Here is a 41466-nt window from a genome sequence, read left to right as displayed (position 1 = left end):
TGTGGATATTTTCACTCATCTACAACTTCTCCTTCCCGCTTACATTCTATCACTTTTCTCATGTATCGTTAAGCAAGTTACGATGCAAGCATCGGGGAATGTACCCTCCTATGATTCAAAACCACGCCTATGATCAGCAAGACTCTGGACCGTTTTCCCAGAAGTCCCAGAACATAGTTCAATACAATAAGGAAAACCAGAACTTTTATGTATTGAGTTCCGCTCCAGGCAAAGAACAGCAGAGAAAAGAGGAGCAGTATCACATTCTGAATCCGTATACGGAAACGCCCCCCTGCCTTTTCCGCCGCCAGTATACATAGAATACATGGAATAAAACAAAGAAAAATAAATGTCAGCGAGTTAAATATCAAATTTTTTCTCCTTCCTTTTTACAAACATCAAGCCATCTGCAGGACTGCAGGTGGCTTGACAGCATACTTTTATATAATTATATCCTATTTTCTGCAAAAAACAACCATTTCCGACAAAATCTGTCATTTTTTAGTAACACTTTGGTCATACAAACCAATTCTTTTCTATTGGATATACTCTTTCAGGAACTGATAGATTTCCTCTTCTGTAGGCGGACAGCCTTTCAGGAAGTGTCGGAACTTTCTGGTACACTGTCCAATGCCCAGCTCTCCAGTCTTTCCCCGGAAGCCCTGGCCGATGCAGATTTTCTCATTCAGATTTTTCATCAGCCCCTCTTCCTTCAGACGCTGAAGAGCTGGTATCAGATATCCGTAACAGGCGCTGCAGGATTCTACCTCTTCTACAGTATCCTGAAGTTCCACGATTTTTCTGTCCTTGGGAACCACAGCCTTTTCCTTCGGAAGATTTAATTCCCGAAACTCAGCCAGTTCCCAGTCCTCCAGTCCTGCACCCAGATCTGCTGCCATCTGGATATAGGGAATCTCTTCCAGATCATATCCCATAAGATGAGCCACGTAAGCGTCACACAATACCGGATCTGCAGCGGCCATAATCCGGTTCATCACTACCGGATTTCCTCCATCTTCAAAATCCCAGTCTCCGCAGATATTGTCCACTACAATAAAGTCCTGATGTATTCCCACAGCCAGATGGGCAATAGGTTTGTGCAGTCCCATAGAATGGAAACGGCGTTTCTCGGAGTTTGGGATCAATCCTTTCATATTTTTCAGCGCACAGGTAATCTTTGTCTGGCAGTGTCCCTTCATTACCGGCACATTGATCAAAAAATCCAGCTTTTTTGCTTCATCGCAGATTTTCAGTTCCATCCCTTCACAGTCATAGGTTTCATAGCTGTCTTTCTGCATATCCAGGAAGTCTACACCGTATTTCTCTGAGAGGTCATAATATCCGCATAGTCTGGCTGTGTCCTCTGTCTTGTCTCCCACCCAGGAGCCTTCTAACATAACAAGATCATGGAAGCCACGTTCCTGAAGATATTCAATGATCCCCTCTACGATTTCCGGATGAGTGGTAGCCCCCCGGGAAGGGTCTGAAGGAGACACCAGATTGGGCTTTATGCCAATACGGCATTCTTTATCTGGTATCCTGGAGGCCAGACAAGCCTCTTCCAGAAGTTTCTTTGTCATATCTTTATAATCTTTCCCGTATATTGCCAGAATCTCTGTATTTTCCATTTCTTTAACCGCCTTTCTGTTGCTATCACAATATAATAATATAAATATTATCCTACAATAAAAGCACAGTCCGCTTTTATATCTAAAATATTGATAAATTCTTTTATACTGATTTTTCTATTTATACCGATTTTATATGTAGCTTCCGATGAATAGTTAATATCCAGATGATTAAGTGGATGTATACGCCCTTTTTCGTATAGTGGATCATAATCGTATCTTATATATCCATCTTCCATATTCCATAAAAGAAAGACCAAATACCATACTTCATCGATATTTTGATATTCATAATCTTCTGCACTTTCCAGAATATCATCTACCACCCGCTCTAATGATAAAGCCATATGGGATTCTGAAGAAAAAATCCTTATAAGCATGGACAATCTTCTGCTGTCTATTTCCAGCTCTGTAACTTTATCATATATTTTAAAATTACCGCCTTTTTGTTCTATAGAAAATGGAAAACTTATTGAAAAAAATTTATCTTTTGTCTCGTAAAAGACTCTGCTCATTTTATCTTTATACAGGATTACTTTGCTCTGTCCATCTGCTGTTTTCCCCACATTGTCTGAAATAATCTTTACGGTTTCCAGCAACAGCAGGATAACATCCTGTTTCTTCCTTATTGGCTTCATTATTTTATCTGTAAAATATTCACCTGGATATATTTCAATGTATTTTTCCATAAACCTCTCAACTTCCTTAATTCATCAGATTATAATTTGCTCTGACAATATCATATAATCTGTCTCTATCCAGTTCATTTTTATATGCGCTGCGAATAATCGCATGAAGTTTTTCTCTATATATTTTCTCAATACCAATCATATCCATAATTTCTTCCACAATATCCCTCTGCGATTTATAAATATTTGTTCTCTTAATTATGGCATTATTTAATTTTTCTTTTTCCGACTCATCCGGTTCCTGAATATGAAGATATCCATTTTTCTCGACAAAGTTTATCCCTTCTTTAATTTTCTCAATTTTCTCACTTTCTCCAGATGGCATCAAAAAATACGATGTAATAAAAGATCTGGTGAGCATCATATAAATAGAATTCCTGTTTTGCAGGTCTCCGTCCAAGCCAGACTGCATAAGACATATCACAAAGGGAAATTCCAGGCCTTTCACATTATTCTTATTGCTTACAAATACACTGCCTCTGCTCTTTTTCTTTGATTCATATCCAATATTAACATCCCATTGGAATCTTTCTCCTATTGCAATCTGAAGATTGCTCGCAAGCTGATAATTCCTGTTATCATTTTCCAGAAACATAATTCCTATGTCATCTGGCTGTAATGAAGGGTTCTCCTTCGTCAGGTTTTCAATAATTGAAAGAATTCGGGGCAGATATAATTCAGGATCTGTCTCAATGAGTTCTATATTTTTGATTCCTGTACTCCCCAAGTCTTCAAAACGTCTCAGAGGTCTTCTGTAAAGATCATAAAAACCTTTTTCCTTCCTGATATCATATCCACAGGCTTCCCATGACTTATCATCCAGCCATCTTAAATAATGCTTCTTTTCGAACAATCCCATGCCAATAGCGTGTGCGCACATAAGTGTCTTTGGATCTGTTCTATAACATTTATTCAGAAGAAAATCTGGATTTACTTCACTTATCATTTCTTTTTCAAAAACATTCTGGAAAATATTCCCTGCAATGTAAAGGCAATATCTTGTAACCTTTCTGCACAGTTCAAAAAATCCGTCTGTAAAATCCTGACTCTCGTCAATTAATATATAGTCAAAACATGGTGCAAAATTTTCTAATTCATTCAATTCCTTCAATGCTTTCCGGCAAATTTCATCGAACGTAACATTGTAAGAAAATCTTTCGAAATGCAGGTTATAATAATTGCAGACATAGCTGTAAACGCCTGAATTTTTGTCTCCTTTAGATCCCCAACTGCTCATCACCCATAAGCGCTCCTGCCACTTTATCTGCTCATCAACCTTCATAAAATCGAAAAATTCTGGGATACGTTCTCTCAAATTCTCTGCAAGTATCTTATTATGACAAGTAAATACTATTTTTAGATCTTCCTTCCTAACATATAATTCCCTTATTTTATGGAGCAACAGCTCTGTTTTTCCCGTACCTGCCAGTCCCTGGATAATGATTTTGTCTTTATGGGGTTCATCAAAAATAAATCTGGTCTGATCACCATCAAACAGAATAATTTTTTTCTTTATCTTTTCAAGAAGAGTATCCGGATAGTCCACGCCTGTTCTTTCTATATCGTTAATACTCCCCGTAAGCAAAGAGATCAAAAACTCTCCTTTTCTTTCTTCCTCCCTTGAATGCAATCTGTTTTTATCCAGGAAATCCTGCAGATGCATTCTCTCAATTTCATCATAATCGTAAAATGCCGTAAATGCCTTTCTCCATTGGCGTGGTCTCCCTAAAACTTTCATATACTCATATCTATCCGAAAGGTGTCCCAGATCGTCTATCATGTCCTCGGCAAAGTCTTCAAACGCCTCTGGATTTCCTCCATAATTGACAAAGATAAGTTTGTGTTTAGGAATCAGCAAAACAAAAGCTTTTTCATAATTATATTTGTATTTTTTCTCTCCCAGAGGCCGGTTGACAATATAAACAGGGTTAATTCCATTTTTTGCATAATTCTCCAACTTATCAAAAAGGGGTTCCAAACCCTCGTAATTTTCTATATTCGTATAAAACAAGCTGTCTGTTTTTCTATTGCTCATTTTCCTCTCCTTCTTTCTGCTTTAATGAAATATCTAAATTCAGTTCCAATCCTTCTGCTATTTTTACCATCATATCCAGAGTAGGGTTATAATCTCCGCTTTCGAACCGACTGATACTCGGTCTGGACACCCCGATAATACCGGCCAATTCCTCCTGAGTCAAATTTCTATCCTTTCGAAATTTCACGTACTGTTCAATCACATTTTTTCTTGTGTTTTTTTGCTTCTCCAGTAGTAGGAACTGGACATTTTCCTGCTTATTCATTATCTCTCCTCAATATTCTCCGGGTTTTAATTCCATGCATCAATAGTAACATATACGTTACCCTCCAGTCAACTTGTTTATATATACCTAAATATTACAAAAATCCCCTTTTTCTCAGGTTCCTCTTTACACGCCGGTTCTAATTGTGTAAAGTAGTATAAGTATTAAAAATTACATATTACCCAGGAGGATTCACTTATGTCAACCAAAGCTTCTATCTTTGAGCTGGACGGCGTTCCTGGCTTTTCCCAGGCCCTTCCTCTGGCTCTTCAGCACGTAGTTGCCATGATTGTAGGGTGTGTAACTCCCGCCATCATCGTTTCCGGTGTGGCCGGTCTTAATGACCAGGACCGGGTCATCCTTATTCAGGCTGCCCTGTTTGTCTCTGCCATTAGTACCCTGCTTCAGCTTTTTCCTATTATTAAAGGAAAAAATTTTCAGTTAGGGGCAAAACTTCCTGTGATCATGGGAATCAGTTTTGCCTATGTTCCCAGTATGCAGGCCATTGCCGGAGAATTTGACGTAGGCACAATTCTGGGGGCTCAGATAGTCGGCGGTGTCATAGCCATTATCGTAGGCATTACCGTAAAAAAAATCCGTGTCCTCTTTCCGCCTATCATCACCGGTACTGTAGTTTTCACCATCGGCCTTTCTCTGTATCCCACAGCTGTAAATTATATGGCCGGCGGAACTTCCAGCGAAAACTATGGTTCCTGGCAGAACTGGCTGGTTGCCTTCTTTACTCTGGCAGTAGTAACAGGGCTGAACCATTTTGCCAAAGGCTTTTTAAAGCTAGCCTCTATCCTTATCGGTATTATCGCAGGCTATGCTCTGGCGGCATGTTTCGGAATGATCGATTTCTCCGGAATTTCTTCTTCAGGATTTTTTCAGCTGCCTCAGCCATTCCATTTCGGCGTCAGCTTTGAGCCTTCAGCCTGTATCGCCATAGGCGTTTTATTCGCTATTAATTCCATACAGGCTATTGGAGACTTATCTGCTACTACAGTAGGCAGTATGGATCGCGAGCCCACTACTAAAGAGCTCCAGGGGGGCATCGTCATGTATGGTATTGAAAATATTATCGGCGCTGTATTCGGCGGTCTTCCCACAGCTACCTACAGTCAGAACGTAGGTATCGTTACTACCACCAAAGTTATTAACCGCTGTGTTCTGGGACTTGCCGCTCTTGTCCTGATCATTGCCGGACTGGTACCGAAATTTTCTGCACTCCTTACCACCATTCCTCAGTGTGTACTTGGAGGCGCCACAATTTCCGTATTTGCCTCTATCGCTATGACGGGGATCAAGCTGATCATGCAGCAGGCAATGAATTATCGAAATACTTCTATTGTAGGTCTCTCCGTAGCTCTTGGAATGGGCGTTACACAGGCTTCCGGATCCCTCAGTGCTTTTCCTGGATGGGTGACTACGATTTTCGGTTCATCACCGGTTGTTCTGGCTACTATTGTGGCTATTCTTTTAAATGTCATTCTTCCCAAGGGAGAAAAATCCCAGGCTTCCCATAAAGGCGCCCAGGATAAATAAATTCTCTTAAAGACTTTCCCTTTCCAGGAGAACATCCTGAACTTTCTCTTTGATGTTCTTCTTGGAAGGGGAATATTTTTTTCTTAAATACAGCAGATATTTATATATACGGTACATCAGCAGGTCCCATCCGGGACTTTTCCCATAAAGGACTGCACTGCCCTCATACCAGGGACTTTCTTTCACATACCCCTTGCTGAAACCGCTCATCCGGCGGATCTTATTCCAGGCATGGTTGGCTTTCAATTCTTCTTCTGTGAGCTTTTCCGCTGTCATCTGCCCTTCTGTATCAAAGACATCATCTGAAAAAGGGAGATTTCCGAAAGCTTCCGCCTCCTGAAACGAAGGTTTTCCCATAATCCGTCTCAGTTGCCTGCTGATTTCTCTCCTATTTTTTTCTAAAGGAAGTTTTTCTATATCCTCTATTCTTTCCGCCTGCTTTTCTGCATACTCCAGAAGGATACTCTCCAGTTCTTCCAGAAATCTTTTCTTTTTTTCATTTCCCGGTCCACAGACAGGCTCCCACCTTCCATTCTTTTTCTCATATCCTGTTGTCATCCCGTGAGGTGCGCTGAAAATACTTTCAAAAAGGCTGTTGCTGAAATGAACCTTTTTTCTCAAACCTTTTTCCGGAGAAAAATAATAACAGTGATAGTTTTCCCTTTTTATCCCTTCCGGCAGTTCATAAAGCCCCCAGTAATATCCTGACAACTGGCCGCTTTTCCCCAGTATTTTAAGAGCCTGATTGATTTCTTTCTGCATGGATCCTGTCCACCCGCTGTCTGCCAGGGCCATAGGTGTCTCATCCAGAAGTCCCTCCTGTTCCAGATAGCCAAGAAGAGAAGGAAGTTTCTTCCTGGAGTTTACTTCCATTGCTTTCAGAAAAAAAGGACAGCCCTTCAGTTTCTGCCTGATTTTCTTCAAATAGGAATACGGCAGGGGCCGGTCTCTTTCTTCCTCCCATCCCAGGAGTTTCAGCGTCCTCTCCTTTTCTGGTTCACGAATGCCGGAACGTTTAAGGATTTTCTCGACAGTGACCTCAATACCTCCTCGGCAGATATAGTTCAGGGCAGTCTCCATGTCTCTGTGATACAAAGGCAGCCTCAAAGAGTACCGGGAACAGTATAAATACCGGCATTCCAAAGGAAGCTGCAGCTTGTTTACATATACTTGTGCACAGCGGTGCATAAGATAACCGTCTCTGGCAAGGAAATACACTCGATGTATTCCATCACGGCAGGCCTCTGACAAAATCCACAGTACGAAGTCATTTAAAGCCGGAGCCAAAATTTGTCTGGAAGTTTTATCAAAAATCTCGTTTTCTTTCATAATGAGCACCTTACTTTTTTATATAGTATGCCCAGAAAACAAGTTTTCCCCATAAGAAAATTGCCCTATCTCTGACATAATATCAGAAATAAGGCAATTTTTATGCTTGGACAATATATTTTCTATTCAGAAAATTCTTATTTGTTGTTCAGTGCTGCCTGTGCAGAAAGGAAAAAACAATGGGGTTTTTTATGAAATCGCTGTTACTCTCATTCTCTTTCCTATGTAATGAGGAAATCTGCTCGATTTCCTCTAACCTGATAATTGCCCGTCCCTTTCTACCATCAGCAGTAAATGTCGCCTTGGCATCAACCGTTCCGTGTAAATGAATATACCAGTCAAAGGTCTTATCCGTTGTCGGCGTTACTCTATACACGAATTGATTGATAACATCCCTGCTAATCTTTGTGCCGCTGAAATCAATCAGCGTATTCAGCGTCTTAATAATCTCGTCAAGCTCTAAACCTCTTGTCGGCTGTTTATCAGTATCTGCAGATTTTAACTTGTCCTGAAGCTGCTGAATTTCTGTATCAATCGGCACACGCATATTTTGATATTCTTCTTTTGACAATTCTCCGTCCGCCCGCATCGCAATGAGATTTGTCAACCGGGTCTGCGCTTTATCCAATTTTGTCTGCAGAGCAATCGCATCAGAATAGCTGTTGCTCCCTCTGTCCTCTTTATAATACCTCTTAATAAGGTCTATTGCAATAAGAACAGATTGTTTCCGGCTCTGCCACAAATGTTCTAACAGCTCTTTCGCCATAAAGTCGAGTTTCCAGTCTGTTATCATTTTTATATCGCAGTAGCCATCCGTATCAAGACCAAGTTCAGCTCTTTTCCTTTTTGTACCATTATTAAGCTGATTGTAGCACTGATAACCATACGAAGTTCCTCCGTCTTTCTTAGTGTGCCACCGATTTTTACGGAAAGACGAGCCGCAGGAACATCTTAATTTGTTGACCCAAATATCTTTTGAGTCCCGCTTACTGTGGGTTGTTTTTTCTGTGGATACCAGAGAAGGCTTCATTCTGCTCATTCGTATCTGCTGTGCCTTATCCCAAACCTCTTGTGAAATAATAGCAGGGAAATCTCCCTCTACATATTCATAAGTAGACATATCCAAGTTGTTGATGCGCTTTTGTTCCAAGAAATTATTGCTTCTGGATTTATTGTAACACTTCGTACCTGTGTATGTGGCATTACGGATAGCCCGCATTATATTAGATACACTCCATTTCACAAGTCCTGATGCAGTTTTCCTTTTTCTTTCCGTCAGTATCTTAGCAATCTTCATTGATCCATAACCTTGTAAATAAAGATCAAATATCATTTTGACTGTCTCGGCTTGTTCCTCATTGATAACATAGGTGTCTCCTGCCCGGTCATATCCGAGGATATTTCCATTGCCATAAAGGACACCATTATCACGACTGATTTTCTGACCTGCTTTTACACGCTCAGAAGTCTTGCGGCTTTCTTCCTGTGCCAGTGTTGCCATCAATGACAATCTCAATTCGCCATCGCCGTCCATTGTCCAAATATTATCATCAATAAAAAACACTTCAACGCCTATCCCTTTTAACTCTCTTGTTACTACGAGAGTATCTACAACATTACGGGCAAATCTGCAAACCTCTCTGGTTACGATTAAATCAAACTTCCCGTGTTTCGCATCATCAATCATTCTTAAAAAGGCAGGGCGTTTTTTTGCCTGCGTTCCAGTAATTCCTTCATCAATATACCGTTCGCAGACTGTCCAGTTTGGATGATATTTGACTTGGTCGTCATACCATTGTAACTGATTTTCTAACGCAGAGAGCTGTGCTTCGTGTTCCGTGGAAACACGACCATAGATTGCCACCAGCCTTTCTCTGTTCCTATCAAACAAGGAATAATCAGTAAGTTTAAATCTGTAATTGTACTCGTTTATTGCTGTATTCATAACGATACCTCCTTAATTTCAGCTACATTGTAGCCAATTTCAAGCCGCTTGTGAAATGTGCAAATCTTGATGACGCATTATATTTGCATAAGTAGCTTGATTGATTTTTCCCATTTCCAGAAGTATCTCTATCAATTTCAGTGCAGCATAATAGTTGTCTAATTTAAACTCATGCACTTTTCTTCCTCCCTTCCAAAGCTAAACTAATTGACAGCGCATCGTCAACAGATACCATAAAACGCCTGTCCAGAGTTCCTAAAAACATCTGCAGGCGTTGCTTATCAATAGTGCGTATCTGTTCTAAAAGTACGACTGAGTTTTGAGTCAAACCTGAAAATTCATTTATATTTTTATGTGTAGGCAATCTGCTTTTTGTATGCGCTCTACTTGTAATAGCGGCAACAATGACCGTGGGGCTATGCTTGTTTCCGATATTATTAGAAATGATAAGTACGGGGCGTATTCCACCTTGCTCCGAGCCTATAACTGGATTAAGGTCGGCATAATAAATATCGCCCCGCTTTATTTTTCTTTCCATATGTGTATGACCTCCTATCTTATTTAGGCAAACACGATCTGCCTATGTAAGCAGTCAAACACAAGGAAGTTTTTAAGGTCGGGAGAGTATAAACAATTCTCTGCTTCAATGACCGCCTTGTGTTTGACTATATATGAATAGGAGCATTTTTATTTGTCCTCGACACCCCAAAATGCTAATGCGCTAAAAGCGCAGGGAAGTCGCCAAACGGTCAGCAGCGAACTGACTCCACGGGTGTTTCCCCCTCTGACGGTCTGCCAGAGCCGCCCTCATTGCCTGCGACGGATTGATTACCGTTCGGACTGTGACTGGACGGGAGTACCATAGTTCTCTTTGTGGGTTATGGCGTAATCGGGAGCTGCCCGATATTTTGAGTCGGTAAGAAATCGCTCACCACCTTTCATCGCTTTTCTGCTTGTCGGCAGGTCTTGGCGTACCGCTGCACACGCTTATGCTCATCACAATCACAAAGAGGAAGTATTAGGCGAATGGGTATTCACTTTTCAAGGAACATTCCCATTCTCGCCACACAAGGAAAATGGGATGAGAGTTTTTGCCTCTCATCCCATAGCCCGTGGCAACGGTCTTAATATTAGATGTCAAAAAGTTTTTTTAACTTTTTTCTCAGATGCCACATACGGAAATTTACTGCATTAACAGATAAACCGCATTTTTTAGAAATCTCAGAGCTACTAAAGCCTTCCATTTTCCAAAGTGCAATTTGCAAAGTCAGCTTGTCCACCATGATAAGAGCCTGATGGAGCTTCTGGTTTTCAATGCTGTTAAGCAAGTCGTCAACGCTTCTTATTTCGGGCAGTTCCGCATCGGCTTCCATTTCCTCAAGGTATGTAGCCACATCCTTTAGTCTCTGGTAAAACCTTCTGTCAGAGTTGAATACTTCCCAATCGTGGACACGGAGCTTTTCAATGGTATCTTCATCAACGCCTAAGCTCCGCAATTTATTTTCTTCGGCTTCTTTCCAGAGCCGCCATTTCTTTTCTTCTTTGGCTTTGTTATAAGCCATATCGTTCCCTCCAATCTGAATTTTTTTGAAAAATCCAGATTGGTCGGTGGAGAACGACAGCCTACACTGAAAAATTCTTTGTGTCGTGTTCTGACAAAAAACGACAAAAGAAAAACCGCAAAGGCTGTCAGAGCAATGCGGTTATAGGCTAAAAATATTCTATTAAGTAGAAATTTGGCTTCTACTTTTGGGGTATAAATCTCCCTTATAGAAGCGAGGATTTTTTTAACGGATTATCCTCATAAATCCATAATGAGATATATGTAGTTGCTGCTTCGGATAAGCAGCAGTTCGGTGGATTTACACCATCGCATAAAAAATCCCTCCAAACTCAAAACGGGTTTAGAGGGAGCGTTAGGGCATAACAATACAGTCCGTCAAAACTCCGTTTTTTTATATGGCGGACTGATTAGCACTATCCGAAAAAGAAAGAGCCGATGATCCGTGAGGTAACTCACAAGTTCATCGGCTCTGCGTCTATGCGTCTGGCTCTTTGATGACAGTTATATGTAATTCTTTCGCATTGATTAAAGTTTCCCGTTTGCATTTAGGACAGTAGAGAGGATAGTTCTTCAATACGGTATCTTCTCTAATTCTGTCACGGGTTTTATTACCGCAAATAGGACATAATATCCACTGTGCTGTTTGCATAATATCCTTCTCTTTTCTACATTAAATCTTCTTGAAAAAAATTGAAAAAGTGCTGCCACATTTATCGGACATGACTTTGATATAGCCGCATTGTTTACTCACAATATCACGGGTAAGATATAGTCCGATCCCCACACCATCAATACCTGCTGACTGCTTTCCACGGTAAAACCGTCCGAAAATCTTTGCCTGTTCTTCTTCGGGTATTCCGACACCATTATCGGATATATCCAGTCGCAGATAGGACGGATATTCTGTAATCTCTAATCCGACAATCCCACCGCTTGGCGTGTATTTCACAGCGTTATCAAGCACATTGGTAATTGCTTCTGTTGTCCAGTTGAAATCGAGCATAGCTTCAAAATTCTGCTCGCAGTCAAAAGTAATTGTTATGTTTTTTTCTTTTGCCTTCGCATAAACAGTTTTTACCGCTTGCAGGACAATATCATTTAAGCTGTTTTTTTCGGGCTTCAAGCTGATAATACCGCTTTCCAAACGAGACATTTTAATCAGGCTGTTTGTCAAAAAGGTCAGCTTTTCAAGGGAAGTCTGCAAAGTGGCGATGTATTCGCTGCGCTCCTCATTGGATATTCCTTTATCATCCAGTAACTGTGCAAAGGTGTTTGCCGCCGCCACAGGCGTTTTAATCTGATGTGAAATATCTGAAATCAGCGTTTTGATCTGCTCCTTTTCCTGCGCCAGCATTTGATTCTGCGCTGTTAAAATATTGCGGAGCTTCAAAAGTTGGTGTTGCAGACGGGCAGTCAGCGTATCCTCATTTTCAGGAAAAACAATCCGTTCCTGCTGTTCTACCAAAGCCTCTATCAGCAGCGTGATCTGCTCTAACAAATCATCGTGATAGCGGTTGTGCAAGAAGTCAAGCAAAAACAATAAGCCGCATAAAATCGCAAAGGCACAAATGACAAAAAGCATAAGGGCAGAAGTGTTTTCCATAAAAAACACAGAGCCAACAGATACCGCCGCTATGACAGTACCTGCAATCAAAATCAGTTTTCGATATATTTCAAAACGCTTCATCATCATTCTCCAAAGGTATAGCCCATACCAAAAACAGTAATAATGTATTCCTGCTTATCATCGTTTAGTTTCTGCCGCAGCCGCTTAATGTTCACACGCACCGTATTCTCATCAACAAAGTTCCCGTCTATATCCCAAAGCTGTTCCAAAAGCATAGCTTTCGTCACAATCCTGCCTTTATTTTCTATCAAATAGCAGAGCAGTTTGTACTCCGTCGAGGTGAGGCGTACTTCTTCTCCGTTCAGCAGAACAAGGCATTTATCTGTATCTACTTCTAAATCTCTATATCGAATACGGGATTTTCCGCCGCCTGTCCGCTTTAAGACAGCTTGTACTTTTTTCCGCAAAACTTCAATCGAAAAGGGCTTAGGAATATAGTCATCACAGCCAACACCGAAGCCCGCCAGCATATCCTGCTCTGTATCGTTCGCAGTTAGAAACAGGATCGGAATTTCTGAAGTCTCCCTTATTTTTTTACAAAGCTCCATTCCACTGCCATCAGGCAGGTTGATGTCAAGCAGAAACAGATCATACCTTTGCTTTTGATATTTCTGCAAGGCTTCCATATAGCCATAAACTGCTGTAATGGTATGCTTGTCCTTTTCAAGAGCAATCGAAATCCCTTTGCTCAAAATTTTATCATCTTCCAGTAAAAAGATATTTGCCATAACCGCAAAGCACACCACCTTTCCTCAATATATAGAATTGCAGGAGCAGACACAGCAGTGCTGCGCCCGCCCCGCTACCTATTTAGTTTTCAAAATCGTGCAGCCGTTCTATCACTGTCTCCTTTGAGATAAACCGATAAACCAGAGATGGAACAGTAAGGCATATTACAAAAATGGCAATGATAAGACCAACAACGAGCGCCACAGGGTACTCAAACCTTGCATAATCTGCAATGCTCGGTACTGCGTCTGCTACCAACAAAAGGAAAGCATTACCCAAAGTCATAATCAGTATTGTTGAAATAAGCGCATAAAATCCGCCTTCGAGTGTCAAAATCTTTCTGATCTGCTTTTTGGTAGTCCCAATACTTTCCATAATGGCAAATTCATTTTTTCTTGCAATAACTCCGGTAAGCATAACATTCACAAAGTTGATTAAGCCAATCACGATGAGCAGAATCGCCGCACCGTTACCAAGCAGACCGATGGAAAAATACATCTGATTGAATTCCTCCAACACAGAAACAGAGCTTTGAAAATTCCATTCACCGGAAGGCAAGGTGTTGTTGATTGCTATAAGCTCGTTATTTACTTTCTGTAACTGATTTGCGCTCTCAATGTCCACGCCAATATCGTATATGATAGCGGTGTCTGTTAATCGCTCCATTCCTGCGTCACTGACATAAATAACATCAGGAACAGCGCCCACCCATTTACGATGCCCGATATTGAAGTTATCATCAAGGTCTTTGTAGTTGAACGCTCCCGCCACTTGAAAATCTGCGGACTGCCCATCTGCGTTATCCGAAGTCAAATTTAGAGTTTTACCAACCAGTGTAGCGTTCGGCGCAAAGGTGTCCGTATCCATACCCACAATGACCGTATCTCCGTTGCGAAAAGCCTCTATATCAATCGGCGTATTATGGGTATCGTTATATTGTTCTACAAGTTCATCATCAATGGTCACAACATAGCAGCCATAATCTCCGGCATTGGCATAGTCCTGCAGCTCTGAAATCATCTGCTCATAGGGTTTGCCATCGTGATATAACTCCTCGTGCTGCATTTTCAAGAAGCTTTCAAATTCCGAAGCATTAAAGCCGATTTCCGCCCAAGTAATTTTACTCGTGGAAATATCTGCAACACCATCAACCTGTGAAAGCTGTTCTATAAAATGCTCATCAAATTGCGGCGTTTCTTTTTCGAGATTTTCAAACTGGCTGAACTGTGAATCCGTATAACGAAAATCATATTTCATGTATTTATCAACATAGTTTTCTCCGTTGATACTTCCCAAAACGCCATTAACACCTAAAATCGTGACAGTACCCATAAAGAGGGACAGAAATACAAGCACAGCCCGCTTCTTATCACGAAAAACATTATGGAACGCCATCACAGACAGCTTGCCTCCGTTGGTTGAGTTTCTGCTTTTCGTCTTTTTCGGTGCAAAGTTTTGAAAACGGAGAGCTTCAACAGGAGAAATCTTTGCCGCCGCCTTTGCCGGCGCATTACAAGCAATCCAAACGGTTACCGCAGAGAAAATAATGGACAGAATAAAGATAGCAGGGTGGAAAAATACAACGGCGTCCATACTTGATCTACCCTGTTCATATCCTTGCTGTAAAAACAACGGGACAAGGGCAAAGGAAACCGCCGCAGCTAATACGATGCCGATAGGGATTCCGATACAGGCAAACTTAAATGCCTGCTTTTTTACAAGCGATTTAATTTGCTTCTGTGTTGTGCCAATCGTTTTCATCAAACCATAAAAGCGGGTGTCTTTGGAAATGGAAATATACAGGACATTGTAAATCAGAAGATAACCGCTTCCGACAATAAACAGTACCAAGAGAATAACCATCGCAATCATAGAGCCATTGGAAGAACTCATAGAAACCGATCCGTTAAAATACTGATTGTCGTTTAGAGATACATCTTCTTGAATTTGATAAAAGTCTCCCGGCATTTCATTTAGGGTTAAAGATAAAGTTCCGTTATCCTGCAAGGTATATCCGGCATTCGCACAGTAGCTTTCTGAAACAAAAGCCATTCCCGTCCCGATGTAGGAACGAAACCAGCCGCTTAAAGTGAAAATTCTTTCCTGCTGACCGTTCTTATCATAATAGGATAGAGGAATCTCCATATTCAGCGTCGGCGTTTCAATTCCAAGCTGTGCAAGAGCGTCCTCAGACAGCATAATTTCATATTCCTGTGTAGGGTAAGAGCCGTTGATATTGCTGATGGCTTCCTTAAAATGCTGTTCCCATTCTGTTTCATCGTAGTACTGAATCACTATGGACGACTCTCTACCCTCCGAATTTGTCTGGACAGCAGAGCCGACCATATATCGAGTACCGATTGTTTTCACATAATTCAAAGAACGGATTTGCTGTTCCTGCTCGCTGGTGGGCGCATTTAATGTGACATCAGCATTAGAGCCTGCTGTACGCACGCTGGATAATTCCATATTCTGCATATAGTTAATGCCCAAGCTGAAAACTGTTGTAATCATAAAGGTGGTAAGGACAACTGCAAGCACCGCAAATATATTACGAATACGGTTTGCCTTCATCATTCCTTTTTCAACCTTTTTAATTGCTCCTTTGTTTCGGTTATCGTGCATATCTGACACCTCCCGAAACAACTTTCCCATCCTCAATGCGGATTGTCCGATCTGCCATTTGAGCGATTTCCTCATTGTGGGTAATCATAATCGTGGTCTGATGGTACTGCTTGCTGATAGACTGCATAAGCAAGATGACATCCATACTTGTTTTAGAGTCCAAATTTCCAGTCGGCTCATCGGCAAGGATAATAGCGGGCTTGGTAGCCAATGCACGGGCAATCGCTACACGCTGCTGCTGACCGCCGGATAGGTTATTCGGCATATTTTTGAGCTTCTTTTCCAGTCCGAGTGTATGAATGATCTGCCGGACAAACTCTGTATCAGCTTTCGCCCCGTCAATCTCGATAGGGTACACAATATTTTCGTACACATTAAGGACGGGGAGCAGATTGTAATTCTGAAAGACAAATCCAATATTCCTGCGGCGGAAAATGGTCAATTCCTCGTCTTTCATTTTCAAAAGCTCTTTTCCACGGATCGTTACACTGCCGGAAGTAGGGCGGTCTAATCCGCCTATCATATTGAGCAGCGTGGATTTACCACTGCCGGAAGTACCGACAACAGCGACAAATTCGCCCTCGTCCACGGAAATAGATACACCGTCCAAAGCGTGGACTTCATTTTCTCCACTTCCATATATTTTTCGCAAATCCTTTGTTTCAAGTATCGCCATAGCTAAAACCTCCAAATCTATTTGTGATTTTAGTATAGCAGCCACTTCTTACAATCTCATTACAGTCCATACTAAAAATCTTTGTACCATTTTCAATATTATGAAAAAGAAAATATCAATCTTATAAAATTTTAGAATGACCATCATGTAGTTTTTTATCTATTAAAATTTTCTACTTACATTTTTGGCAGTAGAGAGGATAATTTTTTAATATGGTATCCTCTCTAATCCTATTACGAGTTTTATTACCATAAACAGGACATATAATCCATTGAGATTTATCCATTCTATTCACACCAGATTTCTTTTTAAAGTACAAATCCATTCCTCTATGGCTTGAGCCAGTATATATTGTTGTTGTAAAACTGCCATACCAGTAGTCGGAATATCATCATCCTCCTTTTTTAAAGCGATATTTTCTTCCAGATATGTTTTCAACACTGCCATACTGCTCTCAATATTATCCAGACATTCTTGTTGTTTTTCTCTCGTCATACTGTCCAAATTCACGATGACAGCATTAAAATCCAAAAAAATGTTGATAGGTTTACAGGATATTTCAATCATCAGCTTTTCAAATTGCTGTTTTCCTTTTTCAGTCAGAGAATAGACCGATTTCTCCGGCATTTTTCCCTCTTTTTCAGTATGACTTGAAATATATCCTTTTTCCTCTAACTGAATAACCTTTTTATAAATGGAAGGTGTACTGATCTTTACCCATTTTGAAATATTGCGGTATTCTACTAATTTTTGAATGTCATACGCACTCATTGGCTCCTTTTTTAAAATTCCCAAAACAATCAGGTCAATCGTAGCCATTTCAATTACCTCCTTTACTCTCTTGACAACTACTATAAATTATAGTAGAATACCTTTTGCGCTTCAACTACTATAATTTATAGTAGTATAATTTATTTCATTTGTCAAGTGAAAGGAGAAACACTATGGATAATCAAAACAAAAAAATGGAGTTACTGGGCAGTACTCCAATTCCAAAAGCTCTTTTAGCAATGGGTATTCCAACAATGATTGGGATGCTTATCAATGCCCTATACAATCTTGTCGATGCCTATTTTGTAGGCGGATTGGGTGAAAGTCAAATGGCAGCCATCTCGGTTGTATATCCACTCGGTCAAGTAGTTGTCGGATTAGGATTATTGTTTGGTAATGGAGCTGCTTCCTATATTTCCAGATTGTTAGGACAAAAGAACCGTGATCAAGCAAATAGAGTCGCAAGTACTGCACTATACAGCAGTCTTGTTATCGGCGCAATTATAATAGTCCTCTCAATCATTTTCTTGAAGCCCACTTTAAGGCTTTTAGGTGCAACTGAAAGTATTCTTCCCTATGCAACTACCTATGCGAGTATTTATATCGTTTCCTGCATTTTCAATGTATTCAATGTAACAATGAATAACATTGTGACGAGTGAAGGAGCAGCAAAAACGACAATGTGTGCTTTATTGTTAGGTGCTGTCCTTAACATTGGATTAGATCCGTTATTTATATACACCTTTCACTTAGGTGTTGCAGGAGCAGCAATTGCAACTGCTATTTCACAGATAATTTCTACTCTTGTATATTTATTTTATATTTTTAGGAAGAAAAGTGTTTTTCAATTCAAAATAAGGAACTGCACTTTTTCTAAGGAAGTTCTCTCGGAAATTTTTAAAATCGGCATTCCTACACTTGTATTTCAGTTATTGACCAGTATTTCTATCTCGCTAATAAACAATGCTGCAGGTAATTACAGCGATGCAGCCATAGCAGGAATGGGCGTTGTCACTCGCCTAATCTCTATGGGAAGTTTAACAATATTTGGTTTCATCAAAGGATTTCAGCCGATTGCAGGATATAGTTATGGTGCAAAGAAATTTGATCGTCTGCGTTCAGCTATCAAAACTTCTATTTTATGGTCAACCATTTTCTGTGTTGTTGTAGGCTTATTACTTACTTTGTTTTCTCCAACCATTGTTTCACAGTTTACGACTGGCAATACAGAAATGATTAACATCGGAGCCTCATCCTTAAGAATAAATGGTATTACCTTTATGTTGTTTGGATTTTATACAGTATATTCATCATTGTTCCTTGCTCTTGGCAAAGGAAAAGAGGGGTTCATTCTGGGGGCTTGTCGCCAAGGCATTTGTTTTATCCCTATTATTTTAATTTTACCGCTTGTATGGGGCTTAAACGGTATTTTATACGCACAACCGATTGCTGATGTACTTTCCGCACTCATAACGATATTTATGGCAATTCCTTTGCACAAAAATTTATCTGTCGAGGAATTGAAAATCAAAGAAACATCATGTATTTCTGAAAAATAACAAAATCAAGCATATTATTCGAAACAGAGCCGATGACCTTGTGAGATACCTCTCAGCTCATCGGCTCTGCGTCTATGCGTCCGGCTCTTTGATGACGGTTATATTTAACTCTTTAGCATTGATTAAAGTTTCCCGCTTGCATTTTGGACAAAACAATGGAAAATTCTTTAATTCTGTATCAACTCGTAACTTCAATCGAGTTTTATTCATACATAGTGGACATAATACCCAGTTTTTTTGCTTCATTTTTACTTTGCATAAAGCAGTAATTATCTTTCAGAAACACTAACTGCTTCAATCGCAACGCTGCCTCCTCTCACAATCTCAATTCTGTTAATAAATTTCTTTTTCAGTAAAACAATTAAATCATTATTCTTTTTTTCTGTTTGCGTACATTCTAAGAGAACAGTTTGCCCGTCATAATCAATAACAGAAACTCCAAAAACATTTGAAATCCTAAACAATTCTGTTATATCATTATCAGAGCAATGATTAACCTTAACAAATAAGATTTCTTTCATATGAATAGGGATATCCGTATAATCCATTACTTTAATTACTTCAACACTTCTGCTTAACTGTTTTTTAATCTGCTCAAAAGTCTTATCATCACTCGTCAGGCTAATGGTCATCCGTGATATACTTCTATCTTCGGTAGTTCCTACAGTTATGCTATCCAAGTTATAAGATTTTCCAGAAAATAGACCTGCGATACGAGCAAGTACGCCGATTTCATTTTCTACAAATAGGCATATCCATCTCTTTTTCATTTAACTTCTCCCTCACTTTCCAAAACCATATCAATTAAAGCGTTTCCGGGCGGAACAATAGGCAAAACATTCTTTTCTCTATCAATGATAAATTCAATTACAGTAGGGGCTTTTGTATTCTGCTTTGCAAACTCAAAGGCTGAATTTATTTCTTCAGATTTTGTAACTCGTATACCCTTTGCTCCATAGCTCTCTGCCAAGCTTATAAAATCAGGCGAATATTCTGGACAATCGTGTTTTGGCTGATTACATCCTATTTCACAACTCTTGCGGTAACGCATACATGTACTAGAATAACGCTTATTGTAAAACATTTCCTGCCATTGCCGCACATTCCCTAAGTACCCGTTGTTTAAAATGCAGATAATTATTGGTAATTCATAAACAACTGCTGTTGCCATTTCTTGAATATTCATCTGCATACCTCCATCGCCTGAAATAACAATAACATTTTTTTGCGGATTACCAATCTTTGCCCCGATAGCTGCTGGGAAACCATATCCCATTGTTCCTAAGCCGCCAGAGGTCAGCATCTGTTTCGTATCATTCAACTCAAGAAATTGTGTTGTCCATAATTGATTTTGCCCTACATCTGTTGTAATTACAGCATCTGAAAAAAGCTTATTTACTGCTTCAATTATCTTCTTCGGAGTTAATCCACGATCCTCCATTGTAAGAGGATATTCTTCTTTCCATTTCTGGATTTGCATTACCCACTCTGAAACAGAAAGTGGTTTTGCTCTCTCAAGTAATGCACATATCGCTTTTTTTGCGTCTGCTACGATAGGAACATCTACTACAATATTTCGAGAAATAGATGCAGCGTCAATATCAATATGAATAACCTTTGCTTTAGATGCAAATTCTTCTACTTTTCCTGTAATACGGTCATTAAATCTCGTACCTATAGAAAATAGAACATCACAATTACTAATTGCAGAATTTGCCGCATAGCTCCCATGAATACCTATATTTCCTATATAAAGATTGTGATTAGTTGGTATTGCCCCTTTTCCCATTATAGTTGTAATCACTGGAACACCTGTAACTTCTGCAAGTTGTGTCATCTCATAATTGGCATGGGCGATATTTACTCCACCACCTATCAAGAAAACTGGCTTTTGGGCATGATTTAAAATTTCCATTGCCTTATTGATCTGACCTATATGTACGGAAGTGTTGGGCTTATAACTTCTAATAGATATTTCCTTCGGGTAGAAATCACTACCGTAAGCCCTCTGAATATCTTTGGGCAAATCTACAACAACCACTCCCGGCTTTCCTGTCTTTGCAATATAAAAGGCTTTTTTAATAATTTCCGCCAAATCATCCCTTTTTCGAACTGTTACCGCATATTTACATATACTTCTTGTAATACCAACAATATCAACTTCCTGAAAAGCATCATTCCCTATCAGATGTGTCGATACCTGCCCCGTAAAGCATACTAATGGTACACTGTCATAGTTTGCGGTGGCAATCCCTGTAACAAGATTTGTTGCTCCCGGTCCGCTTGTTACAAGACATACACCCACCTTACCTGTGGAACGAGCATATCCATCCGCAGCATGTACTAATCCTTGCTCATGGCGTGGTAATATAACATCTATTTCTTTTTCACCATAAAGAGCATCAAATAAATCTATTGCCTGCCCGCCCGGATAAGCGAACAATGTTGTAACATTTTCTTCTTTTAAAGCTTTCACAAATAATTCCGCACCTGTAATTTCCATAGTGACTACCTCCTATTTTTGTATGCGTGTGCTTGCTTGCATTATATTCATTTTTTTGGTACTACCATAGGCAGTACCAATTTTTACTATTCTAACCCTTTAATAAACATTTTTACACTGTTTTTTATGTATTCATCTTTCTCTACTTTTGATAATTCATTTCCAAAGGATGCGCATAAAAAAGCATATCCAAATGCAGATGAAAAAACAGTCATTGCTAAAGCCTCAAAATCAGCTTTATGTATTTTCCCCATGTTATACATTTTTTTCAAATAATCAGTAAAAGACGACAAAAAAGCTTGAGGAACTTTCATAATAAGAGAAGCCGTTTCGTCATATAACTGTGGGGCACGCAAACCGATAGACAAATTTACAAAGTCTGGTGTCATTTTATCTAGGTATGTTCTCATATACATCTCTATATCTGCTTGCAAGTCCCATTTCACATTTTTAAAAATTTGAGGTGTGACATTCGCTCTCCATTGCACCTGATTTACACCTTGTAAAACAATATCTTTCTTATTTTTAAATTTACGAAAAAGCGTACATTCATTAACGCCCGCTGTCCTTGCAATTTCTTTTGTTGTTGTAGCAACATATCCTTTATCTCGAATTAACGCCATTGTTGCGTCGATTATTTTTTGACTTGTTTCGTCCAAAAGAACACCTCCAACGCAAGTATTCACTTGCATTTTATCAAATTTGAAATAAAAAGTCAATTCCCTGATTTCTAAGGCAAGCACAATTATCATCATTTTTCAAGCATGAATTTTGGCACCCTATAACAAGATATAACATCTCTTGTTATAGGGGATTTCATATCGTTCTATCAGAAGCCACATCTCTGTAAAATAGAATGGAGATATTTTCAGAGTACAAGGTGGTGAGCTTATGGATAAAAGGAATAATGATTTTGACTTTGATTTTACTCCGATAGGGCAGGCTATCAAAAAAGCCCGTAAAGCCAAAGGGATGACAAGAGAGCAGCTTGCCCGCATCGTGGACTATGACCCAAGACATCTGCAGGCAATCGAAAACGAGGGTCAGTATCCCGGCATGGAGCTGTTCATTCAGCTTATCACGATGTTTGATATTTCGGTTGACGAATATATACATACGGGCAGCAAGGCAGAGAAAAGCTCCGTCCGCAGGCGTGTGGACACCCTGCTTGACGGACTGGACGACAAAGAGCTTTCTGTCATTGAAGCCACGATCAACGGGCTATGTAAAGCAAAAGAGCCAGAGGAATGACCTCTGGTTTTCTTTTGCCATTCTTCTAATAGGCGGGGATACCGTAACCGTAAATGACGCTGCTGCCAATGGGATAGCTGTTCTGACGGACGGAGTCGCCGGAGTTTCCTTCTACGGTATAGACCGTACCGTTTTCCACCCGTTCCACAATGCCCACATGGTCGGTCACGCCATCGCCTTCCCAGTCGAAAAAGATGATATGACCTGCGGATGGCTCGAAGCTGCCATCCTGCCACTGACCTCTGTCCATAAACCACTGTGATCCTAAGACGCAGCCTGCGAATTTCGGGATCACGCCGGTGTCGATATAACCGCTTTCATTGGCACACCAAGATACAAAGCAGGCGCACCATTCCACCCGGCTTCCAAAACCGTACCATGACCAATAAGGCTGACCGCCCACATTGCCGACCTGCGACAAGGCAACGGACACGATTTCTCCGTCGCCGCTTGTGATGCCATACAGCACCTGCGACCATAGGGAATTATTTTCATCGGCAAGCAGCTCCGTGAGCATTTCCCTCTGTTCTTCGTCAAAACCGTATTGGTCTGCCATTTCCCATGCGGTCTTATGGGTCACTATGATATACAGATAGGTGTGCGTGACGGTAGTTTCCGTCTCCACGATATTCCCGTGACCGTCGTCACTCTCAATGACCTGCGTTTCCGTCTTGGTTTCCGTGCGGGAGCTTATCTCATTCATCTCCCAGAAAATATCTGTCAGAAGCCCCTTTTTGGTTTCGTCCATTGTCGCCACTTCCTGCGGATTGTCCGGGTCTGTGGTCGTCTTGACAGAGTAGACCGCAAGCACTTCTTTCCAGACTGCACGGCTTCCCGACATTTCAAGGGTATCATGGGGATTGCTGCTCTTGATTTCGTCAAGTCGGCTCTCATACTCGGTATTGATTTCCCGCACTACGGTCTGCATCGTCATTCCCGTGCCGGAGTCCTCCCCTGAGAAAAATATCCCAAACACTGAACTGACGAGCAGTCCAATCAGGCAGATAACAATAATGACCAAAACTGCCACCCAACCACCTGCGGCAATGGCGGCTATCAGGGCTTTCGTACCTGCGATAATCGCCTTGACCGCAGCCATAGTCGCCCGGATTGCGGCTTTTATAGCAGCCACGGTAGCCCTTGCGGTCATCCGTGCCGCCTGCGCTGCCCGCTGTGCGGTCTTGACAGATGCCCGTGCCGCTGCCTGCGAAGCCTTTGCCGCCTGCGCCGAGGTCTTGATTGCCGCTTTTGAGGTCGCCTGCGCTGTTTTTACAGTTTTCTGGGTTGTCTTGACCGTACCTTTAGCGGCGGTTTTGACCGTCTTGTTTGCTTTTCGGGCAGTCCCCTTGACCGTGCTGTTTGCCTGCTGTGCCGCTTTTCCCGTCTGGGCGGCAGGGGAAGGGGATGGCGTACCATAGCGCACCTGTGCGCCTGCCTGCTTGCCTGACACCGCTTTTTCCGCCCTGCGCTGCCTGAAATCGGCAATCTTGTCCTTTGCCTTTATGATATTTTCCTTCGTCTCCCGGACACCCTTTCGTCCCTGCTTATCAAACTGGTGGATGCCTTCTTTCGTGACACGCTCGGCAGAGGACGAGAGACGGTTTCCCGCATATTCGGACGGGGAGCTTTCCTCGGAAAAATAACCTTCTTCCGCTTTTTCCTTTGTCTTGGCGTAAGCAGATTTCATTCGCTCGGACGCAACCGCCGCCTTATCCAGTGTCTTTATCGTGCCTTTGACCGCATCTCTGGTCTTAATATCAGCCATACAAAACCTCCTTTCCCAGAAGTTTTGCGGTCAGGTCATTTCAGGAGCTTTGCCACTACCACAAGCCTGCCATTGGCGGCAGAGTATTCGCAGGTGGAGAGTGTGATGAGCTTATCCCCGTATTCTGCGGTCACACCCGTATCGTAAAGGGCAAGTCCCCTGCATGTTTCCACATAGGCGTTAAATTCTTCCTCACTTTCCGCATGGACAAAATCATAGTAGCGGAAGCCCTCGGAGCTGTACGCCACGGTCTTAAATACCGCCACGATTTCATATTCGCCCTGCTGTGTGAGGGTGTCAAAATGGATCGTCTTGTGTTCCTCGTAAAAACTCTTGGACTTGTAATCTTCCAACGCCCCAAACATACGGTTTCCGCTGATATGGTGTCCGTAAATGATAAGGTTGTCGCTCGTCAATAGGTCGCAATCCTCCTGAATATACGGAGTGCCTAAATCACTGTATTCTTTTTCAAAGTTCCGCTTGAGGTAATAGTTCGGATTATCCTTTGTCTGCATCACGGGGTAATTGATAGTCGTCCCGTCAATGGAAATCCAACCGACCATATCCTCATTTTGTAGATACAGCTCCTTATACTTTGCCAGAACATCCTCGCCCTCACTGACAGGGACATCCTCCGGCACTGGCTCATCATCGGGAGCCTGCTCCACAGTCTCTGCTATTTCCTCAAAAGCCTCCGTCTGTTCATCGAGCTGTGCGTAATGGTCATAAATGTGGTAGACGCTGAAAGCCGCCAGACCTAAAAGGCAGGCGGCGGCAACAGCACAGATTACAGATTTATATTTCTTCATATAGGCTCATTCCTCCTATCTCGCATAGTCCTTATTCTGCTTCGGCGTGGGCAAATCCCGGCAGTATTCGGGATACCTGACCTTGATGCCCTCCATAAAATAGGGAGCAAACTCGCAGCAGAATAAATCTTCCGGGGTAAAACTCTTTTCCCGTCCTTCCTCCACATAGTTATTCCAGAGGTTAAAGGCAAGGTGGCAGACCTTGACCGTTCCGCTTGTCTGCCAACCTCCATGCATCCCCTCCGGCACAATACAATCGTTCTTAAAATCAAACATCCGGTTGATGTTGTTCCTCGTTTCCCCGGCAATTCCCATGACATAGAAAAATGCCCGGTGATAACAGTCGTTGACCCTGCATTTCATCATATTTTCCAGAAAGAAATCCTGATGCTCCGCAGAGCGAAAGCGAATGTTAGACATGTTCAAATACCTCCTTAATCCGTTTTTGAGCCACCGCAAAATACTCACGGTCAATCTCTGCGCCTAAATAGTCCCTGCTGTTTCTCAGGGCAGCCAGTGCGGTGCTGCCCGTCCCCATAAAACCGTCAAAGACGAGTTCTCTTGGCGTACTGGAAATCTGTATCAGCCACGACAAAAACTCCACATTCTTTACGGTTGGATGGTAAATCCCGTTTTGCTTCTGCCAGATGGCATGATAGGTCGCCTTTGGATATTCCGCCCCAAACCAGCAGGCAGGAAACCTTGTCTTATACCGCTTGCTCGGCTTCCTGCCTTTATGGAACTGTGTGCCTTCCTTATAGCGGTTTTCCAATAGCTGCGTCTGCTGAAATACCCGCCGCCCTTTCTGGCAGAAAATAATCCACTCGGCGTTGTTGGCAAAACTGCCTTTCAGGTCGCCAATGCCGCCGACTGTCCCTTTTTCCACCACCAGACAATTCTTTACCGTAAAGCCTGCTTTTTGCAGGCAGTCGAAATGATAGGGATAGCAGTCAAACCGGGTAAAAAAATAGGCGTGGGAATTGTCCCGCAAAATGCGGTAGCTTTCCCACGCAAAGCGTTCATAGTCTATCCCGCAGTCCCCGTCCAGTCGCTTATGGGGCTGTCTGGCAAAATGGTTTTGATAAGAGATGCCATAGGGCGGATCGGTCAGGATCAGCGACACAAAGCTATCCGGGATATGCGCCATCAGTTCCATACAGTCCGTGCAGTAAATCTGATTGCGCAGGTCAAAAAACTCTGTTTCCCGTCCGTTCTCCACCACCTTAGACCTCTCCAAACTTGGTCGTCATCAGCTTGTAAAGCTCTGTATTGCGTGGGAACTTATTGACAAACGGGACAAGGGAACTTCCCACTTTCAAAAGCCCCTGACCTGCGCCCACATTCGTGATATAGCCCATCTGCAGGTCGGAGATATTCAGGAGCTTGGCAAGCTCCAGTCTGTCCGTGGACGCCTGATTGAGCATGATAATAAACTCACTATTGGCAAGCATCGTCCGTGCTGTGTGGCTCTGGAGCAGGTCGTCCACATTCTGGGTAATACCCGTACAGTAAGCTCCGTATTTACGCACACGCTTCCAGAGGGTAAAAAGGAAGTTTGCCGAGTATTCGTGCTGAAACAGTAGATAAATCTCGTCAATGAAAATAAAGGTGTTCCTGCCTTTTGCCCGGTTCATCGTGATACGGTTTAAGATACTGTCAAGGACAACAAGCATACCGATCGGCTGTAACTGTTTGCCTAAGTCCAGAATGTCATAGCAGATCAGGCGGCTGTGGGTGTCCACATTGGTCAGCTTGGCAAAGGTGTTCAGAGAGCCATCCGTAAACAGCTCAATGGCAAGAGCGATTTCCTGTGCCTCCGGCTCATTCTGTTTTAAGAGTTCCTCACGGAAGTCCTGCAGGGTGGGCGGCGTCCCCTGATAGTTGCCCTGCTGATAATGGCGGTACACTGTGGCAGTACAGCGGTCAATCAGGGATTTCTGCTTTGCTCCCAGACTTGCGCCGCCGATGAGCTGCTCACAGAGGGATAAAATAAACTCGGATTTCAGGATAACGGGGTTTGCACCATCTCCATAATCCGAGTTCATATCCATAGCGTTGATGTGGTTGTCGCTTGTGGCGGAGATATGGATAACCTCTCCCTGCATCGCCTTTACAAGCGGGGAATATTCCCGTTCCGGGTCAATGATAATCACATCCGCATTGGGGTCTGTGAGGATAATGTTCGTCATTTCCTCTTTTGCTGTAAAGGACTTACCTGCTCCTGATACGCCGAGGATAAAGGAGTTGCCATTGAGCAGGTGGCGGCGGTTAGCGATAATCATATTTTTGCTGATAACATTCTGCCCGTAATACACACCGTCCTTGTGGTAGATTTCCTGCACACGGAAGGGGATAAACACCGCAAGGCTCTCCGTGGTCAGGGTACGCATAGCGTCAATCTTGCGCACACCAAAGGGGAGCGCAGTGTTCAGCCCGTCCATCTGCTGATATTTCAACACCGCAAACTGGCACAGGTGCTTTCTGGCAGTCGTGAGCAGGGCTTCCGTATCATTATCAAGCTGTTCTTTGCTGTCAGCGGTATGCACCATCGTAATGACAGCGAACATCATCCTCTGGTCACGGGTCGTCAGATCGTCCAGAAATTCCTTGCTTTCTTTGCGCTGCTGCTCAAGGTCATAGGGTATGACCGCTGAAAAGTTGTTGTTCTGGTTTTGCTTCCGCTGCCAGTTCGTGATATTCGTCTCTACGCCGAGCAGACGGTTTTCCACCTCCCTGACCGCTTCGTCTGTGGGAACGGGGACAACATCAATGGAAAGCATCATATTCCGATTTAACTCGCAAAGCTCGGACACCATACTGTCCTTGATATAGGCGGCATACTCCCGCAGAAAGATGACACGCCCGTATCGGTCGCCCATTTTGAAATAGTCGCTTTCAAATTCAAAGGTATCGGGGCAGATAAAATCCTTGAAATCGTGACCTTTCCGCATACTTTGTACCATGTCAAAGGTAAAGGCGGTTTCCTCGCCTGTGCGGTAGAAGTCGTGGAAGATGCGCAGCCTTTCGCCTGCGTCAAGCTCCGTGCATTTTGAGCCGAGCCTTGAGAAATGCCCGATCAGGTCTGCGCCCACACGGGCAAAGTAGTTTCTCGCTTCCTCAAGGTTTTTCTTGGAGACGGAAATGGTCACATACTTATCCTGCACAATGGAGTTTGCCCCCGTTGCCTTGTCGAGCAGCATCTTGTTGTACTCCTTGCGGTATTTATCCAGACCGTCCTCCGCCATCGGGATTAGGATGGTCTGCTCAAAATCCACTTTGTTGAGCCTGCGGCTATTGATTGTAATTTTCGTGGTAGCTCCACTGTCGAGAGCGTTGAGAAGCTCCGAGTATTCCAGAAACATTGCTTCTTTGTCGTCCCTGCTCGCCACAGCGTAATTGATGTCCTCGAACTTGAATGTCTTAGCGTACTTGTTCTTGCCAACAAGAAAAATACCGTCCTCCCAGATAGTTTTGATGGGTATGACGGTCTGTACGGATTTGGGAACGACAAATTTTTCCTTGTCCTGCTTGAACAGCGTCCTTAAAGTTTTCATCAGCGTTTACCTCCCTGCTTTTTGGATTTTTTCGTCTGGGCTTTGTGTTTCCTGCGGATACCCATAGCCTCCCTTTCGTGGTCTTGGATTGTTTCTTTTAGGGCTTCGTAATAGAGATTATCAGGAGAAAAGAGCAGTCTTTTGGGGATCAGAAACTCCGATTTAATCCATGCCCATAAAAACTGCTCTGCGGTCATCCCGTTATATTTGACAAAGCCGATCAGGGCAAAGGGAGCTGCCCCTAAGATACACATCCAGCTCAGTGTTTCCGTGCCAAAGTGGGGACGGAGTAGAAAATACAAGCCTACCGCCACGCCACAGGCAAGGACAGAAAAAATGAACTGCCGCAGCGACAGTCCAAAAAACATCGACTCCGTATAGTTACGGATTTCTTTATTTATCTTGACTTCCAATCCATAAACACCTCCCTACCGTTCCATATCCTTATGACTTTTTGTCCGGTCAGCTTTCGAGTCATAAAGTGTCATCACATCCATACCAGAATAGCCAACCTCTTTTTTCAATTTTTCTTCCGTGATGCCATTTTTCTTACAATATCCGAGATATTTTTGCATCCCGTTCTCATGTTCAATATATCCGTTATGCCACGCCCCGATGGTGTACCATACATTCAGATGGCTGTCCATTGACATGCCTGCAATCTCATATCCTGTTTCCAGATACTCAAACAAGTCACGGTCAAAGTTAAAGCCCCAGAGGTCAATTTCCTCCCTGTCTGCACACGGAAAGAACTGAATTGCATCATCCTCATACATGGCTACGGCAATAATATCCTCCGCACATGGATTTCTCCCTTTAGCAAGCACATACGCAAGCTCATAATTTTCATCCTGCCCTAACTCTCTGTATTCCTGATACCCTTTTGTCCGTTTCATGGCTCTTTCAGATGACCGCCACATTTTTTCTTTACTTAACTTCATCTGTCAACCTCACTTTCAAAGTTTACAAGCCCATCATTTCTCGGACAACACGGTCTGCCATTTTGACCGCCCCGACTAAGACGAGCATATTAAATACTAACTCCCCGATATAGCTCCATACCATCGACACCGCCGCAGCGTCCGGGTCAACCGCAGGCGGAGAAGCCGCAAAGAGGGAGAAGATGATACAGCCAAGCACGATAATCGCCCCTTCAAGGCAGACAGCGGCATAGGACTTGATAAAGCTCTTGCCCACATTCTGGCTCGGCTCTCCCGCAAAGGTGGAGAGGGGGACGGGAGCAATTGCGGTATAAAGGTATAAGCGAAAAAACCGCCCGTAAACCGACATGATCATGATAAATGACAACACCGTCACGAAAAGTCCGCCGATCAGCGTGACCGCCCATAAAGGGATGCTCTCAAAAAAGCCGCAGTCCTCGATAGCGTCTACGATTTCCTGCGGCAAGACGGTTTCACTTGCCGAGCCAAAGCCTGCGGCGTTCATTATTGTCGAGATAAGTCCCTGCACGATCGTAAAGAGTGCCATCATCAGCTCCAAGCCATAGGTCACGACGCCTTTGGCAAGAGCGAAACGGATAAATAACTTTACAGCGTGTTCCGGCTTCCTGACCTCGTCAAAGCTGCCGCAGGTCTTGACCACGCCAACCACAAAGAACAGCACTAAAAGCGCAAGCCCGATTGCCTGCACCGCACCGTGGATGTCCACGATGACGCTCCATATCGTACCGCCCTTAAATTCCTCCGGGGACTGTGTGATGAGCTGCCAGATTTCTGCCAGTTTCTCATTCCAAGTATTTAGGGCGTTCTGTAAATTCTGTACGACCCAGTTATCAGACACATAAACCACCTCCCGTTGTCTCTGGTCTGCTGTTTATTGCAACATCACATACGACTTCATCTCCCCAAGTGTCCCATCCGTCGGCTTTCTCACGGGCAAACAGCTCCAACCGTGACAGCTCTCCCATAAGCTCGACGATTTTTTCTCTGGCTTCACTGGGTTTCTGGCTGTGCTGACGCAGAGGGCTGATGATAAGCTGATGGACTCGGTTTGATTGTCTGCGGGGCTTTCCTCTTGTGGCAAGCAGACAGAGTTCAGCGTTTCCTCTTGTCCAGAAGCCCAGACCGAAAAACCATCCTTTCCCGCTTTTATTCTGTTTCAGCCAGACAAAAGCGACAGTCTTATATTGAAAGTCCCACGCCTTAATTACCTGCAACGCTTCCTGCAACTGCGGGAAAGTCGCCCACAGGAACAGTACACAGTCATCCGCAGCCACCGACGCCACATCGAGCTGACAGATTTCCTCCACGCTCATCGTGCTGTAATGGTGTTCCGCAGCCCCGGAAAGGTTTTTCTGCTGATACCGCCACGGTGGGTCAGCATAGATGATGCCATATTTCTTCTGCGTTTCGATAAAATAACCACCTCCTGAATGGGGAAAGGGGAACGGGAGCAGACAGACATAACCTGCTCCCGCATCCTTTCTCCCCGTTAAATCTGTGCTACCTTAGCCTGCAATCAGGGTCAGGATTTCCTTAGCGAATGTGATGATGACGCCGCCCGCAAGGGTCAGAAAACCGTTCGCCCTCTGGGACGGGTCGTGGGATTTCAAGCTCAGACCAATCTGGACGATACCAAAGCCGAGCAAAATCATACCGATTGCCCTAATCAAACCAAAGATAAAATCGGAAAGATTGTTGACGACGGTAAGCGGGTCACTGGCGGCAAAGGCGGTGGTGGTAAAGCAGGTCATACAAAGCACAGCCGCCACATAGACCGCAAACGCTTTCCTGCTCTTTCTGCCCATCGGCAGTTTCCCGGTTTCCTTGTTCTCATTGCGCTTGAAAATTCTCATAGATAAATCCTCCTTTAGATGTTGAATAGTTCTTCCAAGTCCTCCTCGGACAGAAGCTCATAGGATGTGCTGACTTCCTCCAGTTTCACAGCGTCCTCTGGTATCTCACTGTCAAATACAATGGTCGCCACAGCCTTTGTCGGCTCTCCGTGGAGATAAGGCGGTTGACCGCCATCCGTTGTCAGCTTCACATTGGGGTGCTTTAGGATGTCATATTTCAAGTCCATCACGGGTCGCTCCCCACGGATAAAAAGGAGCGCATATCGGTTATCGAGCATCCGTACCTCAGAAGCGTCCAGAAGCTCACGCCCTGAAATCTGGTAGTTGGTCGAGTAGCTCCCGCTGCGCCCCTCGCTTTTCCCGTAAGTGTTCGTGTCGATAGTTTCCTTGCCTAAAAGCTCAGATACATATTTGTGGGTGCTTTGCTCATTGCCGCCCAAATATAAGAAGCTGTCGCAATTACCCACAATGCTTTCCCATTGCTTTTCAAACAGTGCCTTGAGCTGCGCCATGTTCTGCAGGATGATAGATACGGACACGCCTCTTGAACGCATAACGCTCAAAATTTTGTCAAAGTCGTCCGGCAGCGAAACATTGGCAAATTCGTCCATGATGAAATGGCAGTGGACGGGCAGGCTTCCCCCATACTTGTGGTCGGCAAGATAGAAAAGCTGTTGGAAAAGCTGCGTGTATAAAATCGACACAAGGAAGTTAAAACTCGTATCGTTGTCGGGTATCAAAGCGAACAGAGCCACTTGTTTCTCTCCCAGAGAGGGCAGGTCAAGATCATCCGTGGCGGTAAGCCCCGCAAGGCTCTCCAGATTAAACTTTTCAAGCCTTGCGGCAAGGGTGATCTGGATGCTCTTTAAGGTCTTAGCCGAGCCTGAGTGATAGTCCCGGTAGTATTTCAGTGCGATATGCTCCGGGTTTACCATCTCCAGACGGTCAAACAGCTCATCAAGGGGACTGACATAGCTGTCGTCGTCCTCCCGTACTTCTCCTGCCCGCAAAAGCTCCATGACCATCGGGAAATTCTGCTCGTCCGGGGGCGCTTCGTATTTCAGATAAAAAATCAGGGACAGGAGCAACATACTCGCCGCTGTATCCCAGAACGGGTCTTGGGACTGGCTGCCCTTTGGCGTGGTCGCTTTGAAAAGGTTGGTCACTAAACGCTGCACATCATTGTCGTCCCGCAGGTAGACAAAGGGATTGTAACAATGGCTGCGGTGCATATTGATCAGGTCAAGGACACGCACCTCGTACCCTTTCTTTTCAAGCAGCCCGCCCACATCCCGCACGATTTCCCCTTTGGGGTCTAAGATGACCATTGAGGTTTCAGCGTCACACTGCATGGCGTTAATCTTACAGTAGAAGCGGGTCTTTCCCGCACCGCTTCCTCCGCAGACTAAGACATTTAAATTCCTGCGGTGTTTTCTTCCGTCCAGACCGATACGGACAGTCTGGGTCAGCAGCTTATTTGAAGAAAAGTTCTTGTCGGCGTATTTCTTGTTCAGCGTTTTGGCGTCGCCCCATTTTGCTGAACCGTGTTCCTCCCGCCTGCGGTAGTTCCTCCGTGTGGAGAAGTAGATGCCGATGCCCATTGCATAAGCGAGCAAAAAAATAAGGACAGTCTTTACACTGTCCTCACATACCGTTATGGAAAACGGGCTTTGCATCGCTATGGGAAAATTCCGTATGACCTCTACCAGACCGCCGCCCACAAAAGGGGCTGTGAGCAGGGCGATCCACACAACAGGCAGGATACCGCAGGCGGCAAGGATGACGCCCGCTTTCTGGTTATCGTTCCTCATTGCACCTGCACGGGACGACCCTGACCTTTTTGGTCGGGGCGTGTGCCACCTTGCTGATCAGCTCATCCACAGGGTCGGTGGGGCGTTCCTCCTGTATCTGCTGTGTCCGCAGGGTGTTCAAGGCATTGATGACGATATTCTTATCATATCGGTCAAGAGTCAGGTGGTATCGTTCCTCTTTCATAGGCAGTCCCTCCTTTACCTTGCCTGCTCTTTTTCTCTGGCGGGCTTGTTCTTCTCAAGGCTCTTATACATTTCCGTCTGGATTTCGCACATCACATCACGCATCCCGCCAAGCTCCGCCTTAAAGTCCTGCGTTTCCATTTGCGCATACTCGCCGGGAAGCCTGCTAAAGTCAAAACCTCTGGTATCCACGCCATAGCGGGAAGCGGTCATATACGCCACACAGTAGGATTTAAAATTAGAGCTGTCCCGGCTCTCGTTGTGCTTGAAATCAAAGATCGCCGCCGCTGTCTCCTGCGCCATGCCCACGAACAGCTCCTGCTCGGAAAGTCCCCTGCGGACAAAGGTAGCTTCCTGCGTACTGTCATAAAAAACGGGCAGCTCAAGGTCGTCAACGGGGACAAAGGGAACGGGGCTTGCATCCACCAGAGCCGCCACAAGCTCCCGCATGGATTTTGCGTCCTGCTCCTGACCTCTGCCTGCCGCCGAGGTCTGGGAAATGTCATAGACTTCTTTCGGATTGTAGCCTTTTGCCTTTGCGCCATCTTTGCGGGTATATTCCTGCCCCGGCTCAAGGATGATGACCTTCTGGGCATCCTTGTTCAAATAGACACGATTGGCTTTCCACGCCGCTTTTTCCTTAAGCTGCGTGGCTTCCGGCATCTGGGCGGATACCAGAATGGCGTTATTGACAGAATAGCGGTCAAAACGCCCCTGCACTTCCAGATAGCTGCGGAAAGCGTCGCCACCGGAAGCCATCTCAAGGCAGGTATTATCAATCAGCTCATAGGCTTCCTTTCTCTGTGCCTGTTTCTGTGCCGCCCATTCCGCTTTGTCAAAGGGCTTGCTGCCGCTGAACACATCATAAATACTCATTATCTTGCTCCTTTCGATTTTTTTGTTTTCCTGCGCTTCGGGGGCTGCTTATGCTCCGTCTTTCTGGTGGAAGGCTTTGCGTTTTCGGAACGCCCGCTTTGCTCCGGCGCAGGGTTTTTCTCTTTTTCCTTTTCCTGCGCCTTCCGGCTCTCCCTGATCTGGCGCAGTTCCCCACGGACAGAAGGCTTATCCGCCCGCTTAGTAATCCCCTCTGCGGTATTGCCTCGCTGCTCTGAGGTAGGCTCGGACAGAGGGGATTTTTCTGTCTTTGCCACCGAGGGGTTTGGGGCGTTTTCCTCCTTCTGGATAGGCTTACCCATCAGCTCGTCGAGCAGCTTGTCTTTTCCCGCTTTCTCCGGCGTTGTCACTTCCGGCTCCGCCGGGGCGGTCTTTGTCTCTTTGGATTTCTCCGCTTCGTTCACGATAGAAGCAGTATCCACCGCCGCAAGGTCAAAGCGTTCCTTGATACGGTTGATTTTCGATGCGTCCTCCGCACGGGCAATCACATCCACCTCCGCATTGGGGTCTTTGTTCTGTCGGTCAGTAAGGACGCAGTAGAGGACACCGTATTTCTTGGCTTCCTGCGTAAACTTTTTCAAATCGCTCTGCTTGACCGTGAACACTTTCAGCTCCTTGCCGGAACGGAGCATATTCGTGAGCCTTGCTTTCCCTTTGGTCTTTTTTTCTTCTTTCAGGATAGCGTAAAGCAGGACAGCGATATTCTTTGCGCCTGCGCCCGTGATTTTGGCAGCGACCTCAAATCCCTCCAAGCTCATCCTCACGATTTGTTCTGCTGCGTCGCCGCTTGTGTTCATCTGCCACCAACTCCTTTCTTTGCTGTTCTTCGTCTGCCCGTATGGTCGATAACTTTTCTTTCAGGACACCGCTTCGGGCTTCGATGCCCCCGCACAGCCTGACCTCCTTTCGGATGATTTTTAACCTCTCTGTGATTTGGGAGATCTGAGCCTTAACCGCTTCTTTTTCTGCCCCGGCTGATTTGCGGGAGAGGGAATAAAGCCCCTTGCGCTTTTCGGTCAGCTCAGCCCGTTCCGTCTCCAGAGAGCCTTTATATGACAAAAGCTGCTCCGCTGTATCAATGTGATGTCGGCAGAGCAGCCTTGTTTCCTGCGCAATGGCATCCATCTTCAAAAGGTCGTCCTTTAAAAGATAATGAAGCCTTGCGTAATTCTGTTTTCGTTTCGGCAGGATACCGAGCTTGTAGCAGTAATGGAGATACAGCCCACGCAAGCCGCCGATCTTCTTTGCGTCTTTTAATGAGCCACGGACATGCAGCACCCGGACGGTCTTATCCGCTTTCGCAAAGGGAGCGAACTTGACCGCATAAGAATTTTCGTTGATACGCTCCATGATGCGCTCGTTGGTATAATCCTCTCCGAGCCGGTACAGCCGCTTGGGGCGTTTCCATCCTTTCCCCATAATCGTCCAGTATTTGTGATTAGGGTCAAAGCTGCATCGGTAGCCCATTTCCGCCATCTGTCTGTCAAAGTCCCTGAGTGTAAAAGACTTGGAGATGGCTTCGTCCACCGCCTGCCTCGCCAGTGTGTCCCGTGTGGGAAGTCCCTGCTTTTCCGCTTGGTAGAGGGCATAGGGCTTTTTCCTCCCACTTGGATGCTCGATAACAGAGAGGGAATATTCCCGGCACAGCTCGTCGGAACGCTTGCGCAGCAACCGCAGGTTGGCTTTGTTGTCGTGATAATGCTTTCCGTCCACAAAAGAAACGGAGTTGACAACAAAGTGGTTATGCAGGCACTCGGTATTTAAGTGGGTCGCCACCACCACCTGAAATCTGTCGCCCCACATTTTCTCGGCTAACTTTACGCCAACCTCATGGGCTACCTCCGGCGTGACCTCCCCGTGCTTGAAGCTCTGAAAACCGTGATAGCAGACAATCTCACTTTCATCGTTCCACTGCTGCTTGGCAATCATCATTTCGTCTCTGGCATAAGCCGGGTCACAGTTGACGCCCGTGACAAAATACCGCTTTTCCGTCTTATATTGATTGGTAGCGTATTCCATCACATCCACCAGAGCCTGCATCTCCGTTTCCGTGTACTTGGGGTTGATTGTCTTTTCCGGGTTCTCGGCATAGTCTATCGGGTGGTCGAGCCTGCCACGCACATCCCATATCTCACACACCGCCATTATCCTGATCCCCGTTTCGGGAGCAGATAAGCTTTGCGCACATCCGTCTGGAACTGCCGCCACCTTGCCGCTTCCTCCTGAAGCATTGGGGTGTCGATATAATCAAGGGCATTGGCTTTGGCGGCAAGCTGATTGATACGGTTGCCGATGGCGGACAGCTCCCGCAGGATTTTATAAAACTCAGGGTCAGGCTTCTCGCAGAGCCGATAGCCTTTGACCATCGCACGGAGCAGGGCTTCTTTGGAATATCCCGACTTGCGCACAAGGTCATAGAGATATTCCGCTTCTTCCTCAGTCATCCTAAAAAGGATCTGGACATTTCGTTTCCGCATCCTCCACCTACTTTCTGTTGTCGGCAAGTCTGTTGATCTGCAAACAGCACATCAGGGCAACGCCAAACAGTGCGCCGCCCATAAAAGCTAAAAATTCACTCATCCTTTTTCTTCCTTTCTTCTTAAAGAGGGGTTTCAGGGGCATCCCCCTGACAAGCGAATTTGGTATCCGTCGCCGGATGGATAACCAAATTCAGTGCTTGGTAAGACATATCAATCTTCGCACTCGTCCTCACACATACACTCTCCACATACGGGACAGAAGTACGGGCAGTCCGAGCAGTCATCATACGCAGAACAGCCGTCCTCGTCGGGACACTCGTCCTTGTCGGGCTTTTCTTCATCAGCGGCAAGGATGGCAGCATCTCCGCCGATAAAATCCTCGTCAGTGAACTGGATGATATCAGTATCAAAAAGGACGGTTTCGATTTTTTCCTTTGCCTGCTCCGGGGTATCGGCATAGACGGAAACGGTCTTTTCATAGTGTGCGGTTAAGGTAACATCATACTTGTTCATTGCATTTGCCTCGCTTTCATATTTTGATTTTTACAGTTTAGGACAGGGTTTCAGGGCTGCGTTTTCAGTAGACAATCAACGGGCATCCCTCCTTTCACGGGCATTGTTCTGTCTGGAAATCCCCAGATAGGACAACAAAAAATCGTTGAAGTCCTTGCCGACGGGCGGCGGGTCATCAACGATTTCATAGTCATTTCCGAGCAGTTCTTTCAAAGTCTTGGTACAGAGCCTGCCCGTTTTGTCATTGTCCAGATGCAGGTAAATGGTCTTGATGTGCGGGTTTTTCTCAAGGAAAGTGGAGAGGGCAATGGGGACTTTGCTGTCTTTAATCTCTTTCTTTGGCTGATACACGCCCGATAAAGAGAGCAGGTTTTCCGCTTTGTAGTCCTTTTCCTCGCACTTGAGAAAAGTGGCATAGGACAGCAGATCAATAGCTGCTTCAAACAGATGTACCGACTGGCAAGGCTCCCTTGCAAGCAGGCGGAAGGAATACCGCTTGTCGCTTCCCGATGCGTCCCCTTTAAAAGTGCTGCTCCCTAAGCCACGGTAGGCGGCATACTTTGGCGTCCCGGTTTCGTCCTTCCCGACAAAAACAGCATTGTGGTAACGCCCGCTGCTCTCAAAAATCAGCCCGTCCGCAATGCACTCCTGAATAATCTGGTAGTCAATGCCACGCCCAAAAAGATACTGTGTTACCCGGCTGCTGTCCTGATATTTTGGCGGCAGGAGCAGCACCTTTGGCTCATCTTTTTCTGCCTTTGGCGGTGGCGGCGTCCAGTCTGACAGTTCTTTCCCCGTGAGGATTTCCACCGCTTCCATAAAGGAGTAGTCCCTGACTTTTATCAGATAGTCAAGGGCAGAGTAGCCGCCAATGCCCTGCGACCACCAAAACCATTTGCCATTGGAGATTTTCAGGCTGTCGTGGTCAACGGTACAGTACACATTTGTCGTACCTTTGACCTTTTGGAGATTATCCGACTCAAACCTTCTCAGATAAGTGAGCAGATCGATCTGCCTTATCCTTTCAAGCTCGTCCGGGTCAATCTGCACATAGGGTCGTCTGGTTCTCATGCAATCTTTTTACCTCCCTTTAAATAGAAAAAGCCGAGGGATTTTCGCAGTGAAAACCTCTCGGCTATGTAAAAATGATATTCAGTTTTTATGGCAATTTGGCTTACAAGCTGTAAGCTATTTATCTCGACAACTTAGGATTTATCTATTCTTCTACATCCCATTTAGGATTATAAATACCTGCATATTGATCATAACTTTTTTCTGCACGATTATCTAATAATATTATCCTATATAATCCTTCTTTAGTAGGTTCGATAGTATTTGAAGGATAAAAGTACATATAAAGGTAATAAGATTTCTCTGTCGTTTCTATGCTATATAATGCTCGTGATTCTATAGAATGTTTACCTTTATCAAAATGAGCATCTTCCGTATAACTGACAGGTTTCACATTTGTAAGAGAACCTTTATATTCATTAACTGTATACTCAAATCCCTCCTCAAAATCTGTGCATTTTTCCAAGGCTTCTTCAGAAAATAGATTTTTTAATTTATCATGGTTGTTTTCTTCAATCGAAGAGATAATCGCACTACATAATTCATCTGTTTTATCATCTGATGAACTTTGAGGATTTATTATACTACAACCACAAAGGAGTACCGTAAGACCTGCAACTATAACTGCAAAAGATACTATTCTTTTCAAACCTTCCACCCCTCACAAATTCCAATTTTCTGCTCTACAACTTAGGATTTATAAATCAAGTTTCATATATATGGAATTATCCATAGGACTATCATTATAACTGCTTATTTCATAAAAGCCATATTTTTTATACATATGTATTGCACTTCTCAAAAAAGGGAGTGTATCTAATAGCATGTGCGAATATCCAATTTTTTTCGCATCATCTATGATTTTCTCAACTAACAGATTACCTATTTTTCGCCCTCTAAACTGAGGTCTTACATAAAGACGCTTCATTTCACAATTTTGACTATCAATTTTTCTTAGACCTATACAACCAGCTAATTTCTCATCACAATAAACCAAATATAATCTTCCATCAGGCAAACCGTATTTGTTCTCCAAATGTTCCATTTCTTCGCTATAATTTTGAATTTCTAAATATTTTTGGAAAGAACTATCGTTTTCAATTAGCGTATCTGTATATTCTGTAAATAGTTTACTTACTTCTTCAGCTCGATTATAAGCATATACTATTTTTATTCCCACAACCATTTGTCCTCCTACAAAAATTCCAGTTTGTCTCTCTGATTATACCACATCCAAACGCCCAATTCTATTAAAGAGCTTTAAAATATCTGTGATCAGGAGATAATATTTCCCACTCTATGTAAATCAGGCGGCATCAGCACCCACGCCAACGCCGCCTTTTTCTCGGTCAGTCCGTTATAAAATCCCTGCCTTTTTCAAATATCCGACGCCATCATAGCAGCCCCGGAAGTACACCGTCTGCATTTCTATATCTGTCAGCTTATTTTTCAGCTCCAATACTTCAATGAGAGCCTGACATTCTTCCCCCGTCAAATCCGACGCTTTTTCCGTGTCAAAGACCGCAAGTACCCTCGGATACTGCTCATAGATGGCTTGTATCTTGTCCCAGATGGCACGGTAGTCCTCATTATCCTTTGGCAGTTTCCCTATGACTGAACTTAGATATTCTTCAAAGATATTGCTATGCACATCAACAAATGTTTCAAATCTGAAAGCATCCGACATCCTTTCCACCTCCGATTGTTCTTTCCTTCCTTATTATACTGCCCAGATTTTCACATGACAAATGTGCAAACAGCAAAATCAGCGGACACGGGCAGGGCTTCTTTTTTCGGGCTGTTCCTCGCTTTGCTCCGGCTCTGCGTCCATAATGGTTGTATCTTTTTCGTCCAAATTCAGCTCGATATTCAGGGCATTGAGCCTTTCCGCCTTTTCTTTCAGCTCCGCTTCATAGGGGAAAGGCTTGGCAAATTCAGCTTTGGCGTTCTCGATCTGCTCCAGTGTCTCCGCCTTTTTTGTCTTGGCGGCGTCCAGTCTGGCAGGGAACTTGGCAATCTCATTTTCTATTCGGGTCAGATTTCCCAGAGCGTCCGTGCCTAATGAAACGGTATGCTTCATCTTTCCGCATAAGTTTAGGCAGTAGTGGGCGTTTAGAGTATCATAGTAGACCTCCATACGAAAGCCCCGGTAGCTGCCGATCTCCACGGGTGCGGACAGCGGATTTTCCTTGCACACTGCAAGGAGCATCTCGCCTGCGTCCGCTTTCTCAGTGTAGACCACGCCTTTCAGCGTCATCGGGCAGAACTTTTCCTCGCCTGCCGCCTGATGCTGCTCGGCAAGTTTCACATCCTGCAAATATCCCTCGATATATTCCTCATATTCTTTGACCTGCTTCGGATAGTATTTCAGTATCTTGTCCTCAAGGTCGTAATGCTCGGAAAGGTAGCTCTGTTTCAGCACTTTCAGCTTGGACACCTGAATATCTAAGTCCATTTTTTCCTTAAAACGCTCATCGCCAGTGGCAAGCATCTTGACCTCTGCAAAGGATAACGCCACCTCGTCCACATCCTCGGCGGAGCGCACAGGGCTTTTGCTCGTCATAACCTGAGCAATAAATTTCTGTTTGGACTCCACCAACTGATAGAGGTATGCGTCAAAGGTCTGCTCCGTCACATAACGGTAAACCTCCACCTCCGGGAACATATTGCCTTGTCTTTCGATGCGCCCCTGTCGCTGTTCAAGGTCAGAGGGACGGTCGAGTAGGTCAGCGGTATTACTACCGCCTTCCCCTCTAAGAACCGTGCGTGAGAGTTTCCCCTCACACGGCTCAAGCAATTCAAAGCATCTACCAATATAGATGCCGGCTAG

The 41466-nt window shown here is 44.1% G+C and carries 46 protein-coding genes and 2 pseudogenes; 3 read left to right on the top strand and 45 right to left on the bottom strand.

Features of this window, described 5'->3' with window-relative positions:
* Nucleotides 1-77 precede the first annotated feature (77 nt).
* The 5 genes from B5G33_RS18570 to B5G33_RS18550 all read right to left on the bottom strand — a co-directional run bounded on the left by B5G33_RS18570 (nucleotide 78) and on the right by B5G33_RS18550 (nucleotide 4617).
* A complete protein-coding gene (locus tag B5G33_RS18570; RefSeq protein ID WP_087418718.1) occupies nucleotides 78-371 on the bottom strand; it encodes a hypothetical protein in 294 nt (97 codons plus the stop codon).
* Nucleotides 372-536: 165 nt separating this feature from the next.
* Nucleotides 537-1628, bottom strand: a complete 1092-nt coding sequence (locus B5G33_RS18565; RefSeq protein WP_087418717.1) for a DUF362 domain-containing protein — start codon at nucleotides 1626-1628, stop codon at nucleotides 537-539.
* A gap of 47 nt (nucleotides 1629-1675) precedes the next feature.
* Nucleotides 1676-2317: a hypothetical protein gene (locus B5G33_RS18560; protein ID WP_087418716.1), complete on the bottom strand. Its 642-nt coding sequence runs from the start codon at nucleotides 2315-2317 to the stop codon at nucleotides 1676-1678.
* A 16-nt stretch (nucleotides 2318-2333) separates the two neighbouring features.
* Entirely contained in the window at nucleotides 2334-4352 is a 2019-nt protein-coding gene (locus B5G33_RS18555) for a DEAD/DEAH box helicase (RefSeq protein ID WP_087418715.1), read from the bottom strand.
* Complete coding sequence (locus B5G33_RS18550) at nucleotides 4342-4617, bottom strand: helix-turn-helix domain-containing protein (RefSeq protein ID WP_087418714.1); 276 nt, start codon at nucleotides 4615-4617, stop codon at nucleotides 4342-4344. Before B5G33_RS18550 ends, B5G33_RS18555 begins: the two co-directional genes overlap by 11 nt.
* Nucleotides 4618-4815: 198 nt before the next feature.
* On the opposite strand from B5G33_RS18550, the gene B5G33_RS18545 reads away from it, so the two are divergent.
* Nucleotides 4816-6162, top strand: coding sequence for a uracil-xanthine permease family protein (locus tag B5G33_RS18545; protein WP_087418713.1), 1347 nt, complete (start codon nucleotides 4816-4818; stop codon nucleotides 6160-6162).
* Between the two features lie 6 nt (nucleotides 6163-6168).
* On the opposite strand, the gene B5G33_RS18540 is transcribed toward B5G33_RS18545, so the two are convergent.
* From B5G33_RS18540 to B5G33_RS18480, 12 genes and pseudogenes are all read right to left on the bottom strand, one after another.
* Entirely contained in the window at nucleotides 6169-7491 is a 1323-nt protein-coding gene (locus B5G33_RS18540) for a hypothetical protein (protein ID WP_087418712.1), read from the bottom strand.
* A gap of 148 nt (nucleotides 7492-7639) precedes the next feature.
* Nucleotides 7640-9436, bottom strand: a complete 1797-nt coding sequence (locus tag B5G33_RS18535) for a recombinase family protein (protein WP_087418711.1) — start codon at nucleotides 9434-9436, stop codon at nucleotides 7640-7642.
* Nucleotides 9437-9475: 39 nt separating this feature from the next.
* Nucleotides 9476-9613: a hypothetical protein gene (locus tag B5G33_RS21450; protein WP_158096529.1), complete on the bottom strand. Its 138-nt coding sequence runs from the start codon at nucleotides 9611-9613 to the stop codon at nucleotides 9476-9478.
* Complete coding sequence (locus tag B5G33_RS18530) at nucleotides 9606-9974, bottom strand: type II toxin-antitoxin system PemK/MazF family toxin (RefSeq protein ID WP_087418710.1); 369 nt, start codon at nucleotides 9972-9974, stop codon at nucleotides 9606-9608. The genes B5G33_RS21450 and B5G33_RS18530 overlap by 8 nt, the downstream gene beginning before the upstream one ends.
* A 592-nt stretch (nucleotides 9975-10566) precedes the next feature.
* On the bottom strand, nucleotides 10567-10998 hold the full coding sequence (locus B5G33_RS18520) for an RNA polymerase sigma factor (RefSeq protein WP_087418709.1): 432 nt from the start codon (nucleotides 10996-10998) through the stop codon (nucleotides 10567-10569).
* Nucleotides 10999-11475: 477 nt separating this feature from the next.
* On the bottom strand, nucleotides 11476-11649 hold the full coding sequence (locus B5G33_RS18510; protein ID WP_087418707.1) for a cysteine-rich KTR domain-containing protein: 174 nt from the start codon (nucleotides 11647-11649) through the stop codon (nucleotides 11476-11478).
* Nucleotides 11650-11670: 21 nt separating this feature from the next.
* Nucleotides 11671-12693 (bottom strand): sensor histidine kinase, encoded by a 1023-nt coding sequence (locus B5G33_RS18505; RefSeq protein WP_242974768.1) that lies wholly within the window; start codon nucleotides 12691-12693, stop codon nucleotides 11671-11673.
* Nucleotides 12690-13355 (bottom strand): response regulator transcription factor, encoded by a 666-nt coding sequence (locus B5G33_RS18500; RefSeq protein ID WP_204247432.1) that lies wholly within the window; start codon nucleotides 13353-13355, stop codon nucleotides 12690-12692. The genes B5G33_RS18505 and B5G33_RS18500 overlap by 4 nt, the downstream gene beginning before the upstream one ends.
* A gap of 82 nt (nucleotides 13356-13437) precedes the next feature.
* The gene (locus B5G33_RS18495; protein ID WP_087418704.1) at nucleotides 13438-15981 is read right to left on the bottom strand and encodes an ABC transporter permease; all 2544 of its coding nucleotides are present in this window, start codon (nucleotides 15979-15981) and stop codon (nucleotides 13438-13440) included.
* Nucleotides 15971-16657, bottom strand: coding sequence for an ABC transporter ATP-binding protein (locus B5G33_RS18490; protein ID WP_087418703.1), 687 nt, complete (start codon nucleotides 16655-16657; stop codon nucleotides 15971-15973). Before B5G33_RS18490 ends, B5G33_RS18495 begins: the two co-directional genes overlap by 11 nt.
* Before the next feature lie 175 nt (nucleotides 16658-16832).
* A pseudogene (locus B5G33_RS18485) lies at nucleotides 16833-16943 on the bottom strand (cysteine-rich KTR domain-containing protein); the annotation flags it as partial.
* A 5-nt stretch (nucleotides 16944-16948) separates the two neighbouring features.
* Nucleotides 16949-17476 carry a PadR family transcriptional regulator gene (locus tag B5G33_RS18480; protein ID WP_087418702.1) on the bottom strand — a complete coding sequence of 176 codons (528 nt, stop codon included), beginning with the start codon at nucleotides 17474-17476 and terminating at the stop codon, nucleotides 16949-16951.
* 125 nt (nucleotides 17477-17601) lie between these two features.
* Between B5G33_RS18480 and B5G33_RS18475 the strand changes: the two genes are divergently transcribed.
* Nucleotides 17602-18987 carry an MATE family efflux transporter gene (locus B5G33_RS18475; RefSeq protein WP_087418701.1) on the top strand — a complete coding sequence of 462 codons (1386 nt, stop codon included), beginning with the start codon at nucleotides 17602-17604 and terminating at the stop codon, nucleotides 18985-18987.
* A 72-nt stretch (nucleotides 18988-19059) separates the two neighbouring features.
* On the opposite strand, the gene B5G33_RS18470 is transcribed toward B5G33_RS18475, so the two are convergent.
* The 4 genes from B5G33_RS18470 to B5G33_RS18455 all read right to left on the bottom strand — a co-directional run bounded on the left by B5G33_RS18470 (nucleotide 19060) and on the right by B5G33_RS18455 (nucleotide 22149).
* The gene (locus B5G33_RS18470; RefSeq protein ID WP_087418700.1) at nucleotides 19060-19233 is read right to left on the bottom strand and encodes a cysteine-rich KTR domain-containing protein; all 174 of its coding nucleotides are present in this window, start codon (nucleotides 19231-19233) and stop codon (nucleotides 19060-19062) included.
* A gap of 23 nt (nucleotides 19234-19256) precedes the next feature.
* Complete coding sequence (gene ilvN / locus B5G33_RS18465) at nucleotides 19257-19757, bottom strand: acetolactate synthase small subunit (RefSeq protein WP_087418699.1); 501 nt, start codon at nucleotides 19755-19757, stop codon at nucleotides 19257-19259.
* Nucleotides 19754-21490, bottom strand: a complete 1737-nt coding sequence (gene ilvB / locus B5G33_RS18460) for a biosynthetic-type acetolactate synthase large subunit (RefSeq protein WP_087418698.1) — start codon at nucleotides 21488-21490, stop codon at nucleotides 19754-19756. Before ilvB ends, ilvN begins: the two co-directional genes overlap by 4 nt.
* Before the next feature lie 86 nt (nucleotides 21491-21576).
* On the bottom strand, nucleotides 21577-22149 hold the full coding sequence (locus tag B5G33_RS18455; protein WP_087418721.1) for a TetR/AcrR family transcriptional regulator: 573 nt from the start codon (nucleotides 22147-22149) through the stop codon (nucleotides 21577-21579).
* 232 nt (nucleotides 22150-22381) lie between these two features.
* On the opposite strand from B5G33_RS18455, the gene B5G33_RS18450 reads away from it, so the two are divergent.
* The gene (locus B5G33_RS18450; RefSeq protein ID WP_087418697.1) at nucleotides 22382-22741 is read left to right on the top strand and encodes a helix-turn-helix transcriptional regulator; all 360 of its coding nucleotides are present in this window, start codon (nucleotides 22382-22384) and stop codon (nucleotides 22739-22741) included.
* A 25-nt stretch (nucleotides 22742-22766) separates the two neighbouring features.
* On the opposite strand, the gene B5G33_RS18445 is transcribed toward B5G33_RS18450, so the two are convergent.
* The 24 genes and pseudogenes from B5G33_RS18445 to B5G33_RS18335 all read right to left on the bottom strand — a co-directional run.
* Complete coding sequence (locus tag B5G33_RS18445; protein ID WP_087418696.1) at nucleotides 22767-24506, bottom strand: CHAP domain-containing protein; 1740 nt, start codon at nucleotides 24504-24506, stop codon at nucleotides 22767-22769.
* A 35-nt stretch (nucleotides 24507-24541) separates the two neighbouring features.
* Nucleotides 24542-25315, bottom strand: coding sequence for a class B sortase (gene srtB / locus B5G33_RS18440; protein ID WP_087418695.1), 774 nt, complete (start codon nucleotides 25313-25315; stop codon nucleotides 24542-24544).
* 15 nt (nucleotides 25316-25330) lie between these two features.
* Nucleotides 25331-25735, bottom strand: a complete 405-nt coding sequence (locus B5G33_RS18435; protein WP_087418694.1) for a DUF6075 family protein — start codon at nucleotides 25733-25735, stop codon at nucleotides 25331-25333.
* Complete coding sequence (locus B5G33_RS18430; protein ID WP_242974767.1) at nucleotides 25728-26537, bottom strand: DNA-methyltransferase; 810 nt, start codon at nucleotides 26535-26537, stop codon at nucleotides 25728-25730. Before B5G33_RS18430 ends, B5G33_RS18435 begins: the two co-directional genes overlap by 8 nt.
* 1 nt (nucleotide 26538) lies before the next feature.
* Entirely contained in the window at nucleotides 26539-28872 is a 2334-nt protein-coding gene (locus B5G33_RS18425; RefSeq protein WP_087418693.1) for a VirB4-like conjugal transfer ATPase, CD1110 family, read from the bottom strand.
* Nucleotides 28869-29282 carry a PrgI family protein gene (locus B5G33_RS18420; protein WP_087418692.1) on the bottom strand — a complete coding sequence of 138 codons (414 nt, stop codon included), beginning with the start codon at nucleotides 29280-29282 and terminating at the stop codon, nucleotides 28869-28871. Before B5G33_RS18420 ends, B5G33_RS18425 begins: the two co-directional genes overlap by 4 nt.
* A 15-nt stretch (nucleotides 29283-29297) precedes the next feature.
* On the bottom strand, nucleotides 29298-29810 hold the full coding sequence (locus B5G33_RS18415) for a hypothetical protein (RefSeq protein WP_087418691.1): 513 nt from the start codon (nucleotides 29808-29810) through the stop codon (nucleotides 29298-29300).
* Nucleotides 29811-29832: 22 nt separating this feature from the next.
* Entirely contained in the window at nucleotides 29833-30669 is an 837-nt protein-coding gene (locus B5G33_RS18410) for a hypothetical protein (protein WP_087418690.1), read from the bottom strand.
* Nucleotides 30662-31219: an MT-A70 family methyltransferase gene (locus B5G33_RS18405; RefSeq protein WP_242974769.1), complete on the bottom strand. Its 558-nt coding sequence runs from the start codon at nucleotides 31217-31219 to the stop codon at nucleotides 30662-30664. Before B5G33_RS18405 ends, B5G33_RS18410 begins: the two co-directional genes overlap by 8 nt.
* Complete coding sequence (locus B5G33_RS22115) at nucleotides 31141-31308, bottom strand: hypothetical protein (protein ID WP_242974766.1); 168 nt, start codon at nucleotides 31306-31308, stop codon at nucleotides 31141-31143. Before B5G33_RS22115 ends, B5G33_RS18405 begins: the two co-directional genes overlap by 79 nt.
* 28 nt (nucleotides 31309-31336) lie before the next feature.
* On the bottom strand, nucleotides 31337-31684 hold the full coding sequence (locus tag B5G33_RS18400) for a glutamyl-tRNA amidotransferase (protein WP_087418688.1): 348 nt from the start codon (nucleotides 31682-31684) through the stop codon (nucleotides 31337-31339).
* Nucleotides 31685-31698: 14 nt separating this feature from the next.
* Entirely contained in the window at nucleotides 31699-33495 is a 1797-nt protein-coding gene (locus B5G33_RS18395) for a VirD4-like conjugal transfer protein, CD1115 family (protein ID WP_087418687.1), read from the bottom strand.
* Nucleotides 33482-33679: a hypothetical protein gene (locus B5G33_RS18390; RefSeq protein ID WP_087418686.1), complete on the bottom strand. Its 198-nt coding sequence runs from the start codon at nucleotides 33677-33679 to the stop codon at nucleotides 33482-33484. The genes B5G33_RS18395 and B5G33_RS18390 overlap by 14 nt, the downstream gene beginning before the upstream one ends.
* 14 nt (nucleotides 33680-33693) lie before the next feature.
* The gene (locus tag B5G33_RS18385; protein WP_087418685.1) at nucleotides 33694-34554 is read right to left on the bottom strand and encodes a hypothetical protein; all 861 of its coding nucleotides are present in this window, start codon (nucleotides 34552-34554) and stop codon (nucleotides 33694-33696) included.
* Complete coding sequence (locus B5G33_RS18380) at nucleotides 34554-35369, bottom strand: PcfB family protein (RefSeq protein WP_087418684.1); 816 nt, start codon at nucleotides 35367-35369, stop codon at nucleotides 34554-34556. Before B5G33_RS18380 ends, B5G33_RS18385 begins: the two co-directional genes overlap by 1 nt.
* Nucleotides 35311-36717 carry a relaxase/mobilization nuclease domain-containing protein gene (locus B5G33_RS18375; protein ID WP_087418683.1) on the bottom strand — a complete coding sequence of 469 codons (1407 nt, stop codon included), beginning with the start codon at nucleotides 36715-36717 and terminating at the stop codon, nucleotides 35311-35313. Before B5G33_RS18375 ends, B5G33_RS18380 begins: the two co-directional genes overlap by 59 nt.
* Entirely contained in the window at nucleotides 36717-37049 is a 333-nt protein-coding gene (locus B5G33_RS18370; RefSeq protein ID WP_087418682.1) for a plasmid mobilization protein, read from the bottom strand. The genes B5G33_RS18375 and B5G33_RS18370 overlap by 1 nt, the downstream gene beginning before the upstream one ends.
* A gap of 7 nt (nucleotides 37050-37056) precedes the next feature.
* On the bottom strand, nucleotides 37057-37152 hold the full coding sequence (locus B5G33_RS18365; RefSeq protein WP_143276559.1) for a DUF3789 domain-containing protein: 96 nt from the start codon (nucleotides 37150-37152) through the stop codon (nucleotides 37057-37059).
* Between the two features lie 110 nt (nucleotides 37153-37262).
* Nucleotides 37263-37565 carry a hypothetical protein gene (locus B5G33_RS18360; RefSeq protein ID WP_087418680.1) on the bottom strand — a complete coding sequence of 101 codons (303 nt, stop codon included), beginning with the start codon at nucleotides 37563-37565 and terminating at the stop codon, nucleotides 37263-37265.
* Nucleotides 37566-37640: 75 nt separating this feature from the next.
* Nucleotides 37641-38636 (bottom strand): DUF3991 and TOPRIM domain-containing protein, encoded by a 996-nt coding sequence (locus B5G33_RS18355; RefSeq protein ID WP_087418679.1) that lies wholly within the window; start codon nucleotides 38634-38636, stop codon nucleotides 37641-37643.
* A 145-nt stretch (nucleotides 38637-38781) separates the two neighbouring features.
* On the bottom strand, nucleotides 38782-39285 hold the full coding sequence (locus tag B5G33_RS18350) for a DUF5104 domain-containing protein (RefSeq protein WP_158229654.1): 504 nt from the start codon (nucleotides 39283-39285) through the stop codon (nucleotides 38782-38784).
* Between the two features lie 48 nt (nucleotides 39286-39333).
* Nucleotides 39334-39822 (bottom strand): GNAT family N-acetyltransferase, encoded by a 489-nt coding sequence (locus tag B5G33_RS18345; protein ID WP_334293397.1) that lies wholly within the window; start codon nucleotides 39820-39822, stop codon nucleotides 39334-39336.
* A gap of 171 nt (nucleotides 39823-39993) precedes the next feature.
* Nucleotides 39994-40323, bottom strand: coding sequence for a DUF6664 family protein (locus B5G33_RS18340; protein WP_087418677.1), 330 nt, complete (start codon nucleotides 40321-40323; stop codon nucleotides 39994-39996).
* 78 nt (nucleotides 40324-40401) lie between these two features.
* A pseudogene (locus B5G33_RS18335) lies at nucleotides 40402-41466 on the bottom strand (hypothetical protein); the annotation flags it as partial.

The sequence above is a fragment of the Blautia sp. An81 genome (assembly GCF_002161285.1).
In the GTDB taxonomy this organism is placed as follows: Bacteria; Bacillota; Clostridia; order Lachnospirales; family Lachnospiraceae; genus Blautia; species Blautia ornithocaccae.
Note: the sequence above shows the minus strand (reverse complement) of the source record. Positions and strands in the feature narration are given on the sequence as shown.

Bases quoted from the DNA above. Each gene is read 5' to 3' on its own strand.
- B5G33_RS18380 (WP_087418684.1), bottom strand. From the start codon at position 35,369: ATGAACACAAGCGGCGACGCAGCAGAACAAATCGTGAGGATGAGCTTG.
- B5G33_RS18375 (WP_087418683.1), bottom strand. From the start codon at position 36,717: ATGGCGGTGTGTGAGATATGGGATGTGCGTGGCAGGCTCGACCACCCG.
- B5G33_RS18490 (WP_087418703.1), bottom strand. From the start codon at position 16,657: ATGGCGATACTTGAAACAAAGGATTTGCGAAAAATATATGGAAGTGGA.
- B5G33_RS18445 (WP_087418696.1), bottom strand. From the start codon at position 24,506: ATGGCTGATATTAAGACCAGAGATGCGGTCAAAGGCACGATAAAGACA.
- B5G33_RS18385 (WP_087418685.1), bottom strand. From the start codon at position 34,554: ATGAGTATTTATGATGTGTTCAGCGGCAGCAAGCCCTTTGACAAAGCG.
- B5G33_RS18510 (WP_087418707.1), bottom strand. From the start codon at position 11,649: ATGCAAACAGCACAGTGGATATTATGTCCTATTTGCGGTAATAAAACC.
- B5G33_RS18555 (WP_087418715.1), bottom strand. From the start codon at position 4,352: ATGAGCAATAGAAAAACAGACAGCTTGTTTTATACGAATATAGAAAAT.
- B5G33_RS18340 (WP_087418677.1), bottom strand. From the start codon at position 40,323: ATGTCGGATGCTTTCAGATTTGAAACATTTGTTGATGTGCATAGCAAT.
- B5G33_RS18530 (WP_087418710.1), bottom strand. From the start codon at position 9,974: ATGGAAAGAAAAATAAAGCGGGGCGATATTTATTATGCCGACCTTAAT.
- B5G33_RS18495 (WP_087418704.1), bottom strand. From the start codon at position 15,981: ATGCACGATAACCGAAACAAAGGAGCAATTAAAAAGGTTGAAAAAGGA.
- B5G33_RS18535 (WP_087418711.1), bottom strand. From the start codon at position 9,436: ATGAATACAGCAATAAACGAGTACAATTACAGATTTAAACTTACTGAT.
- srtB (WP_087418695.1), bottom strand. From the start codon at position 25,315: ATGAAGAAATATAAATCTGTAATCTGTGCTGTTGCCGCCGCCTGCCTT.
- B5G33_RS18345 (WP_334293397.1), bottom strand. From the start codon at position 39,822: ATGGTTGTGGGAATAAAAATAGTATATGCTTATAATCGAGCTGAAGAA.
- B5G33_RS18450 (WP_087418697.1), top strand. From the start codon at position 22,382: ATGGATAAAAGGAATAATGATTTTGACTTTGATTTTACTCCGATAGGG.
- B5G33_RS18470 (WP_087418700.1), bottom strand. From the start codon at position 19,233: ATGAAGCAAAAAAACTGGGTATTATGTCCACTATGTATGAATAAAACT.
- B5G33_RS18480 (WP_087418702.1), bottom strand. From the start codon at position 17,476: ATGGCTACGATTGACCTGATTGTTTTGGGAATTTTAAAAAAGGAGCCA.
- B5G33_RS18370 (WP_087418682.1), bottom strand. From the start codon at position 37,049: ATGCGGAAACGAAATGTCCAGATCCTTTTTAGGATGACTGAGGAAGAA.
- B5G33_RS18545 (WP_087418713.1), top strand. From the start codon at position 4,816: ATGTCAACCAAAGCTTCTATCTTTGAGCTGGACGGCGTTCCTGGCTTT.
- ilvB (WP_087418698.1), bottom strand. From the start codon at position 21,490: ATGGAAATTACAGGTGCGGAATTATTTGTGAAAGCTTTAAAAGAAGAA.
- B5G33_RS18500 (WP_204247432.1), bottom strand. From the start codon at position 13,355: ATGGCAAATATCTTTTTACTGGAAGATGATAAAATTTTGAGCAAAGGG.
- B5G33_RS18400 (WP_087418688.1), bottom strand. From the start codon at position 31,684: ATGAGAATTTTCAAGCGCAATGAGAACAAGGAAACCGGGAAACTGCCG.
- B5G33_RS18475 (WP_087418701.1), top strand. From the start codon at position 17,602: ATGGATAATCAAAACAAAAAAATGGAGTTACTGGGCAGTACTCCAATT.
- B5G33_RS18365 (WP_143276559.1), bottom strand. From the start codon at position 37,152: ATGAGTGAATTTTTAGCTTTTATGGGCGGCGCACTGTTTGGCGTTGCC.
- B5G33_RS18505 (WP_242974768.1), bottom strand. From the start codon at position 12,693: ATGATGATGAAGCGTTTTGAAATATATCGAAAACTGATTTTGATTGCA.
- B5G33_RS18550 (WP_087418714.1), bottom strand. From the start codon at position 4,617: ATGAATAAGCAGGAAAATGTCCAGTTCCTACTACTGGAGAAGCAAAAA.
- B5G33_RS18360 (WP_087418680.1), bottom strand. From the start codon at position 37,565: ATGAACAAGTATGATGTTACCTTAACCGCACACTATGAAAAGACCGTT.
- ilvN (WP_087418699.1), bottom strand. From the start codon at position 19,757: ATGAAAAAGAGATGGATATGCCTATTTGTAGAAAATGAAATCGGCGTA.
- B5G33_RS18540 (WP_087418712.1), bottom strand. From the start codon at position 7,491: ATGAAAGAAAACGAGATTTTTGATAAAACTTCCAGACAAATTTTGGCT.
- B5G33_RS18395 (WP_087418687.1), bottom strand. From the start codon at position 33,495: ATGAGGAACGATAACCAGAAAGCGGGCGTCATCCTTGCCGCCTGCGGT.
- B5G33_RS18565 (WP_087418717.1), bottom strand. From the start codon at position 1,628: ATGGAAAATACAGAGATTCTGGCAATATACGGGAAAGATTATAAAGAT.
- B5G33_RS22115 (WP_242974766.1), bottom strand. From the start codon at position 31,308: ATGCGGGAGCAGGTTATGTCTGTCTGCTCCCGTTCCCCTTTCCCCATT.
- B5G33_RS18560 (WP_087418716.1), bottom strand. From the start codon at position 2,317: ATGGAAAAATACATTGAAATATATCCAGGTGAATATTTTACAGATAAA.
- B5G33_RS18390 (WP_087418686.1), bottom strand. From the start codon at position 33,679: ATGAAAGAGGAACGATACCACCTGACTCTTGACCGATATGATAAGAAT.
- B5G33_RS18435 (WP_087418694.1), bottom strand. From the start codon at position 25,735: ATGTCTAACATTCGCTTTCGCTCTGCGGAGCATCAGGATTTCTTTCTG.
- B5G33_RS18415 (WP_087418691.1), bottom strand. From the start codon at position 29,810: ATGAAGTTAAGTAAAGAAAAAATGTGGCGGTCATCTGAAAGAGCCATG.
- B5G33_RS18520 (WP_087418709.1), bottom strand. From the start codon at position 10,998: ATGGCTTATAACAAAGCCAAAGAAGAAAAGAAATGGCGGCTCTGGAAA.
- B5G33_RS18355 (WP_087418679.1), bottom strand. From the start codon at position 38,636: ATGAGAACCAGACGACCCTATGTGCAGATTGACCCGGACGAGCTTGAA.